Annotated in this window: 46 protein-coding genes, 1 tRNA gene and 2 pseudogenes (1 of these 49 running past the window's edge); 28 read left to right on the forward strand and 21 right to left on the reverse strand. The window is 62.7% G+C overall.

What is annotated here, in order from left to right:
* The 3 genes from NKI24_RS02165 to NKI24_RS02175 all read right to left on the reverse strand — a co-directional run.
* The coding region (locus NKI24_RS02165) for an NAD(P)-dependent oxidoreductase (RefSeq protein WP_352743095.1) at nt 1-321 on the reverse strand (321 nt) is incomplete at its 3' end.
* A 186-nt stretch (nt 322-507) separates the two neighbouring features.
* Nucleotides 508-1,098 (reverse strand): NADPH-dependent FMN reductase, encoded by a 591-nt coding sequence (locus NKI24_RS02170; protein WP_352449121.1) that lies wholly within the window; start codon nt 1,096-1,098, stop codon nt 508-510.
* A gap of 14 nt (nt 1,099-1,112) precedes the next feature.
* A complete protein-coding gene (locus NKI24_RS02175; protein ID WP_352743477.1) occupies nt 1,113-1,481 on the reverse strand; it encodes an aldo/keto reductase in 369 nt (122 codons plus the stop codon).
* Here NKI24_RS02175 and NKI24_RS02180 point away from each other — a divergent pair.
* Nucleotides 1,421-2,059 (forward strand): annotated as a pseudogene (locus tag NKI24_RS02180) (SDR family NAD(P)-dependent oxidoreductase); the annotation flags it as partial. The gene NKI24_RS02175 and the pseudogene NKI24_RS02180 overlap by 61 nt on opposite strands.
* A gap of 175 nt (nt 2,060-2,234) precedes the next feature.
* On the opposite strand, the gene NKI24_RS02185 reads toward NKI24_RS02180, so the two are convergent.
* Nucleotides 2,235-3,035 carry an IclR family transcriptional regulator gene (locus NKI24_RS02185; RefSeq protein WP_352449120.1) on the reverse strand — a complete coding sequence of 267 codons (801 nt, stop codon included), beginning with the start codon at nt 3,033-3,035 and terminating at the stop codon, nt 2,235-2,237.
* 239 nt (nt 3,036-3,274) lie between these two features.
* On the opposite strand from NKI24_RS02185, the gene NKI24_RS02190 reads away from it, so the two are divergent.
* From NKI24_RS02190 to NKI24_RS02205, 4 genes are read left to right on the forward strand one after another with little or no spacing between them, the layout of a single operon-like run.
* Nucleotides 3,275-4,327, forward strand: a complete 1,053-nt coding sequence (locus tag NKI24_RS02190; protein ID WP_352743098.1) for an ABC transporter substrate-binding protein — start codon at nt 3,275-3,277, stop codon at nt 4,325-4,327.
* Between the two features lie 18 nt (nt 4,328-4,345).
* Entirely contained in the window at nt 4,346-5,854 is a 1,509-nt protein-coding gene (locus tag NKI24_RS02195; RefSeq protein ID WP_352743100.1) for a sugar ABC transporter ATP-binding protein, read from the forward strand.
* The gene (locus tag NKI24_RS02200; RefSeq protein WP_352743102.1) at nt 5,851-6,816 is read left to right on the forward strand and encodes an ABC transporter permease; all 966 of its coding nucleotides are present in this window, start codon (nt 5,851-5,853) and stop codon (nt 6,814-6,816) included. Before NKI24_RS02195 ends, NKI24_RS02200 begins: the two co-directional genes overlap by 4 nt.
* Nucleotides 6,813-7,772 carry an ABC transporter permease gene (locus NKI24_RS02205; RefSeq protein WP_352743104.1) on the forward strand — a complete coding sequence of 320 codons (960 nt, stop codon included), beginning with the start codon at nt 6,813-6,815 and terminating at the stop codon, nt 7,770-7,772. Before NKI24_RS02200 ends, NKI24_RS02205 begins: the two co-directional genes overlap by 4 nt.
* Here NKI24_RS02205 and NKI24_RS02210 read toward each other — a convergent pair.
* Nucleotides 7,746-8,687, reverse strand: a complete 942-nt coding sequence (locus NKI24_RS02210) for an amidohydrolase family protein (RefSeq protein ID WP_352743106.1) — start codon at nt 8,685-8,687, stop codon at nt 7,746-7,748. The two genes, NKI24_RS02205 and NKI24_RS02210, sit on opposite strands and share 27 nt — an antisense overlap.
* A 77-nt stretch (nt 8,688-8,764) precedes the next feature.
* On the opposite strand from NKI24_RS02210, the gene NKI24_RS02215 reads away from it, so the two are divergent.
* From NKI24_RS02215 to NKI24_RS02230, 4 genes are read left to right on the forward strand one after another with little or no spacing between them, the layout of a single operon-like run.
* Nucleotides 8,765-10,084 (forward strand): alanine racemase, encoded by a 1,320-nt coding sequence (locus NKI24_RS02215; RefSeq protein ID WP_352743108.1) that lies wholly within the window; start codon nt 8,765-8,767, stop codon nt 10,082-10,084.
* Between the two features lie 49 nt (nt 10,085-10,133).
* A complete protein-coding gene (locus tag NKI24_RS02220) occupies nt 10,134-10,478 on the forward strand; it encodes a RidA family protein (RefSeq protein WP_352449113.1) in 345 nt (114 codons plus the stop codon).
* A gap of 9 nt (nt 10,479-10,487) precedes the next feature.
* Nucleotides 10,488-11,495, forward strand: coding sequence for a succinylglutamate desuccinylase/aspartoacylase family protein (locus tag NKI24_RS02225; RefSeq protein WP_352576835.1), 1,008 nt, complete (start codon nt 10,488-10,490; stop codon nt 11,493-11,495).
* Between the two features lie 55 nt (nt 11,496-11,550).
* Nucleotides 11,551-12,729: a hypothetical protein gene (locus NKI24_RS02230; protein WP_352743110.1), complete on the forward strand. Its 1,179-nt coding sequence runs from the start codon at nt 11,551-11,553 to the stop codon at nt 12,727-12,729.
* Nucleotides 12,730-13,164: 435 nt separating this feature from the next.
* On the opposite strand, the pseudogene NKI24_RS02235 reads toward NKI24_RS02230, so the two are convergent.
* Nucleotides 13,165-14,237: pseudogene (locus NKI24_RS02235) on the reverse strand (tartrate dehydrogenase).
* A gap of 79 nt (nt 14,238-14,316) precedes the next feature.
* On the reverse strand, nt 14,317-14,829 hold the full coding sequence (locus NKI24_RS02240; protein WP_352743479.1) for a phosphatidylglycerophosphatase A family protein: 513 nt from the start codon (nt 14,827-14,829) through the stop codon (nt 14,317-14,319).
* Between the two features lie 237 nt (nt 14,830-15,066).
* On the opposite strand from NKI24_RS02240, the gene NKI24_RS02245 reads away from it, so the two are divergent.
* From NKI24_RS02245 to NKI24_RS02255, 3 genes are all read left to right on the forward strand, one after another.
* Nucleotides 15,067-15,693 (forward strand): CDP-alcohol phosphatidyltransferase family protein, encoded by a 627-nt coding sequence (locus NKI24_RS02245; protein WP_352743112.1) that lies wholly within the window; start codon nt 15,067-15,069, stop codon nt 15,691-15,693.
* A 69-nt stretch (nt 15,694-15,762) separates the two neighbouring features.
* Nucleotides 15,763-16,197 (forward strand): antitoxin Xre-like helix-turn-helix domain-containing protein, encoded by a 435-nt coding sequence (locus NKI24_RS02250; protein ID WP_352449224.1) that lies wholly within the window; start codon nt 15,763-15,765, stop codon nt 16,195-16,197.
* Entirely contained in the window at nt 16,194-16,676 is a 483-nt protein-coding gene (locus tag NKI24_RS02255; protein WP_352449107.1) for an RES family NAD+ phosphorylase, read from the forward strand. The genes NKI24_RS02250 and NKI24_RS02255 overlap by 4 nt, the downstream gene beginning before the upstream one ends.
* Before the next feature lie 51 nt (nt 16,677-16,727).
* Here the strand turns inward: NKI24_RS02255 and NKI24_RS02260 are convergent, their stop codons facing one another.
* From NKI24_RS02260 to NKI24_RS02285, 6 genes are all read right to left on the reverse strand, one after another.
* Nucleotides 16,728-17,747, reverse strand: a complete 1,020-nt coding sequence (locus NKI24_RS02260; RefSeq protein WP_352743114.1) for an LLM class flavin-dependent oxidoreductase — start codon at nt 17,745-17,747, stop codon at nt 16,728-16,730.
* A 161-nt stretch (nt 17,748-17,908) separates the two neighbouring features.
* A complete protein-coding gene (locus tag NKI24_RS02265) occupies nt 17,909-18,115 on the reverse strand; it encodes a hypothetical protein (protein WP_352743116.1) in 207 nt (68 codons plus the stop codon).
* An 18-nt stretch (nt 18,116-18,133) separates the two neighbouring features.
* Complete coding sequence (locus NKI24_RS02270; protein WP_352743118.1) at nt 18,134-19,276, reverse strand: DegT/DnrJ/EryC1/StrS family aminotransferase; 1,143 nt, start codon at nt 19,274-19,276, stop codon at nt 18,134-18,136.
* Between the two features lie 254 nt (nt 19,277-19,530).
* Nucleotides 19,531-20,454, reverse strand: a complete 924-nt coding sequence (locus NKI24_RS02275; protein WP_352743120.1) for a carbohydrate kinase family protein — start codon at nt 20,452-20,454, stop codon at nt 19,531-19,533.
* Nucleotides 20,451-20,897 carry an RbsD/FucU family protein gene (locus tag NKI24_RS02280; protein ID WP_352743122.1) on the reverse strand — a complete coding sequence of 149 codons (447 nt, stop codon included), beginning with the start codon at nt 20,895-20,897 and terminating at the stop codon, nt 20,451-20,453. Before NKI24_RS02280 ends, NKI24_RS02275 begins: the two co-directional genes overlap by 4 nt.
* A gap of 2 nt (nt 20,898-20,899) precedes the next feature.
* On the reverse strand, nt 20,900-22,129 hold the full coding sequence (locus NKI24_RS02285) for an ROK family transcriptional regulator (RefSeq protein WP_352743124.1): 1,230 nt from the start codon (nt 22,127-22,129) through the stop codon (nt 20,900-20,902).
* Nucleotides 22,130-22,358: 229 nt separating this feature from the next.
* Here NKI24_RS02285 and NKI24_RS02290 point away from each other — a divergent pair, with 229 nt between their 5' ends.
* From NKI24_RS02290 to bglA, 10 genes are all read left to right on the forward strand, one after another.
* Nucleotides 22,359-23,375, forward strand: coding sequence for a sugar ABC transporter substrate-binding protein (locus NKI24_RS02290; RefSeq protein WP_352449223.1), 1,017 nt, complete (start codon nt 22,359-22,361; stop codon nt 23,373-23,375).
* An 88-nt stretch (nt 23,376-23,463) separates the two neighbouring features.
* Nucleotides 23,464-24,546 carry an ABC transporter permease gene (locus NKI24_RS02295; RefSeq protein WP_023679302.1) on the forward strand — a complete coding sequence of 361 codons (1,083 nt, stop codon included), beginning with the start codon at nt 23,464-23,466 and terminating at the stop codon, nt 24,544-24,546.
* Nucleotides 24,543-25,331 (forward strand): ATP-binding cassette domain-containing protein, encoded by a 789-nt coding sequence (locus NKI24_RS02300; RefSeq protein ID WP_023679303.1) that lies wholly within the window; start codon nt 24,543-24,545, stop codon nt 25,329-25,331. The genes NKI24_RS02295 and NKI24_RS02300 overlap by 4 nt, the downstream gene beginning before the upstream one ends.
* Nucleotides 25,332-25,504: 173 nt before the next feature.
* Nucleotides 25,505-27,973, forward strand: coding sequence for a glycogen/starch/alpha-glucan phosphorylase (locus NKI24_RS02305; protein WP_352743126.1), 2,469 nt, complete (start codon nt 25,505-25,507; stop codon nt 27,971-27,973).
* 146 nt (nt 27,974-28,119) lie between these two features.
* Entirely contained in the window at nt 28,120-30,333 is a 2,214-nt protein-coding gene (glgB, locus tag NKI24_RS02310) for a 1,4-alpha-glucan branching protein GlgB (RefSeq protein WP_352743128.1), read from the forward strand.
* Nucleotides 30,334-30,368: 35 nt separating this feature from the next.
* On the forward strand, nt 30,369-31,634 hold the full coding sequence (gene glgC / locus NKI24_RS02315) for a glucose-1-phosphate adenylyltransferase (RefSeq protein WP_352618603.1): 1,266 nt from the start codon (nt 30,369-30,371) through the stop codon (nt 31,632-31,634).
* Between the two features lie 3 nt (nt 31,635-31,637).
* On the forward strand, nt 31,638-33,083 hold the full coding sequence (glgA, locus tag NKI24_RS02320; protein WP_352743131.1) for a glycogen synthase GlgA: 1,446 nt from the start codon (nt 31,638-31,640) through the stop codon (nt 33,081-33,083).
* 3 nt (nt 33,084-33,086) lie between these two features.
* Nucleotides 33,087-34,715: an alpha-D-glucose phosphate-specific phosphoglucomutase gene (locus tag NKI24_RS02325; RefSeq protein WP_352743133.1), complete on the forward strand. Its 1,629-nt coding sequence runs from the start codon at nt 33,087-33,089 to the stop codon at nt 34,713-34,715.
* Nucleotides 34,715-36,748 carry a glycogen debranching protein GlgX gene (gene glgX / locus NKI24_RS02330; protein WP_352743135.1) on the forward strand — a complete coding sequence of 678 codons (2,034 nt, stop codon included), beginning with the start codon at nt 34,715-34,717 and terminating at the stop codon, nt 36,746-36,748. The genes NKI24_RS02325 and glgX overlap by 1 nt, the downstream gene beginning before the upstream one ends.
* Entirely contained in the window at nt 36,738-38,366 is a 1,629-nt protein-coding gene (bglA, locus tag NKI24_RS02335; RefSeq protein ID WP_352743137.1) for a beta-galactosidase BglA, read from the forward strand. Before glgX ends, bglA begins: the two co-directional genes overlap by 11 nt.
* A gap of 16 nt (nt 38,367-38,382) precedes the next feature.
* Here bglA and NKI24_RS02340 read toward each other — a convergent pair whose 3' ends face one another.
* Nucleotides 38,383-40,167 carry a pilus assembly protein TadG-related protein gene (locus NKI24_RS02340; protein WP_352743139.1) on the reverse strand — a complete coding sequence of 595 codons (1,785 nt, stop codon included), beginning with the start codon at nt 40,165-40,167 and terminating at the stop codon, nt 38,383-38,385.
* A 1-nt stretch (nt 40,168) separates the two neighbouring features.
* Nucleotides 40,169-40,648 (reverse strand): TadE family protein, encoded by a 480-nt coding sequence (locus NKI24_RS02345; protein WP_352743141.1) that lies wholly within the window; start codon nt 40,646-40,648, stop codon nt 40,169-40,171.
* A 381-nt stretch (nt 40,649-41,029) separates the two neighbouring features.
* Between NKI24_RS02345 and NKI24_RS02350 the strand changes: the two genes are divergently transcribed.
* From NKI24_RS02350 to NKI24_RS02365, 4 genes are all read left to right on the forward strand, one after another.
* Entirely contained in the window at nt 41,030-42,622 is a 1,593-nt protein-coding gene (locus NKI24_RS02350) for a peptide ABC transporter substrate-binding protein (protein WP_352679662.1), read from the forward strand.
* A gap of 166 nt (nt 42,623-42,788) precedes the next feature.
* Complete coding sequence (locus tag NKI24_RS02355) at nt 42,789-43,712, forward strand: ABC transporter permease subunit (RefSeq protein ID WP_352679665.1); 924 nt, start codon at nt 42,789-42,791, stop codon at nt 43,710-43,712.
* Entirely contained in the window at nt 43,705-44,823 is a 1,119-nt protein-coding gene (locus tag NKI24_RS02360) for an ABC transporter permease (RefSeq protein WP_352679668.1), read from the forward strand. The genes NKI24_RS02355 and NKI24_RS02360 overlap by 8 nt, the downstream gene beginning before the upstream one ends.
* Nucleotide 44,824: 1 nt before the next feature.
* Entirely contained in the window at nt 44,825-46,444 is a 1,620-nt protein-coding gene (locus tag NKI24_RS02365; protein WP_352679671.1) for an ABC transporter ATP-binding protein, read from the forward strand.
* Here NKI24_RS02365 and NKI24_RS02370 read toward each other — a convergent pair.
* Nucleotides 46,419-47,441, reverse strand: a complete 1,023-nt coding sequence (locus NKI24_RS02370; protein WP_352743143.1) for a site-specific integrase — start codon at nt 47,439-47,441, stop codon at nt 46,419-46,421. The two genes, NKI24_RS02365 and NKI24_RS02370, sit on opposite strands and share 26 nt — an antisense overlap.
* 499 nt (nt 47,442-47,940) lie before the next feature.
* Nucleotides 47,941-48,017, reverse strand: a tRNA-Pro gene (locus NKI24_RS02375).
* Nucleotides 48,018-48,222: 205 nt separating this feature from the next.
* On the opposite strand from NKI24_RS02375, the gene NKI24_RS02380 reads away from it, so the two are divergent.
* A complete protein-coding gene (locus tag NKI24_RS02380; RefSeq protein WP_502901423.1) occupies nt 48,223-49,737 on the forward strand; it encodes a phosphomannomutase/phosphoglucomutase in 1,515 nt (504 codons plus the stop codon).
* A gap of 17 nt (nt 49,738-49,754) precedes the next feature.
* Complete coding sequence (locus NKI24_RS02385; RefSeq protein WP_352743147.1) at nt 49,755-52,025, forward strand: AGE family epimerase/isomerase; 2,271 nt, start codon at nt 49,755-49,757, stop codon at nt 52,023-52,025.
* On the opposite strand, the gene betB is transcribed toward NKI24_RS02385, so the two are convergent.
* The 4 genes in view from betB to betC are tightly spaced (at most 59 nt apart) and all read right to left on the reverse strand, a layout consistent with a single transcriptional unit that may run on beyond the window.
* Nucleotides 51,989-53,452 (reverse strand): betaine-aldehyde dehydrogenase, encoded by a 1,464-nt coding sequence (betB, locus tag NKI24_RS02390; protein ID WP_352743149.1) that lies wholly within the window; start codon nt 53,450-53,452, stop codon nt 51,989-51,991. The two genes, NKI24_RS02385 and betB, sit on opposite strands and share 37 nt — an antisense overlap.
* Before the next feature lie 59 nt (nt 53,453-53,511).
* Nucleotides 53,512-55,164: a choline dehydrogenase gene (betA, locus tag NKI24_RS02395; protein ID WP_352743151.1), complete on the reverse strand. Its 1,653-nt coding sequence runs from the start codon at nt 55,162-55,164 to the stop codon at nt 53,512-53,514.
* A 3-nt stretch (nt 55,165-55,167) separates the two neighbouring features.
* Entirely contained in the window at nt 55,168-56,175 is a 1,008-nt protein-coding gene (locus NKI24_RS02400) for a threonine/serine dehydratase family protein (protein WP_502901426.1), read from the reverse strand.
* On the reverse strand, nt 56,175-57,671 hold the 3' portion of the coding sequence (gene betC, locus NKI24_RS02405) for a choline-sulfatase (RefSeq protein ID WP_352449082.1). 33 nt of this gene lie beyond the right edge of the window; only the last 1,497 of its 1,530 coding nucleotides appear in the window; the start codon falls outside the window, past its right edge; its stop codon occupies nt 56,175-56,177. The genes NKI24_RS02400 and betC overlap by 1 nt, the downstream gene beginning before the upstream one ends.

The raw sequence follows: 57,671 nt of genomic DNA on the forward strand, positions 1-57,671 counted from the left end.
ATGATCGGCCGCCATGCGCTCCGACAGAGCGACACTGATCGTGCTGAAGGAGATGTGTGTCGCTCCTGTGCGAAGGGTCGCGAGCAAGCCGCCATCGCCATAGACCACGCTTTCGACCGCGTGATCGTCTGCCAGCATAGTGACGACTGCCTCGCCGCGGCAGGCTTCTGAAAGTTTGGCCGCCGATCGCGCACCCTTGCGGACGAGGACATCCTCCTTGCCCGGCGTTCGGTTGTAGACGGTCATGGCATGTCCTGCCTCGAGAATGTTCGTGGCCATTCCGGCCCCCATGTGCCCCAGTCCGATGAAGCCGACATCCATGATGTTCTCCTTTCCATGCGGGTCGCGAAACGCGCGTTTCTCACTCGTGCCGATCCGCCCGATCCAGACGCTCGGGTTGGCTGGATCTTCTGGGCTTGAGGTCTTGCGGTATACGGTTCCCGTTGGAACGTGCTCCATCACCGTGCGGTTGCCAACATGCAGTGCACTTTCGGAAATTATCTCGACTCAGCTCAACGACGGTTGCGCATACTCGGCCTGATGACCAGCTGGGCAAAGGGCGATCAGGCGATCGATCGCCGATAAGGCGAAGCGCAGGCTGGGCTCGTCGGTCAATCGTCCATCCCTGATCTTGTCGGCAACGTTGCCGATGACGACCTGCGGACCGAGAACGGGACGTGACTGGATGGCGAGCAGCGTCTCGTTGGCCTGTGCCTGAGCACGACCGCCGCTGGTAAAGGCCGGCGACACGGAGATGACGAGCACCGCTTTGCCGGTCAACGCCGACCGACCGAGTGGCCTCGACGCCCAGTCAAGCGCGTTCTTGAGGACGCCTGGGATGCCGTGATTGTACTCCGGCGTCGCGATTACGATCCCGTCGCTTTCCGCAACGGCTTGCCTGAACGCCTGCACCGTCTGCGGTGTCGACGGTCCGTCTTCGTCCTGTTCGTAAAGAGGTAGCCGCAGATCGCCGATTTGGAGATCAACCGCCGAACTGAGCGCCGGCTGCAGGCCTCGCAGGACAGCAAGGGAGTAAGAGCCTCGGCGCAGGCTCCCCGGCAAGCCGAGGAGCCGCGCCTGACTACGTGCTGCTATCATCGTCACCGGTACAATTACTTTTCGGACTGCAACGGGCCCGAGCCGGCGCCGGTCGCTTCAATGGCGGCAGCGATCTCGGCCAAATCCCGCCCGGTCAATTCCAGGCTTGCCGCGTCGAGCCAGCCATCCACCTGAGCCGGGCTGCGCGCGCCGACGATCGCACCCGTCACCCCCGGCCAGGCCAGCGTCCAGGCGATCGCAACCGCGGCAACGCTCGTGCTGTGACGCTCGGCGATCGGTATTAAGGCACCGGCGAACGCCAGGTTGCGGGTAAGCTTTTCGCCGGAAAGGCGCTTGAAGGTGACGCTCGCTTTTCCCGTGCGATCTGTCGGAGGAACGTCAAGTAGAGGACCTGATCGGCCTAATCGGCCAATGGGGGCGATTGAGTGTCGTCGTCAACAATGCAGGCGCCGGTTCGCGCCGAAGCGGAATTGAACTAGGCGATCGTCCCGGCGCGAGATGGGACAAGGTGCGCGGCGCCAACCTGGACTCCACCTATTTTGTATCATCCTACGCCTTGCCGCTGCTGCGGGATTCAGGCGGAGGTGCGATTGTCAACATATCGTCCACGGCCACATTGCACGGCAATTGGGGCCTGTACTGCGTCGCCAAGGCGGCCGTCGAAGCGCTCACGCGATCGCTGGCCATCGAGGGTGCTCCGCACGGGATCAGAGCAAACTGCGTCAGCCCCGGTTGGATTGCCACCGAAACCGACCTAACGACGCCCGCGTCGGGCAGCGCCGGCGATTGGACGGTGGCGCCAAGCGTATTGGGCCGAATGGGAACGCCGGCCGAAATCGCTGCGGCGGTGGCGTTCCTGGCGAGTGATGAAGCTTCGTTCGTCACGGGCCAAACCCTGATCGCCGACGGAGGGCTCTCGATACTGGACTTCACTTCGCTTTCTCTTCTCGATCAGCGCGGTTCGGTGCTGTTCTCAGGCATGGTCGGCGACACTCCGTAGGCAGGTCTGAACCAGGCCGAAGCCGACTGCCGATCTTTCCGATCGAATATCCGATGATCTGATAGCAGGAGCGCGCTGCCGCCTTTGCCATACTCACCGGAGTACCAGTTTCGGGCTTCGCTGCTGCGGCTGAACGAACGGAACCTACCCCGGACCTTCGCGCGCCGATTTTTTACTAGCTTCCCGCGAGCGACAACCCACTGGCGCGCTCGCATAGCAGGGCGAGCAATTCGCTGCGCCGCGCTTCCGGCGTATCGACGGGCAACACGAAACAAAGCGTCTTGTTGATGGCCCCGTTGCCATCGCGGATGGGCGCGGCCATGCACCAGGTGAAACGGTCTGCCAGTGCAGCGGTCTCGCTGAAACCTTGCTGGCGCGCCAGAGCGACATCGCCGAAGAACTCGGCTGGCGCAATGACGCGGCCGTCGGGAAGCGTGTAGTCGCCAGGCGGAATGAAGTCCCGTATTTCGTGCTCGCTCATATGGCCGAGCAGCAGCCTTCCGGACGCCGTCCACGGTATCGGCACCTCGACTCCGACATCGCTTGAAATCCGGAACGGGCCAGGCGAGTCCCGGCAATCAAGGACGACATATTTGGTCCCGCGCAAGCCGCACAGTTGGACGGTCTCGCCCGTCTCCGCGCCTAGTCTGTCCAGGGTTTCGATGATGCGCCGGTAATGGGCATTATGATGTGAGTAGGCCCAGCCGAACAGATGCATCGCCTTTCCGAAATAGACATAGCCTTCCGTTCCGACATTTTCGAGCATTTCGGCTTCAAGCAGACTGTTGACGATTTCATAAGTGGTTGAACGCGGCGCGCCGATCATCTTGGCCATGTCGCCGACGCGCATCGGCGCGCGGTGCCGCAGAAGGGCCTCGAGTAGCATGATGACGCGGTCGATCCCGCGACGCCGTTCGCCATTGCGCGGCTCGGCGCCGGCTTCCGTTTCAATTAGACCAGTGACGCTATCGCTCATGTAGGCCGCACCCGCGCAAAAATCATTCGGCCCTCGTCTCAAGACGCTTGAAAGATGTCAAGGCTCAGTCTAGCATCCCATTTGTCCGATATACAGGCCTGTTGTCTGAAATATCGGACAATAACGAGCCAGGCGCAGTAAGTCCTGACGAGAAAAACGGGCGGTTTCCGATGCGGCAACCGGCGGGTTTTCTCGTCCCGATCCCGCACGTCCAGGCATAACTTCAGAAGGGAACAATCATGACGAAATCATCGTTTTTCGCATCCGCCAGTGCCCTTTGCCTCGGCCTTCTCCTCAGCCTCGGCGCCGGGTCGCAGGCCAACGCCGCCGCTAAATGCATCAAGGGCGATCGCAAAGCGCCATATACGATCGGCTGGGCCAATATCTATTCAGTGCCGACCTGGATGAAGCAGACACAGGGCACGATCGAAGCCGAAGTCGAGACTTTGAAGAAGCAAGGCTTGGTCGACAAACTCGTCGTGACCGATGCCCAGGGCGACGCCAACGTCCAGATTCAGCAGATCCAGTCGATGATCGATTCCGATGTCGATGCCATCATCTTGATCGCTGGTTCGTCGACCGCGCCGGCGCGCGTGCTGGCGGACGCCTGCGCCAAGGGCATCGCCATCATCAACTTCGACAGCCTCGTCGATACCGACCAGGTGACCGCCAAGGTCAACACCGATTCCTCACAGTGGGGCGATCAGGCGGCCAAGTTCCTGATCGACGCCATCGGCGGCAAGGGCAAGATCCTCATCCTCAATGGCCCAGCCGGCGTTTCGGTCAGCAACGACCGGCGCAAAGGCGCCGATGCCGAACTTAAGGCCCATCCCGATGTGAAGGTGCTTGCCGAGACGAACACGGCCTACAATGTCGCGCCCGCCCAGGAGGCCGTGACCAGCCTGCTTTTCGCCAACCCCGAAATCGACGGCATCCTGTCGCTGGGCGGCGCGTTGTCGGCGGGCGCCGTGCTCGCGCTCGACAAGCAGGGCCGCGACCAGGTGCCGATCACCGGCGAGAATGCGCGCCAGTTTCTCGAACTGTGGAAGGAAAAGGGCCTGAAGAGCTGGGCGACGATGCAGCCGAACTGGCTCGGCGCCTTCGCCACCTACACCGCCGTCCAGGCACTGGAGGGCGAGGAAGTGCCGGCTTTCGTCAAGATCCCGTTGCCGGTGATCGACAATTCCAACATCGACGAATACCTCGCCCGGGCGAAGGATTTCCCGGCTGACGGTTACATCTATTCGCCGTACGATGAGGATCTATTCAAGAAGCTGCTGGCCCAGAAATAAGCCTGAAGGGTTGTAGCATTGACAACCACGGCTCCGCTTCTCGCCGCGCTGGGGGTGTCGAAGTCCTTTTTCGGCAACCCCGTTCTGCGCAACGTTTCAATCGCTCTCCAGCCGGGCCGCGTGCATGCGCTGCTGGGCGAGAACGGCGCAGGTAAGTCGACACTGATCAACCTTTTGTCCGGCGCCTTGCGCCCGGACGGCGGGGCGATCGAGGTCGATGGGCGCCCGGTCTCGCGCATGACCCCCGCTCATGCGCGACAGGCCGGGATCGCCGTTGTCCAGCAGGAACTCAGCCTGACGGCCAGCTTGTCCATTGCCGAAAACATCGGGCTCGGTGCCTATCCCAAGCGGTTCGGCTTGATCGACTACAACGAGCTTGCCGTCCGGGCCAGGGCCGCATGCGATCTTGTCGGGCTTTACGAACCGCTGTCTACGCCGGTGGGGCACCTGTCCCTCGGCCGCCGGCAGATGGTGGAGATCGCCAAGGCGCTTTACCGCCGGCCGCGCGTGCTCATTCTCGACGAACCCACCTCATCGCTATCGGCAACTGAGACAAAAATCCTCACTGACCTGCTGGAGAGGCTTCGGGGCGAGGGCATCGCTATTCTCTACATCTCACACCGACTGAACGAGGTGATGACGCTGTGCGAGCATGTCACCGTGCTCAAGGATGGGACCTGCACGGCGGACTGCTCGCTGGAAGGAACCGATGCCGCCGGACTGGTACGGCTGATGGTCGGCCGCGACCCCGGCGATCTCTTTCCACGATGGCGGCCTTCGCCATCGCCGGCCGACGCCATCTCGGTTCGTAAATTTTCGGCCGGCCTGATGCGCGACGTCGATCTCGACATCAGGACGGGCGAGGTGCTTGGCATTGGCGGCCTGGTCGGGCAGGGGCAGGAAGATCTGCTGCTTGGCCTCTACGGCGCGATCCCCGCCAGGACGGTATCCGCGACGGTTAACGGTGTTTCGGGTTTGCCCCGTAGCGTGCCGAACGCCAATGCGCTCGGCCTCGCTTATGTCCCGGCTGACCGCAAGCGCGAAGGCCTGCACCTGATCCATCCCATCATCACCAATATGATGCTGCCCGCCTTCGCAAGGCTGCCGGCGCTGAAGCTGCGCAGCCGGCGTGCCGAGCGCGATATGGCAAGGGGTCTCGCCGCCCAGCTTGCCATCAAAGGCGACCTCGACCGCCCGGCGCAGGCACTCTCAGGTGGCAACCAGCAGAAGGTCGCGCTGGCGAAATGGATGCCACACGAGCCGCTTGTGCTTCTCCTTAATGACCCGACGCGCGGCGTCGATGTCGAGACCAAGCGTGAGATCTACATGATGCTTCGCAAACTCGCCGCCGCCGGCAAGGCGATCGTGCTGCTCAGTTCCGACACACCCGAACTGGTGCACCTTTGCGACCGCGTCGGCGTGGTCCGCGAAGGCCGCATCGTGGCCATGCTCAAGCGCGAGGCACTGAGCGAGGAAGCCATCGTTTCCGCCGCAATGGACGCCGAACAGCAGAAAGTTGCGGCATGAGCACGGTAGCATCCTCAAGCCAAGCCGGCGCGCTCTACTGGCCGGTTCAGCTGCGCCGCAATGTCGGCGTGCGCAGCCTGTTCGCTGTGGTCCTGGCGTTCGTCATTGCCTACGGTTCCCTGTTTCCCGGCCTCTTGACAGCGTCCGGTTTCGCCAAATTCACCCAGAGCTGGTTTCCGCTGGCGCTGGTCGCCATGGCCCAGGCGATCCTCATGCTCACCGGCGGCATAAGCCTGGCCATCGGCGCCATGGTCAGCCTGGGCGCGGTGATCGCTGCGACGACGATGACTGGGCCGCTGGGCGTAGCCGGCGGTGCCGCTGCGGTGGCGCTGACCGGTCTCGGCATCGGTGCCGCGATCGGGTTCATCGTCGTGAAACTTCGGTTGCCGGCGATCGTGGTGACGCTCGCTGGCTCCTTCATTATCGGCGGCGCTGCGCTGCTCATCCTGCCGAGGCCGGGCGGCGCCATACCCGAGTGGCTGTCGGACCTGCTTGCCGGCAACACGCCGGCGGCATTCGTGCTGCTGGTACTCATCGTGCTTTTGTGGAAACTCTATCTCGCCACGCCGCTTGGTTTGAGCATCTATGCTGCAGGCGAAAATCCCGTCGGCGCCTACCGCTCCAGCGTGCCGATCGACGGTGCCCGGATCGCCGCCTACGCGATTAGCGGCCTGCTTTGCACAGGCGCCGGCCTGTTCATCGCCGCGCAAACGGGTTCGGGCGATCCAGTCATCGGCACGGCGTTCACGCTGAATTCCATTGCCGCCGCAGTGCTCGGCGGCATCGGTTTCCTCGGCGGCCAGGGTACCATGCGCGGCGCTCTTGCGGGCAGCCTGCTGCTCAGCCTGATGATCAGTGTCATGTTCTTCCTCGGCTTCACGCCGGTCGCCCAATATGTCGCCCAGGGCCTCATCATCATCGGGGCGGTAGCCATCCCGCAATTCCGCAAGGTGCAGCAATGACAGCACGGAGCGGCAGGCGCGCCGTGACGATTCTGCGCAGCCGGCCCTTCCTTACGATCGCTATAGTTGCGGCGGTATGGATCGCGGCGAGCTTCGCTTCACCTGGCTTCGGCGCTTATGGGCATTTGCGCTATTTGGTTGAATTGGGCGCGGTGATCGGCCTGGTCGCGGCGGGCCAAACTTTCGTGGTGATTGCCGGCGGCATCGACCTTTCCGTCGCGGCGATCGTCACGGTTAGCGCTGTCAGCCTGCCGCTGCTTTCGTGGCAGGCGGATCCGACAGGGCTCACCGCCGTTCTTGCAGTTCTCACGTTGACGAGCGCAATCGGTCTGGTGAACGGGCTGGGCGTGGCGCTGTTGCGCGTTCATCCAATGATCATGACACTGGCGATGGCGACATTCCTGCAAGGTCTGCTGATCATCATCGCCGGCGGCAGTGCCGTGACCGCCGAGAACCCGCTGGTCCGCTGGCTCGGCAATGCGCGGCCGGTCGGTATTCCGGCAGGCGTGCTTTTGTGGGTGGTCATTTCAGTGATCGTTCTGACCACGATGCATGCGACATCCCTTGGCGCCCGGATATTCGCGATGGGCGCCAATCCGCTCGCCGCGGCGCTGTCCGGGGTTCCGGTCGCCTCGACCACGCTGGCGGTCTACGGCATCAGCGGCTTCTGTGCGGGACTTGCCGGTGTGTTGGTCCTCGGCATGAACGGACAAGGCTATGTCGGTATCGGCGATCCTTATCTGCTCGCCTCGATTGCCGCCGTGGTGCTTGGCGGCACCTCGATCCTCGGCGGGCTCGGCACCTATGCCGGCACCATCCCCGGCGCCATCCTGCTGGTTACGATCACGGCGCTGATCACCGTGGTCAACGCATCGCCCGGCTGGCGCAGTATCCTGTTCGGGTCGCTGATCCTGGGGCTGCTGCTTCTCTCAGGCAGAGAGCAGGCCCGCCGATGACATATCGTCCAGCCGACAAATGCGCCGTGCATTGCCATAGAATAGTGCCGTCTGCTCGTCCGCGGAAAGCTCTCCTGCAATGGCCTTGAAGCTGTCATACACCGCATTGAACGATGCATGCAGGCCGGCGACCGGAAAGTCGCTGCCGAACATCGCGCGCCGCGTACCGAAACAGTCGATGCAATGCATGACAACCGACCTTAGGCTGTCGAGCGTCCAATCATGATCGTAGGCGACCAGATCCGATATCTTGATGGCGACGTTCTCGCGCTCCGACAAAAGCCGCAGCCCTTCGCGCCACACCCGCATCCCGTCCGCATCGCGATCGATCGGGCTGCCGCAATGGTTGAGAACAAAGAGCTGGTCCGGAAAGGCCGCTGCAAGGCGCGCCGCGCCGGTGAGCTGGCGCGGAAATACCATCAGGTCGAAAACCAGCCGGCGACGCCCAAGCAGGGACAGGCCGGCACGCCAGGCCGGATCGTCCATGATGCCGTCACTGGCGGCAAAACGACGGGCGGGATCCGGATCCCAGCTCAGTATGTCGCGTACGCCGACGACACGGTCGAATGCCGCCTGCGCCTGGACCAGCGCCGGCGCTTGGCGGTTCGCCAGAGGTACGTGAACGACATAACGGGCGGCCACGCCGCGCGACTTGTCGAGGGTTTCAAGCCACCGCGTTTCACCGACGCAGTCATCCCCAGCCCAACCGGCTTCAACATGGACGGTGGCGACGACACTGTGCTGGCCGGCGTCGCGCAAATAATCTTCAGGAAGGTAGTTTCGCCGCAAGGGGCCAAGCTCGCCCAGACCGCCGCGTTCGCCAGCCGTGGGCGTGAGCCAGGGATGGCGGCCGAGGCCGAGATCCCAAAGGTGATGGTGGGCATCGATGATCGGTCCGCAGTAACGCTTTGGCACGCATCTCTCTCATGGTGTGGCCGGCATCGGAAATCGATCCGGACTTCATCCTGCGAAAGCGAAAGGACTAGCATCGGATGACCGAAAACTCACCCGTACTGTCGCTCGCGACCCGTGAAAATTTCCTGCTCGACGATCGTATCCGCGGCGTGCCGCCTGGCACCCTCGGGCTGGACAGCAGCTTTGTCGCATCTGAGCGCTGGCATCCAGCGCATGGACGTATGTCGTTGCCGGTGTTGACCCTCGACGAGGAGGCCTTCATCGCCAATCGTGACCTGTTCCTGGGGTATGCGCGAGAACAGGGCGCCGTGATCGCCCCGCATGCCAAGACCCCGATGGCGCCTGACCTTGCCCGGTCGCTGATCGAGGCCGGAGCATGGGGCACGACCGTCGCCGACATAAGGCAGGCCACAGTGATGCTCAGAGCCGGGCTCTCTCGGCTGATCATCGCCAATGAGGTCGGCGGACCAGGTGGTGCGAACCGACTTGCTGTCCTTGTCGGCGCCTGGCCAAGCGCCGAGTTCTACGTTTTTGCCGACTCTTTCGACGCCGTGAATGCGCTTGCTGAAGCTTGGCGCGCCAATGCGACGCTGCCGCCATTGCGCGTGCTCGTCGAACTTGGTGCGGGGAGGGCAGGCGCCCGGACCACCGGCGAAGCCGAGGCGATCGCCGACGCGGTTGTAGCAGCCGGAGGGCGGCTGCTGATCGCCGGGGTCGCAACCTACGAAGGTGCCGCGGCGCAAGCCGATCCTGGCCGCACCGATGAGGCGATATCCGCCCTGTTGGCAATGACAGCCGATATGTTCCTGCGGCTCCGCGCCCGCGTCGGCGGCGACACCCCGCTGATCGTCACCGCCGGCGGCTCGGTGTACTTCGACAAGGTGGTCGCAGCGCTTTCGCCCCTCGTCTCCAGGGACGGCAATGCCACGTTGGTGCTGCGCAGCGGCGCCATCTTCTTTCACGACCATGGCGTCTACGACAGGTCGCTTGGCGCACTCGATGCCCGCGACGGTTTTGCGATCGGCGGCGTCAGTGCTTCCGCACGAAATTCCTTCCATCCGGCCTTGCGCCTGTGGGCCGAGGTACTGTCGCGGCCGGAGCCCGGCCTTGCTATCTGCGGTATGGGCATGCGCGACGTGTCGTTCGACCAGGGCTTTCCGAAGGTCGTGACCATCTTTCGTGCCGGCAAGCAGCTGCCGAAAGCGCGTGCCGAGGTCTTCAAGCTCAACGACCAGCACGCCTTCCTGACAATTGCGTCGGGCGACGATATTGCCGTTGGTGACGTCGTTGAATTCGGCATCTCGCACCCCTGCACCTGCCTCGATCGCTATCGCGTGATCTTCGGCGCCGACGCGGCCGGGTATGTCCGCCACGCCTTTCCTACCTATTTCGGCTGAGCAGATATCGCGGCCACTTCCAAAAAAGAGAACCTCGAAAGGATCTGATATGATCAAGTACTTCCAGTCCGGCTCCCGCATGTCTCAGGCGGTCGTCTATGGCGGCCTTGTGCACATCGCAGGCCAGGTGGCAGACGACCGCAAGGCCGGCATCGAGGGTCAGACGAACGACGTGCTCTCCAAGGTCGAGGCGCTCCTTGTTGAGGCCGGCAGCAGCAAGTCGAGGCTAGTGGCGATCAATATCTTCCTGCCGCAGATCGCCGACTTCGATGCCATGAACAGCATCTACGATGCCTGGGTGGATCCTGCGCGCCTGCCGGCGCGCGCCTGTGTCGAGGCGCGTCTCGCCGATCCCGACCTCCGCATAGAGGTCACTGCGATCGCAGCTGTCTGAGCCGCCGCCATGCACACTGGCCTCAGCCATACGCTCGACTTCGACCGGGACGGCAAGACACTCGGCCATCTCAGCATTCCGTTTTCGATCGACCGTTCGCCCTATTTCCAGGTCAAGGTCCCGATCTGCCTTGTCCGCAACGGCGAAGGCCCGTCGGTCCTTCTGATGGCCGGCAATCACGGCGACGAATATGAAGGCGAGCTGTCGCTGGCAAAGCTGGTGCGCCGGCTCGATCCCAAGCGGATCAAGGGTCGCGTCACAATCCTGCCGATGGCGAACGTGCCGGCGGTGATCGCCGCAAAGCGCTGCTCGCCACTCGACGGCGGCAATCTCAACCGCGCCTTTCCGGGCGACCCGTCAGGCACGCCAACAAGCCGGCTTGCCAATTTCCTGGAGATGGAACTGTTTCCCCGCCACGACGTCATCTTCGACATTCATTCTGGCGGCACCTCGATGGAGCATCTGCCGACCGCGCTTGTCGAGCACAATACCGATCCCGACCGGCACCGGCGCGGTGTGGAGCTGATGCGGACGCTCAGCATGCCCTATGGGTTCGTGGCCGACAACGGCCAGGCCTCACCGACATCCATGGGTGCGGCGCGCCGGGCCGGCGCCATCGGCGTCAGCGGAGAGTTCGGCGGCGGTGGCACTGTCACGGTCGATACGATGGAGATTACCGCCCGCGCACTCGACGCCCTGATGGCCGCCTTGGGAGTGGTTGAGGCGCCGGTTCTTGCACCGGCAACCGGGCCTTCGGCGCCGACGCGGCTTCTTTCGTTGTCTCGGCACAGTCAGGGTCTTTATGCCACAAGCCGTGGTTGGTTCGAGCCGGCAGTCAGGCTGGGCGACAGCGTGACTTCAGGCCAACTGGCGGGCTGGTACCACGACCTCGAACGGCTCGACCTCGCCGAGCAAGCCCTGCACTTCGTCGAAAGCGGCATTGTGCTTTCGCGCCGGCTGCACACGATGTGCGAGGCGGGAGACTGCCTCATGCAGGTCGCCGAGCCGGTCGACTGATAAGAAGCCCTCCCGACCATACGCCCATGTCGGGATCAAGACTGAGGATAACGGGATGCAACTGTCCATGTGGACCTATCCTTGGGATGTCCAGGATCTGGGCTTGGAGACGGTCGAGCGCGATCTTGTCGAGCGTGCCGGGCTCAACATGATCAGTCTGGCGACTTCGTATCACGCTGGCCGGTTCCTGCAGCCGCGCAGCCCGCGCCGGAAAGCCTATTTTCCGGAAGACGGAACCATCTATTTCAAGCCAGATGCGGCACACTGGGCCGACCTTGCCATCCAGCCCAAGGTGGCGGACGTGATCATGGAAGGCGGCGATGTGCTTGGCGACCTTGTTCGCCGGCGCGAGGTGGGCGGGCTCGGCGTTTCGTGCTGGACGGTCTGCTTGCACAACACCCGGCTCGGCATGCTTCATCCGCAGGCCGTAACCCGCAACGCCTTCGGCGATGCCAACTACTACAATCTCTGCCCATCACATCCAGAAGCGCGCGCTTATGTCCGCGCGCTGATCGCCGATATCTCGCACAGCTACAGGCCGGACCGGATCGAGCTTGAAAGCCCGTCCTTCATGGGCTTCGCCCACGAATACCATCATGAGAAAGATGGTGTCGGGCTGACGCCGGAAGACGATTTTCTGTTGTCGATATGTTTCTGTCCGTCCTGCCTTGCGCGCGCGGCCGGGGCCGGCGTCGACGGCGAAGTAGCGCGCAAGCTCGTCGGGCAATGGATCGTCGAGACCTGCGAGCGCGCCGTGCCCGAACGGCGCTTTCCAGACTTTCCGGGGAGCGGCCTCGACACTTTTTTGCCATGGCCGGAACTCCATGGCTACCTGCTGTGGCGGTTCGAACCGGTGACCAGCCTGGTCGCCGAACTGCGCGAGGTGGCCAATCCGGCGACCCGCGTTGTCATCATCGATTTGAAAGACGGTTGGCTTGGCGGCTGCGATCTCGCGGCGCTCGGCAAGGTCTGTGACGGGGCAATCCTGTGTGCCTACGACATGCAGCCCGGCGATGTCGCCAGCCTGATGGCGGCCGGACGCGCAGCCCTTGGCATGGAAAAGTTCCTCGGCGCCGGCTACCGGCTATTCTATCCGGAAATGGCAGGCCCCGACATCCTCACCGCCAAGGTGAAACCTGCGATGGCGCCGGATGTCGACGGCATCAATTTTTACAATTACGGCCTTGTCCCTGCCGCACGACTCGATTGGCTGAGTGCCGCACGATCCGTTTGAAAAACCGATCCGTTGCCTCAGTCTGCTAGGACTGACCTCGCTTTGCCTTGGAGCTTTATGAGCGTGCCGACTATTCGCTTCGGTCACATTGGCCGGCGGCGGCCGGACAAGCTGAAAGCATGGCTGTGAAGGTCCATGGGGATCTAAGATTATACGCTCTAGCGTATTTTAGTCTTTATACGCTTCCGAGTATACGTAGCGGCGGTGCCGCCTTCGTCAGGCCGGACGGCTTTGTCGCGTGGCGGTCAACGCACGGTGTGCTTGATCCTGTACAGGTGCTGATCGAAACACTTGATGGGTTCGGTTTCCGCACGGAGGCGCACGAACACTATCGGTGAACGGCGGCGAGTGCGGATGCCTCCCGCCTTCGGGCATGACTTCCTTGCCGATGCCATCACTGGGAATGACAGCGATGCCAGGCGCTTGCTCCTTTTCCTACTCGTTGTCGCCGAGTAGGGCCGTGCAAACCGCTTCGGTGACCTTGTCGGTGGTGGCGGTTCCGCCGAGGTCGGGCGTGTGCAGTGAGGCGTCCGCCGTCACGCGCTCGATGGCGCGCATCAGGCGCGCCGCGGCAGCCGGCTCGCCGAGATGCTCCAGCATCATCACCGCCGACCAGAACGTGCCGACCGGATTGGCGATGCCCTTGCCGGTGATGTCGAAGGCCGAGCCGTGGATCGGCTCGAACATCGACGGAAACCGCCGCTCGGGGTTGAGGTTCGCAGTCGGCGCGATGCCGATCGATCCGGCAAGTGCGGCCGCAAGATCCGACAGGATGTCGGCGTGAAGGTTGGTCGCGACGATCGTGTCGAGCGACCGCGGATTGAGCGTCATGCGCACCGTCATCGCGTCGACCAGCATTTTGTCCCATGCGACATCCGGAAAATCAGCCGCGACCTCATGCGCGATGTCGTCCCAGAGCACCATGCCGTGACGCTGGGCGTTCGACTTGGTGACCACCGTCAACAGCTTTCGCGGCCGTGACCGCGCCATCTCGAATAGCGCATGATGCGCGTGACGCCGGCGCGGGTGAAGATCGAGACCTCGGTTGCAACTTCCTCAGGCAGGCCGAGATGCGAGCGCCCGCCCTGGCCGGCGTACTCGCCTTCCGAATTCTCCCGAACGATGACCCAGTCGAGATCCCCTGCCGTGACGCCGCGAAGCGGGCTCTCGATACCGGGCAGGATGCGGGTCGGGCGCACGTTGGGGTATTGGTCGAAGGGCTGGCAGATCGCGAGCCGCAACCCCCAAAGCGTCAGATGGTCGGGCACGTCTGGCGCGCCGACGGCGCCGAAATAGATCGCGTCGAAGGCCTTCAGCCGCTCGGCGCCGTCCTTGGGCATCATCACGCCGTTGAGCTTGTAGTAGTCCGAGCCCCAGTCGAAATGCTGCACCTCGAGACTGAAACCGCCGTCGCGCGTGGCGCAGGCGGCCAGCGCACGAAGGCCGGCCGCTACGACTTCCTTGCCGATCCCATCGCCTGGAATGGCCGCGATCCTATAGCTTCGCATTGGTCCAGTCCTCCTCTTGTGGCGCTAAACTCGCATGGACCATCGTGCTGGCCTTTGGCAGTGGGGCCGAATGCCCCCATTACCGCAAATGGTCAATCAAACCGTTCAGCAGGAGCAGCAACGCCCCAGCGACGACAGCCGCGGCCGCGTCGTCCAGCATAATGCCGACCCCACCCCTTACCTTGTCATGCATGATACGGATGGGCCAAGGCTTGACGACGTCGAAAAACCGGAAAGCAAGGAAGCCTGCTGCCCACCAGAGTGGGTCGATCGGAAGCATGGAAAGTGTCGCGGCGGCGCCGAAGGTCTCATCGATGACGACGATCTGCGGATCCTCCGTCCCGGTACCGGAGATAACATGCGATGACGCCCATACGCCAACGGCGAACAGGGCCGCATAGGCAAGCACCGTCAGCCAAGGCGATGCAGGTATCAGAGCCGCGGCAACAGCCACTCCAACCATTGCGCCGACCGTGCCCGGCCATATTGGAGATAATCCCGCGCCAAGAGAGGTCGCGAGCAGGTAGGCAAACCTGGGTGAAAATTTATGCATCGAGTTTCGGCCGGCTTCCGACGGATGGCAAGCAATCATAGTCACATCGTTCGGGTGCGGCCGCCAGACCGCCGGTCGATTTGCTCCGTCAGCTTTGGCGAGCGCCTTAATCCGCCGGCCGCATCCGCCAAAAAGAAATCGCTGTTTGCGGCGGGTTGAGAACGTTGCTGAGCCAGTTCTCCGTCTGCGTTGACCAAGTCGAACGGTGGCGACGGTGGAACAAACCCGCAAATTGCTGGTAAAGCTCGGTGAAACGACATCATCAGAGGAGCCGCCATGATCGCCGGTCTCATGAAAAGTCGCATCGACCCGCTATGGGAGCAGGCCGCCTCTCCGCTGATCGGGATCGGCATGACGCCGAACCAGGTTACGGCTAGCGGGCTCGTGCTCGTCGCCTTGTCGTCGGCCGCCTATGTCTATCACCATTCAAGTCTTGCCTTTGGCCTTTGCCTGGCGTTTGCCTTCACCTTCGACGCGCTGGACGGTGCGGTCGCCCGCCGGACAAATATGAGCACCAAGGCCGGTGGCTATTTCGACGCCGTCGTCGACCGTTATCACGAATTGGCCGTCTTTGCGGCTATCGGCTGGGTCGCCGATCTGTGGGCGATCGCAATGTTCGCATTTGCGGGCGGGATCCTCACCAGTTACGCCAAGGCGCGGACGGCGCTGGAAATCCCTGTGAAAAACGACGGTTGGCCGGATTTCTTCGAGCGGATGGAACGTCTGGTGTTCATTTGCGTGCTGCTCGCCGCCGACGGAGTTGCTACCGCCATGGGCGCGGCTTCGCCCTGGATTCTGGCGGGTGGGTTCGCGCTGTACGCAGTGCTGGCCAACGCCACAGCGCTACAACGGATCAGTCGTGCATTTGCGATGCTTAAACGAGCCGACGGCAAGCAGCCGTGAGACCGCAAGAACGCTTGAATTCAGCCTCATGTGAGGCTATATGCTGCTTCATATGAATGGGAAGCAGAGATGTTAGCATTTGGAAATATAGCCGACGTGCTGGGGCTGTCGCCCAAGGAAACGGCTGCACGGTCGCCATTCGGGCTGATGGCTCGAATTGAAGGCGGATTGCCAATCGGCGCGCTGGAACGCGTCTCACAATTGCTGGCACCGGCCGATGCCCAATTCAAATACCGCCTCGTTCCAAAGGCAACCTATGAACGTCGCAAGAGGGGCGCTCTTCGACTGTCTTCGGAGGAGGGCATGCGGGTAGCACGGGTGGCTCGTGCATGGGACTTGGCCCTCGACGTCTGGAAGATCGAAGATCAGGCTCGTGACTTTCTATTTCGACCTCATCCCATGCTGGAAGACCGACGCCCGATCGAAATGGTCATCCAAAACGAGATCGGCGCCGAGCTGGTGATCGATATCCTTGCAGGCCTGAAATACGGCACTGCCGCTTGACGGCGCAGATACTCGATCGGACGCTGCCGTGCTTCAGGATCGGCGATCCTGCCGGCATCTATCCGATCTTTGACGCGACGGGCTCGACGATCGCGCCCGGCCGCTGGAACACGCTTGGCAGCCCAGTGATTTACACCAGCGAGCACTATTCGACAGCGTTGCTGGAAAAGCTGGTGCACGGCAGCGGCAGACTGCCGCCCAACCAGCACTACGTCCAGATCATGGTTCCGCGCGGGCTAAGCTACGAGATATTTTCGCAGCCGTCGCTGCCGGGGTGGGATATGATGCCGGCAAAGGTGAGCAAGGAATTCGGCGAGACGTGGTATGTCGAGCGCCGCAGCGCGATCTTGATCGTGCCAAACGTCGTGGCTCGCCTCGACAACAACGTGTTGATCAATCCGACCCATCCGGAGTTTGCCTTGATCACAGCCAGCCTGCATCAACCCGTATATTGGGACAGTCGCCTGTTCGGCTCCTGAGCAGGTCAGGAGGGGCAGGTTCCTGCCTGCGGCGTCGATTGTTCAAACTCGTCAGCGCCAGGCCAAGCCTGGGGCGACATGGGTCAGAATCGCCTCGATGACATGGGCGTTGTAGTCGACCCCGAGCTGGTTGGGGACGGTAAGCAGCAGCGTATCGGCCTCGGCGATGGCTTCGTCGCCCTTTAGCTGCTCGATGAGGATGTCCGGCTCGGCGGCATAGGAGCGGCCGAAGACGGCGCGCCTGTCTGCCTCGATGTAACCGAACTGATCTCCGCTCTCATTGCCGCCGAAATAGGCGCGGTCGCGATCGTCGACCAAGGCAAAAATGCTCCGGCTGACCGACACCCGCGGCTCGCGCGTGTGTCCGGCCGTCTTCCAGGCCTCACGAAAAGCCCGGATCTGTTCGGCCTGCTGGATGTGAAACGGCTTTCCGCCTTCGTCGAATTTGAGCGTGGAACTCTGCAGGTTCATCCCCAGCTTCGCCGCCCATTCCGCCGTGGCGTTGGTGGCGGCGCCCCACCAGATGCGGTCGCGCAGGCCCTCCGAGTGTGGTTCAACGCGAAGCAGGCCGGGCGGGTTGGGAAACATCGGCCGCGGGTTGGGCTGCGCAAAGCCTTTGCCCAGCAACACTTCGAGCAGCACTCCGGTGTGTCTGCGGGCCATGTCGGCATCGCTCTCGCCCTCTTGCGGGGCGTAGCCGAAGTAGCGCCATCCCTCGATCACCTGCTCCGGCGAGCCGCGGCTGATGCCCAGCTGCAGACGCCCTCCGGCGATTAGGTCGGCGGCGCCGGCGTCCTCGGCCATGTAGAGCGGGTTCTCATAGCGCATGTCGATCACCGCCGTGCCGATCTCGATTCGGCTGGTCTTCGCCCCAACCGCTGCCAGCAGCGGGAAGGGCGAGGCGAGCTGGCGCGCGAAGTGATGCACGCGGAAATACGCGCCGTCCGCACTCAGCTCCTCGGCCGCGATGGCCAGCTCGACGGACTGCAAAAGCGCGTCGGATGCCGTCCGCGTCTGCGATTGCGGCGAGGGCGTCCAGTGCCCGAACGAGAGGAAACCAATCTTCTTCATGAGAACCAGCCTAAAGGGGAGCCAGGTGCAGACTATGCTGCGGCGCGCAGCAAAGCATCGCAAAATCGGTGCCAATGACCGCCTGCCTTGACGCGCAAAGCTTGAATCGGCGGTTGTTGATCAACGATGCCGACCGTGCCGAGCTGCCGTCGGACGCGAGCCTAGGAAGGTGCCGCGAACGCGAGCACTATCGCGATGAGGATCAACAGCGGTCCCATCCATTTGAAGCGAGTCCCAAAGTTGGTCCACCATGCTTGCTGCTGGCCGGGGCGAGCTTGGAACGGGTCCGCGAGAAATCCGAAGCCGACGCCAGCCATCCACAACCCGGCGCAGAACATGATGAACTCGTCGATATATTCCGCGACCATGCTTCGAAGCTTTCGAATTTATGCCGCCGCTACATGCGCCGAATTCGAGCCGATATAGTTACGGATCGTTTCGATGATCCGGTCCTGGTCAGCCTCGCTCAGATAGGGATGCATCGGCAGGCACAGGATGCGCTTCGGCAGCTCTTCCGAAACGGCAAGGCCGGTCGGCGTGCGCGGATAATCGCGATAGGCAATCTGGCTGTGCAACGGTTTCACATAGTAGATAACCGACGGAATGCCCTTTTCACCGAGATGTGCCTTGAGCCCGTCGCGTTTCGGCGTTTCGATGGCGTATTGCGCCCAGGCCGAGCGGCCGCCGCCCAGATTGCGCGCCGCCTTGACGATATCGCCGAGACCTTCGGCATAGCGATTGGCGACCGCTTGCCGCGCCACCATCTCGTCCTCGAGGATGGCCAGCTTCTCTATCAGGATCGCCGCCTGAAGCGTGTCGAGCCGTGAATTGATGCCAACGCGGACATTGTCGTATTGCGTTTCGCCCTTGCCGTGAAAGGCGAACGAGCGCAGCTGTTCGGCCAGCGCATCGTCATTGGTGAACATCGCACCGCCGTCGCCATAGCAGCCGAGCGGCTTTGCCGGATAGAAGCTGGTCGAGCCGACGGTGCCGAACGAGCCGCACATCTTGCCGTGAGCCGAGCCGCCGGTCGCCTGCGCCGCATCCTCGATGACCATCAGGCCTTCCCGATCGGCGATGGCCATGATCGCCTCGTAATCGGCGGCGAGGCCGAACAGGTCGACGGGAATGATTGCCTTCGGCTTCAGCCGGCCCTCCGCCTTGATCATGGCGATTGCCGCCTCGAGGCTGGCGATGTCGATATTGTAGCTGTCGGCATCGACATCGACGAACACCGGTTCGGCCTTGGTCAGCGCCACCACTTCGGCCGTGGCGGCGAAGGTGAAGCTCGGCACGAACACCGCGTCGCCCGGGCCGATGCCGGCGGCAAACAGCGGCAGCAGCAGCGCATCGGTGCCGTTAGCGCAAGCGACCACATGCTTGGTGCCGATATAGGCGGCGAGCTTGTTTTCGAATTCGGTGACCTGAGGTCCGAGAATATAGCGGCCTTCGTCGACGACGCGGTCGATTGCCGCCTTCAGCCTGTCGCGGATGCGTTCGCGCTGCGCGCCAAGATCGATGAACTGCATGTCGGCCTCAAACGGTTTTAGCCAGATAACCCGGCCGCTGGTAGCAGACTTGGCACGGCCGAGAAAGCCGCAGGGCAAAACCCTGAATTGCTCAAGTGTCGCAGCCTGTTACCTCTGGTTTCCGATCTGCCCTCTTAAACGCGAGGAAATCCGGGCTTCGGCATGCTTGATGTGGCCTTTGTATCCCGCCCCACTGGCTGGGCGAAACATAAAGTGATCGCCGGCAAGCGGTCCGCGAGGCTGTTGCCAGCCGGTCAGGCGATTTCATGCCGCCATGGCGGGTTGGCGCCGGCCCGCGATACCGTCACCGCCGCGGCTTTGGCGCCGAGCGTCAGCGCCTTGTGGATGGCGTCTTCCGGCAAGCTGGCGATTGCCGTCTTCGACAGCAGGCCCTGCTCGTGCAAGGAGGCGAGGATGCCGGCATTGAACGTGTCGCCGGCGCCGACCGTATCGACCACCTCGACCTTGTCCGGCACGACCGTGACGCGGTGCTGGCTGCTGTAACCGACCGCGCCCTCGCTGCCGTGGGTGACGACGATCAGCTTCGGGCCGCGATCCAGCCAGTTGCGGACGACGTCCTCATGCGAGCCGGCTTCGCCGAACCAGTTCAGATCCTCGTCCGACAATTTGACGATGTCGGCCATCGCCATCATGCCGCGGATGCGCCTGAGGTGCTTGGCTTTGTCGGGAATGAAGTTTGGCCGGATGTTGGGGTCGAGCATCATCACGCGGCGCTCATGCTCGCGCCGCATGAACTCCTCATAGGCCGATCCGGCCGGCTCCGTGATCAGGCTGATGGCGCCGAACAGCATGGCCTCGATCTCGCTGCCGAGTTCCGGCAGGTCCTCGATGGTCAGCATGCGTCCGGCGGTGTTCTCGTCATAGAATGTATAGGTCGCCTGGCCGTTGGTGAGCCGCACGAAGGCGAGCGTGGTCGGCCGCGGCGAGGTGTGCGCATAGGTGGAACTGACCTTGCTGGCCCCCAGCGCCTCCCTGAACTGCCCGCCGAACAGATCCGACGACAGGCCGGAGAAGAAGCCGGCCGGCGCTCCGAGCCGGCCGAGCGCAATGGCCGAGTTGAAGACGGCACCGCCGACATAGGGCGCAAAGGCCGGCTCGCCCTCCGTCGTGGTGCGCGGCAGCATGTCGATCAGGGCTTCGCCGCAGCAGAGAATCATGAAGTCTTGCTTTCCGGCGGATAGATCACGCCCTTGCGAATGATGATGTTGGCATAAAGGCGCGGCTCGCTTGTCGCGACGATCGCGTGCGCGGCCTTGACCCGTGCATAGAAGTCGGCGCCGGCAAGCGCAACCACCGTGCGGCCCGGCGCACGCCTGGCGCAGATCGCTTCCATCTCATGGTGAACCGGATCGGCGAGCAGGGGATCGCCTTTGGCCGAGGCGCGAAACAGCGCCTGCGGCACGGCATCGTCGACCGGCAATACGCTCAATACCGCATCGAGCACGGGGACGAGATGATGACCGTCGGCGCGGATCAGCCGCTGTGCCTGCTGCTCGGCCGGGTAGTTGCCGTCGACCAAGGCGATCTCGTCGCCATGGCCCATGGCGCGCAATATCGCCAGAAGCTCGGGGCCGAGCAGCGCCGGGATGCCGATCAGCATGCTCAGAAGCTCCGGGAAATCGTGGTCGAGCCGATGAGGAAGCGCTCCGATAGCGGCAGGCTGGCACCACCCAGCGCCCGCGCATGGATGCCGACTGTTCCCTCGCGAACGGCCGGCAGCCTCAGGCCTTCGCCGTCGATCCGGCCGATGGCTTGGATAACGGCATCGACAAGCCGCCTGCGCACGGCAAGCGGCATCCATCCGTCGATCACCGCGGCTTCGAAGTCAATGACGGAGGAGGCCGAAACGATGGCATAGGCAAGCGCCTGCGAGGCGCTGGCGATCCAGTCGTCAAGCTCGGCGCCGATCTCGCCCCAGTCCCCCGGTGATGTCCACAGATGCGAGGCCTCGATGCCGCGCGCGTTGAGCGCCTTTTCCAGCATGGCGATCGACGCCACGTCGATCAACTGCGTCGGCTTGCCGTCCGGCCCGGGCACTGGCATTGAGCCCAGCGCGCCGGCATTGCCGGTCGGGCCGCCAAACAGCCGGCCGTTCAGCACGATGCCGCCGCCGGCAAAGGCGCCGATATAGAAGTAGACGAAATCGCGTGCCGCACCCGCCGCGTGGCCGAACACGAGCTCGGCGCCGCAGGCCGAGGTTGCGTCGTTCTGCAGATAGACTGGAAATTCGCATTGCGCCTGGATGTCGGCGCGGATGTCGCGATGGCGCCATTCGTCCATGATTTCACGCGGCGCGCCGGCGGTATCGGCCCAGTTCCACAATTCGAACGGCATGGCGATGCCAAGCCCGGCGATGCGTTTGTCCTGCGCAGGGGTGAGTTCGCTGCGCATCTTCTTCATGCCGCTCGTGACGAATTCTACCGTCTCGCGCGGCGCCGGATAGCGGTATGAATGCTGCAGCATCGAGCGCACATTGCCGAGGAAATCGATCAGCACCAGCTCGGCGCTGCGGCGGCCGATCTTCAGGCCGATGAAATAGGCGCCGTCGGGATTGAGCGCCATGGGTATCGAGGGCTGGCCGATCTTGCCGCGCAACGGCGCCTGGCGAACGAGCAGGTCGTCCTCCTCCAGCTCGCGCATGATGACGGACACTGTCTGCGCCGAAAGGCCCGTCATGCGCGCAATATCGGATTTGGCCAGGCTGCCGTGCTGACGCACCAGCGACAGCACCAGCCGCTCATTGTGGTCCCGCATGCCGCTTTGATTGGTGCCGCGGTGCAGGCGGCTTTCGGCCGCATCGGGCGAACCGTGCCTCGTAACGCCGGTCTCCACCCCTGTTCCTCCCGTCGTTTCCCCTCAATGCTTTTGGTCTAGAGTGGGTGAACAATCCTGCGATGTCAATAATAAATAAGAGTGATTTAATTATTGACAGTGCTGGCGGACTGGTGTCTCTTGAGATCGGCGTCGACACTGGGAGATTTCGTCGGACGCGCTGCAGATGCCGGTTGGCCGGCATCCTAAATGGTTCCATGGGAGGAAAATCGTGACCACGTCAAAACTGTTGAAATCCACCGTGTTTGCCGCGGCCGGACTGAGCTTGATGGCGTTTGCATCGACGGCATCGGCCGCCGGGGTCGGCGCCTGCTTGATCACCAAGACTGACACCAATCCCTTCTTCGTCAAGATGAAGGAAGGTGCCGCCGCGAAAGCCAAGGAAATTGGTGTCGATCTGAAGGCCTACGCCGGCAAGGCGGAAGGTGACAATGAGGGCCAGGTTGCGGCGATCGAATCCTGCATCGCCGACGGCGCCAAGGGTATTTTGATCACCGCCACCGACACTGCGGCCATCGTGCCGGCGGTGAAGAAGGCGCGTGATGCAGGGGTGCTGGTGATCGCTCTGGACACCCAGCTCGAGCCTGCCGACGCCGCCGATGCGACGTTTGCGACCGACAATTTCAAGGCCGGCGAGCTTATCGGCTCCTGGGCAAAGGCCACCTTGGGCGACAAGGCCAAGGACGCGCACATCGCCTACATGGATCTTATCGCCAGCCAGCCCTCCGTCGACGTGCAGCGTGATCAAGGCTTCATGAAGGGCTTCGGCATCGACCTCGGCGACCCCAACAAGATCGGCGACGAAACCGACGCACGCAATGTCTGTCACGATCTGTCGAGCGGCAATGAGGATGGCGGGCACACTGCCATGGAGAATTGCCTGCAGAAGGATCCGGATATCAACGTCGTCTACACCATCAACGAACCTGCGGCCGCGGGCGCCTACCAGGCGCTGAAGGCCGTCGGCAAGGAGAAGGACGTCCTGATTGTCTCGGTCGATGGCGGCTGCCCGGGTGTCAAGAACGTTGCCGAGGGCGTGATCGGCGCCACTTCACAGCAATATCCACTGCTCATGGCCTCGCTCGGCATCGAGGCGATCAAGACCTTTGCCGACAGCGGCAAGAAGCCTGAGCCGTCGCCCGGTCTGAATTTCTACAACACCGGCGTGACGCTGATCACCGACAAGCCTGCCGCCGGCATCGAATCCATCGACACGAAGCAAGGCCTCAGCAAGTGCTGGGGTTGATTTGATCCCCTGATCGGCTCAACTTCAAAAGAACAATAGAGAATGTGGAGCGGTTTCGGCCGCTCCACATCACAGGCGGGAGGCCGACTTGAGCGTCGAAACAACCAGGAGCAAGGGACCGCAGGAATTCGAGACGGTCCTGGCCACTAGCGACACCAGCGTCGCTTCATTCGAGACGCATTCCCGCTCGACGCTGGAGAGCATCCAGCACCGCTTGCACAAAAGCCCTGCCATGGTGCCGCTGATCATCCTGATCATCTCGGTGGCTCTGTTCGCAGTCGTCGTCGGCGGACGCTTCTTTTCTCCTTTCACCCTCACCCTGATCCTCCAGCAGGTGGCGATAACCGGCATGGTCGGCATCGCGCAGACACTGGTGGTGCTCACCGCCGGCATCGACCTGTCCGTCGGCGCCATCATGGTGCTGAGCTCGGTCGTCATGGGCCAGTTTGCCATGCACTACGGTGTCCCAGCGCCGGTCGCCGTTGCCGTCGGGCTGCTTGTCGGCGCGATTTGCGGCTTGATCAACGGCATTCTCATCGCCTGGGTGAAACTGCCGCCCTTCATCGTGACGCTCGGCACCTGGTCGATCTACGCTGCCATCAACTTCATCTATTCCGGTAACGAGACCATCCGCAGCCAGGATCTCGAGACGACGGCGCCGCTGCTGCAGTTTTTCGGCGGATCGTTCAGGATCGGCGGCGCCGTCTTCACCTATGGCGTGCTGTTGGTGCTGATCATGGCGGCAATTGCCTGGTACGTGCTCAATCACACCGCGTGGGGCCGGCATGTCTATGCGGTCGGCGACGACCCGGAGGCCGCGGAGCTGTCGGGTGTGCGCGTCAGCCGGATGCTGGTCGCGGTCTACACGCTGACTGGTATCATTTGCGCCATCGCCGGCTGGGCCCTGATCGGTCGCATCGGATCGGTCTCGCCGCAGGCCGGGCAGTTCGAGAACATCAATTCGATTACCGCCGTGGTGATCGGCGGCACTTCGCTGTTCGGCGGCCGCGGCTCCATCCTCGGGACCATCTTCGGTGCGCTGATCGTCGGCGTGTTCGCGCTCGGCCTCAGGCTTTGGGGGACAGATCCGCAATGGACGCAATTGTCCGTCGGCGCTCTTATCATCATCGCTGTTGGTATCGACCAGTGGATCAGGAAGATCTCGGCATGAACCAGACTCACGAACCGATCCTTACCGCGCGCAGCCTGGTCAAGCGCTACGGCCGCGTCACCGCTCTCGACAGCGCAGACTTCGACCTCTATCCGGGCGAAATCCTTGCTGTCATTGGCGACAACGGCGCCGGCAAGTCGTCGCTTATCAAAGCCATTTCCGGAGCGGTCACCCCCGACGAAGGTGAGATACGGCTTGAAGGCAAGCCTATTGCCTTCAAATCGCCGATGGAGGCGCGCGAGGCCGGCATCGAGACGGTCTACCAGAACCTGGCGCTGTCGCCGGCGCTGTCGATCGCCGACAACATGTTCCTCGGCCGCGAGATCCGCAAGCCCGGGTTCCTCGGCGAATGGCTGCGAATGCTCGACCGTCCGGCGATGGAAAAGCGTGCCCGCGACAAGCTCACGGAGCTTGGCCTGATGACCATCCAGAACATCAGCCAGGCCGTGGAAACGCTTTCCGGCGGCCAGCGTCAGGGTGTGGCGGTGGCGCGCGCCGCCGCCTTCGGCTCGAAGATGGTCATCATGGATGAGCCGACGGCCGCGCTCGGCGTCAAGGAGAGCCGCCGCGTGCTCGAACTGATCCTCGACGTAAAACGCCGAGGCCTGCCTATCGTGTTGATTTCACACAATATGCCGCATGTCTTCGAGGTGGCCGACCGCATCCACATTCACCGGCTCGGCCGTCGCCTGTGTGTCATCGATCCGAAGCAGTATACGATGTCCGACGCCGTCGCCTTCATGACTGGCGCCAAGGTGCCGCCGGAAGCGGCGCTGGCGGCTTGAGCAAGAACTTGAGGCCCATCGCCGAGGGGCCCAAACGCGATGTTTCCAAATGCCAAATTGCCGCAGGGCAACCCGGCTTGCGATCACCCGAATCGATTGAACATCCGGTGGGATGCACTAGCATTGGCAGATGGTGAAAGCCGCATGATCCTGGCAACGTCACGAGAGGCAGCATGACGCGCGCGATGACAACCGAAGCTCCTCTGCCCACGCTCAAAAACCCGGATCCCAAGACGCTCGCCGAGGAAGTCTTGCAAGCCCTCAAATACAGGGTCGGCAAGGGCACCAACGTTGCAACCCAGTACGATTGGCTCACCGCCTCGATCAAGGTTGTACGCGACCGCATAGTCGATCACTGGATGCAGGCGACCCAAGAGGCCTACGCCCAGCAGGAAAAGCGCGTCTACTACCTGTCACTGGAATTCCTCATCGGCCGCCTGATGCGCGATGCCTTCTCCAATCTCGGCCTGATGGACAATATGCGCGAGGCGCTGTCGTCGCTTGGCGTGGACCTCGACATCATTGCTACGCTCGAACCGGACGCTGCCCTTGGCAATGGCGGTCTTGGCCGGCTCGCCGCCTGCTTCATGGAAAGCATGGCGACCGTCAATATCCCCGCGCATGGCTACGGCATCCGCTACGCCAACGGCATGTTTCGGCAGGAGATCCATGACGGCTGGCAGGTGGAGCTGCCCGAGACATGGCTCGATCACGGCAATCCCTGGGAGTTCGAGCGCCGCGAACGCTCCTTCGAGGTCGGCTTCGGCGGCTCGGTGGAATCGATTACCTCGAACGACGGCAGGCTCGAGCGCCATGTCTGGAAGCCGACCGAACATGTTCTGGCCGTTGCCTACGATACGCCGGTGGTTGGCTGGCGGGCCAACCGTGTCAACACGCTGCGGCTGTGGTCCGGCATGCCGATCGATCCGATCCTGCTCGACAAGTTCAACGCCGGCGATCACATCGGCGCGCTCGCCGAAAGCAACAAGGCCGATGCGTTGTCGCGCGTCCTTTACCCGGCCGATTCCCACAAGGCCGGCCAGGAGCTGCGGCTCAGGCAGGAGTATTTCTTCTCCACAGCCTCGCTGCAGGACATCGTCCAGCGCCATCTCAGCCAGTATGGCGACCTGCAGTCGCTGCCCGACAAGGCGGCGATCCATCTCAACGACACTCATCCGGCCATCGCCGTGGCCGAGCTGATGCGCCTGTTGATGGATGTCCACGGCATGGATTTCGACCAGGCCTGGAGCATCACCAAGCGCACCTTCGGCTACACCAACCACACGCTGCTTCCCGAAGCGCTGGAAAGCTGGCCCGTGCCGCTGTTCGAGCGGCTGTTGCCGCGCCACATGCAGATCGTCTACGCCATCAACGCCGAAGTGCTGCTCGAGGCGCGCGCCTCCGACCAGTTCTCGGACGAACAAATCAGCCGCATCTCGCTGATCCAGGAAAATGGCGATCGCCGCGTGCGCATGGGCAATCTGGCCTTTGTCGGCTCGCACTCGATCAACGGCGTCTCTGCCCTGCACACGGAATTGATGAAGGAGACGGTGTTTGCCGACCTCCACAGGCTCTACCCGGATCGCATCAACAACAAGACCAACGGGATCACACCGCGGCGCTGGCTGATACAGTGCAATCCCGGCCTCACTGCACTCACCCGAGAGGCGATTGGCGACCGCTTCCTCGACGACATCGACGAGATAAAGCGGCTTGATCCTTTCGCTGAGGACGCAGCCTTCCGCGACAAGTTCGCCGCTGTCAAACGGGCGAACAAGACGAGGCTTGCCAATCTCGTTGCCGACCGGCTCGGCATCAAGGTCGACCCATCGGCGCTGTTCGACATCCAGGTCAAGCGCATCCACGAATACAAGCGCCAGCTCTTGAACATTCTCGAAGCGGTCGCGCTTTACGACCAGATCCGCTCGCATCCGGAGCGCGACTGGATGCCTCGCGTCAAATTCTTCGGCGGCAAGGCGGCGCCCAGCTATCACAACGCCAAGCTGATCATAAAACTTGCCAACGACGTCGCCCGGGTCATCAACCGCGACCCGGCGGTGCGCGGTTTGCTGAAAGTGGTGTTCGTGCCGAACTACAATGTCAGCCTGGCCGAGATCATGATGCCGGCCGCCGATCTTTCGGAGCAGATATCGACCGCCGGCATGGAAGCGTCCGGCACCGGCAACATGAAGTTCGCGCTGAACGGCGCGCTGACCATCGGCACGCTCGACGGCGCCAATGTCGAGATCAAGGAATGCGTGGGCGACGACAATATCTTCATCTTCGGCCTGACCACCGATGAGGTCGCCGAGCGACGCAACAATGGTTACGATCCGCGCGCTGTGATCGAGGGATCGCCTGAATTGGCGCAGGCGCTGGCCGCAGTTTCATCCGGAGTCTTTTCACCTGACGATCCGGACCGTTATCGCGACCTGATCAACGGTCTTTACCAGAGCGACTGGTTCATGGTCGCCGCGGATTTCGATGCCTACGCCGCCACCCAGCGCGACGTCGATGCCGTCTGGCGCAACAGCCCGGACTGGTACGCCAGAGCCATCCGCAATGTCGCGCGCGTCGGCTGGTTCTCGTCCGATCGAACGATCCGCCAATATGCGAAAGACATATGGCACGTGCCCGCCTGATATGATTGCATGAGGCCACGAACAATGTGGTCCTAGTGGAGTAGATTTGACCCTCGCATCCCTTGGAGGGTAAGGCGGCATGCGAATGTCGAATTCAAGACTCCACTAGAAACATACACTTGGTGCCCGGGGAGGGTCACTGCCTGATGAGCAAGCCGCGCGCGACCGTTGCGACAAGCGGGCCGGACGGACTGGCGCCAGCCGGCGATGTCGCGGCGATTGTCGCCGGCACGCACGGCGATCCGTTTGCCGTGCTTGGCGTGCATGAGGCGGGAAAGGGCTTTGTCGCCCGCTGCTTCGTCCCTCATGCCGAGTTGGTCACCGCCTATACGCTGACCGGCAAGAAGGCCGGCGAGCTGTCGAGACGCGACGACCGCGGTTTCTTCGAAGGCAAACTGTCGCTGCGCAAACGCCAGCCGCTGCGCTATCACGCCAGGAATTCCGGCGGTGACTGGTGGCTGACCGATCCATATTCCTTCGGCCCCGTGCTCGGTCCGCTGGACGATTATTACATCGCCGAAGGATCGCATCTCAGGCTGTTCGACAAGCTCGGCGCCCATCTCATCGACCATGAAGGTGCATCGGGTGTGCATTTTGCGGTGTGGGCGCCCAATGCAAGGCGCGTCTCGGTGGTCGGCGACTTCAACGAGTGGGACGGCCGCAGGCATACCATGCGCGTCCGCCGCGACACCGGCATCTGGGAGCTGTTCATTCCCGACATCGGCGCTGGCCGCCCGTATAAGTATGAAATCATCGGGCCGGATGGCGTGAGATTGCCGCTCAAAGCCGATCCGTTCGCCTTCAAGTCCGAACTGCGCCCGGCCACCGCCTCGGTGACGGCATTGCCGCCGGCGCATGAATGGGGTGACGAGGCGCACCGGAACTACTGGCGCAATGCCGACCACAGGCGCGAAGCCGTATCGATCTACGAGGTCCATGCCGGGTCATGGCGGCTTCACGACGACGGCAGCTTCCTGTCGTGGGATGAGCTCGCCGACAGGCTGATCCCTTACGTGGTCGAGACCGGTTTTACCCACATCGAATTCATGCCGATCTCCGAACACCCTTATGACCCGTCCTGGGGCTACCAGACGACGGGTCTCTATGCGCCGACTGCCCGCTTTGGCGATCCAGACGGTTTTGCCCGCTTCGTCGACGGCGCCCACCGTGCAGGCATCGGCGTCATCCTCGACTGGGTGCCGGCGCATTTCCCGGTTGACGAACACGGTCTGGCAAAGTTCGACGGTACCGCGCTCTACGAACATGCCGATCCGCGCAAGGGCTTCCATCCCGACTGGAACACCGCGATCTATAATTTTGGGCGCCGCGAAGTGATTTCGTTCCTGGTCAACAATGCGCTGTTCTGGGCCGAGAAATATCACGTCGACGGACTGCGCGTCGATGCGGTAGCCTCGATGCTTTATCTCGATTATTCGCGCAAGGCCGGTGAATGGATTCCCAACGAGAAGGGCGGGCGGGAGAACCTCGAAGCGGTCAGCTTCCTGCAGCGTATGAACAAGGAGGTCTACGGCCACCATCCAGGTGTGATGACCATCGCCGAGGAATCGACCTCGTGGCCGAAAGTCTCGCAGCCGGTGCATGAAGGCGGACTGGGCTTCGGTTTTAAGTGGAACATGGGCTTCATGCATGACACTTTGGAGTATTTCTCCAAGGAGCCGATCTTCCGCAAGCATCACCACAACGACATCACCTTCGGTCTGGTCTACGCCTTCAGCGAGAATTTCGTGCTGCCGCTGTCCCATGACGAAGTGGTGCACGGCAAGGGCACGCTGCTCAATAAGATGGCCGGCGACGACTGGCAGAAATTCGCGACGCTGCGCGCCTATTACGCGTTCATGTGGGGTTATCCCGGCAAGAAGCTGTTGTTCATGGGCCAGGAGTTCGCACAGCGCCGCGAGTGGAGCGAGGGGCGCGCGCTCGACTGGAACCTGCTCGATTTCCGGCTCCACCGCGGCGTCTGGCAGACGGTGCGCGATCTCAACTATCTCTACCGCTCGCGCCCCGCGCTGCATGCCCGCGACTGCGAGCCGGAGGGCTTTTCCTGGCTGATCGTCGACGACAGCGCGAACTCAGTATTTGCCTGGCTGCGCAGCGCGCCGGGCGGCAACCCGGTCGCGGTCATTTCCAACTTCACGCCGGTGCCGCGCGACAATTACCGCGTGCCGTTGCCGCACGCCGGAAAATGGCGCGAGATCATCAACACCGATGCCACGGATTATGGCGGTTCCGGCAAGGGCAATAGCGGCGGCGTCGAGGCTCAGGCGGAAGGAGGAGGCATTTCGGCGACGATGCTTTTGCCGCCGCTGTCGACGATCATGCTCGAATTCGTCCCGGACTGAGCTATGTCTGGAGCATCTAACCTGGGAGGATAGGAATGGCTGAAATAAAACGAACACAGCCGCTGGCACGCGACGCCATGGCTTATGTGCTGGCCGGCGGCCGTGGCAGCCGGCTCAAGGAACTGACCGACCGCCGCGCCAAGCCGGCGGTCTATTTCGGCGGCAAGACCCGCATCATCGATTTCGCGCTCTCCAATGCGCTCAATTCCGGTATCCGCCGCCTCGGCGTCGCCACCCAGTACAAGGCGCATTCGCTGATCCGCCACCTGCAGCGCGGTTGGAACTTCCTGCGGCCCGAGCGCAATGAGAGTTTCGATATCCTGCCGGCCAGCCAGCGTGTGTCGGAAACGCAATGGTACGAGGGCACCGCCGACGCCGTGTACCAGAACATCGACATCATCGAGGCCTACGGGCCGGAATACATGGTCATCCTGGCCGGCGACCACATCTACAAGATGGACTACGAAATGATGCTGCGCCAGCATGTCGAGGCCGGCGCCGATGTCACCGTCGGCTGCCTCGAAGTGCCGCGCATGGAAGCCACCGGCTTCGGCGTCATGCATGTCGATCCCAAGGACACCATCATCTCCTTCATCGAAAAGCCCGCCGATCCGCCCGGCATTCCCGACAAACCGGATTACGCGCTGGCCTCGATGGGCATCTATGTGTTCAAGACCAAGTTCCTGATGGAGCAATTGCGTCGCGACGCGGCGGAGCCCGGCTCGAGCCGCGACTTCGGCAAGGACATCATCCCGTACATCGTCGAGCACGGAAAGGCGATCGCCCATCGTTTCGCCAAATCCTGCGTGCGCTCGACCGCCGAGAACGAGGCCTATTGGCGCGACGTCGGCACGGTCGACGCCTATTGGGAAGCCAATATCGACCTGACCGACATCACGCCGGAACTCGACCTCTACGATCGCGACTGGCCGATCTGGACCTATGCCGAATTGAAGCCGCCGGCAAAGTTCGTGCATGACGAGGACGGCCGCCGCGGGTCGGCCGTGTCGTCTCTCGTCTCGGGCGATTGCATCGTTTCGGGCGCTTCGCTGAAACGAAGCCTGATCTTTACCGGCGCGCGCATCAATTCCTATTCGACGCTGGAGGAAGTCGTCATGCTGCCCGACGTCCATGTCGGCCGCAACGCCAGGCTGAAGCGCGTGGTCATCGATCACGGCGTCAGGATCCCGGAGGGGCTGGTGGTCGGCGAGGATCCCGTCCTCGACGCCAAGCGTTTCCGCGTTTCGGAAAAAGGCATCTGCCTCGTCACGCAGGACATGATCAACAGGCTGGGATCGTAGTGCATGCAGGTTCTGTCGGTGGCGCCCGAGATCTTTCCGCTGGTCAAGACGGGCGGGCTCGCCGACGTGACCGGCGCCTTGCCCGTGGCATTGGCCGGCAAAGGCGTCACCATGCGCACGCTCGTCCCCGGCTATCCTCAGGTGATGGGCGCCTTCAGGAAAAAGAAGCCGGTTCAGCAATATCCATTGCTGCAGGGCGGCAAGGCCTCGGTGCATGCCGTCCAGATCGCCGGGCTCGACCTGTTCGTGCTTGACGCGCCGCATCTTTTCGACCGTCCCGGCGGCCCATACGGCAACGCGACAGGCGCCGACTGGCCGGACAATTGGCGGCGGTTCGCGGCCTTGAGCCAGGTAGGCGGTGATATTGCCGGCGGCGCGATATCGGGCTACCTGCCCGATATCGTCCATGCCCATGACTGGCAGTCGGCAATGACGCTTGCCTACATGCGCTACGGCAAGGCGGTCGGCACGCCGTCGATGATCACCGTGCACAACCTCGCCTTCCAGGGCCAGTTCGGCGCCGGCATCTTTGGCGACCTTGGCCTGCCGGCGGCGGCGATGGCGCTCGACGGCGTCGAATATTACGGCGGCGTCGGCTTCCTCAAGGCCGGCCTGCAGGCGGCGTGGGCGATCACCACGGTCAGCCCGACCTATGCGCAGGAAATCCGCTTGCCCGAATTCGGCATGGGCCTCGACGGCCTGATCAACATGCGCTCCGTCGATCTCCATGGCATCGTCAACGGCATCGATACTGAGATATGGAACCCGGAAACCGACAAGCATCTACCCTCCAACTACACCGCAAAGACGCTGAAGGCGCGAATGCCCAACAAGGCCGCGGTCGAGGACCGTTTCAGCCTCGATCGCGATGACAGCCCGATCGTCTGCGTCGTCAGCCGGCTGACCTGGCAAAAGGGCATGGACATACTGGCTGCGGCCGTCGACGGCATCGTCGCGGCAGGTGCACGGCTGGCAATCCTTGGGTCTGGCGACGCTGGGCTGGAAGGCGCGTTGCTTGCCGCCGCAGCCCGCCATCGCGGCCGCATCGGCGTCGTCGTCGGCTATGACGAGGGACTCTCCCACACCATGCAGGGCGGCAGCGACGCCATCATTATCCCATCGCGCTTCGAACCTTGCGGGCTGACACAGCTTTACGGCCTGCGCTATGGCTGCGTGCCGGTGGTCGCGCGCACCGGCGGCCTTGCCGACACGATCATCGATGCCAACGAAGCCGCCATCTCTGCCGGCGTGGCGACCGGTTTCCAGTTTGCGCCCGCCAATGCCGGCGCCTTGCTGCACGCCGTCCGCCGCCTTGTCGAGGCGCATGCCAATCCCGCAGTGTGGACGTCGATGCAGCGGCAAGGCATGAAGGCCGACGTTTCGTGGGACAAAAGCGCCGAAAAATATGTCCAACACTATCGCTTGCTGCTTTCGAAAAGGGCTGCCTGACTGATGATCCGCACCGTCGCCACCAAACCCTATCCCGACCAGAAGCCCGGCACCTCCGGGCTGCGTAAAAAGGTCCCGGTGTTCCAGCAGGAGCACTATGCCGAGAACTTCGTCCAGTCGATCTTCGATGCGCTGGACGGGTTCGAGGGCAAAACCCTGGTGATCGGCGGCGACGGCCGCTTCTATAACCGCGAGGTCATCCAGAAGGCCATCGCCATGGCCGCGGCAAACGGCTTCGGCAAGGTGATGGTCGGGCAGGGCGGCATCCTGTCCACGCCGGCCGCTTCGCATGTCATCCGCAAATACAAGACCTTTGGCGGCATCATCCTGTCGGCCAGCCACAATCCGGGTGGCCCGCATGAGGATTTCGGCATCAAGTACAATGCCGGCAATGGCGGCCCGGCGCCGGAAAAGCTGACCGACGCGATCTTCGAAAAAACCAAGGCGATTTCAAGCTTCAAGATCGCCGATATCGGGCAGGTTGACATCGACACGATCGGCACGGTCAAGACGGGGGACATGACCGTCGAAATCATCGATCCTGTCGCCGACTATGCCGAACTGATGGAAAGCCTGTTCGATTTCGACGCATTGCGGGCGCTGTTCAAGTCGGGCTTCCGCATGCGCTTCGACGCCATGCATGCGGTGACCGGCCCCTACGCCAAGGAGATCCTCGAAAACCGGCTCGGCGCGCCCAACGGCACCGCCCGCAATTTCATTCCGCTGCCGGATTTCGGCGGCCATCATCCCGATCCCAATCTGGTGCATGCAAAACACCTTTACGACGAGATGATGGGGCCGGATGCGCCAGACTTTGGCGCCGCCTCGGATGGCGACGGCGACCGCAACCTGATCATCGGCAAGGGAATTTTCATCACCCCGTCTGATTCTGTGGCGATGCTCGCCGCCAACGCCCATCTGGCGCCGGGCTACAAGGCCGGGCTGAAAGGCATCGCCCGCTCGATGCCGACCAGCGGTGCTGCCGACCGGGTCGCCGAAAAGCTCGGCATCGGCATCTACGAGACGCCGACCGGCTGGAAATTTTTCGGCAATCTGCTCGATGCCGGCATGGCAACGATCTGCGGCGAGGAGAGTGCGGGGACCGGCTCCAACCATGTCCGCGAAAAGGACGGCCTGTGGGCTGTGCTTTTATGGCTCAACATCCTTGCCGTGCGCGGCGAAAGCGCCAAGCAGATCGTCACCCAGCATTGGGCGGCCTATGGCCGTAACTATTATTCGCGCCATGACTACGAGGAGGTCGAGATCGATCGTGCCAACGCGCTTGTCGGCGAGCTGCGCGCCAAGCTCGGCTCGCTGCCTGGCACCAGCGTGCGCGGCATGACGATCGCCAGCGCCGATGATTTCGCCTATCACGATCCGGTCGACGGCTCGGTCAGCAAGAACCAGGGCATCAGGGTGCTGTTCGAAGGCGGCTCACGCGTCGTCTTCCGCCTGTCCGGCACCGGCACCTCGGGCGCGACGCTGCGGCTTTATGTCGAGCGCTACGAGCCGGACAAGAACCGCCACGATCTCGACACCCAGGAGGCGCTTGCCGATCTGATCGCGGCGGCCGACGACATTGCCGGGATTCGCAGCCATACCGGCCGCGTCAAGCCGAGCGTCATCACCTGATGTCGTTGGGACTATCCGCCGGCTATCGTCCGCGATTTGGCGGGCTTGCCGGGGAGGGCGGCATCCGCTTCGCCGCATGGTCCTCGTCGGCTCGGCGCATCTGGGTTTCGATTTTCGACGAACACGGCAACCGCGAAGTCGACCGGCTGGAACTCCAGTCGGAAGACGAGGGCGTCCACGCACTTTTTGTTGCCGGTCTCGCCGCCGGGACCCGATACGGGTTCCGCGCCGATGGCGACTACGCGCCGGAACACGGTCTCTGGTTCGATCCCGACAAGCTGCTGGCCGATCCCTATGCCGTCGAGATCGACAGGCCCTATGCCTATGACGGCCGGCTAGCCGCGCGTCGAGGCGAGGGGGCCGACACCGCGCCACTGATGCCGAAGGCCATTGCCGGCGCCTTGCCGGAACCCTTGCCCGCCTTGCCGCCTCTGTTTCGGCCCGGCCGGCTCATCTACGAGGTGCCGGTGCGCGCCTTCACAAAGCTGCATAAGGACATTCCCGAGAAGCAACGCGGCACCATTGCAGCTCTCGCTCATCCCCTTGTTATCGAGCATCTGCAAAAACTCGGTGTCGCAGCCATCGAGTTGATGCCGGTGACCGCATCGATCGACGAACGGCATTTGCCGCCGCTCAGGCTGCGCAACGCCTGGGGTTATAATCCCGTGACCTTCATGGCGCTTGATCCTCGACTGGCGCCCGGCGGTCTGGCCGAGTTGCGCGGAACGGTCGTCGCGCTGCGCGACGCCGGCATCGGCACCATTCTCGACCTTGTGTTCAACCACACCGGCGAAAGCGACCGGCTCGGCCCGACATTGTCGCTGCGCGGCCTCGACAGCCGCGCCTATTACCGGCACGAGCCGGACGGCGCTCTGGTCAATGACACCGGAACCGGCAATACGCTCGCCTGCGAGCATCCGGTCGTCCGGGAAATGGTCCTCGACACGCTTCGCCACTTTGTCCAGCACGCGGGTGTCGACGGATTCCGCTTCGACCTGGCGCCGATCCTCGGCCGCGTCGCCGGCGTTTTCGACACCGATGCGCCGCTGCTGAACGCCATTCGCAACGACCCTGTTCTTGGCGACCGGGTGCTGATCGCCGAGCCTTGGGACATCGGACCGGATGGCTATCAGCTCGGCAATTTTCCGCGGCCCTTCCTCGAGTGGAACGACAAATACCGTGACGATATCCGCCGCTTCTGGCGCGGCGACGGCGGCATGATCGGTGCGCTGGCGACCCGGCTTGCCGGTTCGTCCGACGTCTTTTCCAAAGCAGGCCAGACCACGAGCCGCAGCATCAACTTCATCGCCGCGCATGACGGCATGACGCTGGCCGATATCGCTGCCTATGAGCACAAGCACAATGAGGCCAATGGCGAACAGAACCGCGATGGTCACGACGACAACCTGTCCTGGAACAATGGCCTCGAGGGCGAGACCGGCGATCAGTCAATCGTTACGGCCCGTTTCGATGACCAGTGCGCGCTGCTGGCGACGCTCTTTGCCTCGCGCGGCACGATCATGCTGACGGCCGGCGACGAGTTCGGCCGCACGCAGCGCGGCAACAACAACGCCTACGCGCAGGACAATGACATCACCTGGCTCGACTGGGCCGGGCGCGACCGGGCGCTGGAGCTGTACACGGTTCTGCTCGCCAGGATGCGTCGTGTCGTGCCGGCGCTCTTGGACACAACGTTCCTGACCGGAGAACCGCCTGCGGGCTCCGAAATCCCAGACGTAGCCTGGCTGACGGAAACCGGCATGCCGCTCGACGAGGCCGCCTGGCACGATGCCAGGCGGCACCGGCTGGTCATGGTTCTCGGGAGCGGTGAGAACAGTCGCCTTGCGGTGATCATCAACGGCGACCGCCGGGCCTGCATGTTCACGCTGCCGGAACGGGCGGGTTTTCTTTGGCGCCCAGCTATCGAACCGGATAGTAGCGATATCTCGCGGCCGGTGCCTGGGCGAACGGTCCTGTTCATGATCGAAAGCAGGACAGCGCGGGCGGGCGCAGGGGAGAGCCATGATGGCTGACAATGCCGAATGGTGGCGCGGCTGGGTCATCTACCAGATCTACCCGCGCTCCTTCCAGGATACGACAGGCGACGGCAGCGGCGATCTCCGCGGCATCACCTCGAGGCTGGCCCATGTCGCATCGCTCGGTGTCGACGCGGTTTGGCTGTCGCCTTTCTTCAAGTCGCCAATGGCCGATATGGGTTACGACGTTTCGGATTACTGCGCCGTCGATCCGATGTTCGGCACATCAGAGGATTTCGACGCGCTGGTTGCCGAGGCACACCGGCTCGGCCTGAAGGTGATCATCGATCAGGTCTTGTCGCATTCGTCGGATCGGCACGAATGGTTCGTCGAAAGCCGCACGAGCCGCGACAACCCCAAGGCCGACTGGTACGTCTGGGCCGATGCGAAGCCCGACGGCACCGCCCCCAACAACTGGCTGTCGCTTTTCGGCGGCCCGGCCTGGGAATGGGACGCAACGCGCAGGCAATATTACCTGCACAATTTCCTCGCCTCGCAGCCGGACCTGAATTTCCACAACCCGCAGGTGCAGGACGCCTTGCTGGAAACGGTGCGGTTCTGGCTCGAGCGCGGCGTCGACGGTTTCCGGCTGGATACGGTCAACTATTACGTCCACGACCGCTGGCTGCGCAGCAACCCGCCTTTGGCGGAAAGCGTCGCCGGCACCAATACGGCAACCAGCCCCTATCTCTATCAGGAGCATCTGTTCGACAAGAGCCAGCCGGAAAACCTTGCTTTCCTCAGGCGCTTCCGGACCTTGCTTGACGAATATGAAGGCCGCGTCGCTGTCGGCGAGATTGGCGACGAAACTCGTTCCTTGCAGACGCTCGCCGCCTATACCGGCGGTGGCGACAAGCTCCAAATGTCCTACACGTTCGACCTGCTCGGCCCGCAATTCTCGGCGTCGCATGTGCGTGGCTGTGTCGAGGCCTTCGAGAGTACGGTGTTCGACGGCTGGGTTTGCTGGGCGTTCTCCAACCACGATGTCGTGCGCCATGTCAGTCGATGGACAAGGCCGGGCGGCGATCCGGACAGGGTGGCGAAATTCTCGATCGTGCTGCTTTCCTGCCTGCGCGGATCGATCTGCCTCTACCAGGGCGAAGAACTCGGGCTGGAGGAGGCTGAACTGGCGTTCAAGGATTTGCGCGATCCCTTCGGCATCCGGTTCTGGCCGGCAATCAAGGGACGGGATGGGTGCCGAACGCCGATGGTCTGGGAGGCTGGCGCCGACAATGCCGGCTTTTCGACCGGCAAGCCGTGGCTTCCGGTCCCGACAAGCCATCGCGCCCAGGCGGTCGACGTCCAGGACGGCGAGCAAACCTCCGTCCTGGCGAGCTACCGGGCGATGCTGGCCTTGCGCAAGCAGCATCCGGCGCTGGTTCGAGGCTCGATCCGGTTCCTCGATGCCGAAGGCGACGTCCTTGCTTTCATTCGCGAAGGCGGTGACGAAAAGCTGCTGTGTGTTTTCAATTTCGCCGACGAGCCGGCCGGCTGGCAATTGCCACCGGATCTGGAAGCGATAGAGCCGAGAGATCTTGGCGGTGCTGCCGGCGTCTTGCAGGAAAGAACTCTGTCGCTGCCGCCGCTGGGCTGCTTCCTCGGCCGGATCGGCTGAGCTCTATTTCATTATCTCATTGAACGAGCACGGAGCGCCCGCAAGTCGCGCCGACAACCCGCACATCGGCCTCGCCGACATGCACGCCGACAGCTGCAAGCACGTTATAGACCAGTTCGTCGACCGGCGCCGTCACGCCGTTCAGAACCGTTACCACCGCCGGCTTAACCGTTCCGAGCAGGGCCGTCACGTCCAGTCCGAGGCCCAGTGCATTGACCGAGAGCGAGAGGCCGCTGACCAGCGATGTCGTGAGTGATTGCGTCAGGTTTTTTGTGGCGACAGTTTTTATCGTCTTGTTGGCGATATCGGTGCTGTCGAACGTCAATGCGGTCGGATCGTTGTTGGTGATGGCAAGTGATGACGAACCCTTCACATCGAGCAGATTGAGGGTGAGCAGCAGAAGCTTTACGCTTACCTGTGCAATCGTGGCATCGGAGAACGATTGCGGATTGCTGAAATCGGCGAAGGCCGATGGGTTGTTGTCGGCGTCGCTGGTGGCAAGGTGCAGCGAGGCCACGCCAGGCTGCGCGGCGATCGAAACCTTGATGCTATCCGGCCGGCCCGTCGGGCAGCTGATGTCGGTTAGCTTGGCTTCCGCATAGGCGACTTCGACGTGCAGAGGCAGGTTGACGGACAGCAGGCTGATGCCGCCGCCGAGATTGGAATTGCCGATGCCCACTGTGGTGACCAGCTTGATGCGCGTCTGCGCGGTGCGCACCACGGTGCCTTTTTCCCCGACGGCCAGCCAGGGTGAGTATTGCATCGGTTCACCGATGGCGATGGCGAGCGTGGTGGAGGTAAGTCCCGGAATAGTGGCGCCGAGATCGACCTGGACCTGGTTTGAGCCATTGGCCAGCGAGGCGGCGGCACCCAGCATGCCCATCGCGCTTGCGTCGACGGAAAAGCCGGGAGACTTTTGTCCGAGGCCGAGCTTACCGATCGAGCCAAGATCGATAAGATGACTGAGGGGTATCTTGACCGTGTTGGTGGCCCTCGACGCGATCGTCTGCAGCACAAGTTTGCTGGCGCTGCCCGACCCGGACGCATTGGCCATGGCGGTCGCGATCTGGCCTACCGTCGCTTTTGACGCCAGCACGTCGGAATAGCTGACACCTGTCAGTTGCAACTGTACGGCAAGGGCATCGACGAACGAAAGCACGTTCACATCGGCCGAGATCAGCGCGTTGTAGTCCATGACGCTGAGCGAAATGTTGGCGCCCAGCAACTTGCTGAGAAGCGCGTTGAGGATGCCGCCATTGACGCTGAGGAGCCTGGACCCGACCGAGAACATCGCTTGCGGGGTCACGCTGGCAATGGCTTCGGTGCCGACAACCGGAGTAGGGATGAGCGAACTGGCGAAATACCGGGCGGGGATTTTTTGCAGAGTGACGCGAACGGCGTTGTAAGGCGTTTTACCGGCTTCGAAGCGCTTGTCGACGCCAACGGAGGACGCCGCTGAGTATCGGCCGCCGGTGACCGACACGACGGTTTTGCCAACCGTGGGAACCATTGTCTGACCTGCCTTTTGAACAATGATGCCGGGCATTCGGTTGTCACTGAGCGTGGTTACCGCCGCGGCTTCCATATTGTTGATGTTCGACGCCGCGGTGATCGCCGCCAGATCGGTCATCGCCTGGGCTTCCCTGCGCTCCGTGTAGATCGAACCTTCGTCGACAGCGAAGGCCGCCAGCCCCAGCGCGAATGGCGCTGTCAGCGCCGTCATGACGGCAAAGTTCGCCTTCTTGTCGCCAACCATCGAGCGAGCGATCCGCCCGATGCTCCTCAGCAAGAACTGCGACATTTCAAATGCCTCCAATCCTGATGGTAGATCTGCGCGACATCGTGGTTTGCGGCATCGCAAGGCTTGGCAACAGGTTCCAGATCGGCAGGTTGCTGGCATCGTACTGGATCGACACGACGAACTGATTTCCGTCGGCCGTGCTGTCCGTCGCCTGATAGGTCAGCTTGCCGGAATCGACGAACGGGTATCCACTGGCATTGTTTTTGACGAAACTCGCCACCAGCGCCTGGCGCTCGGTTTGATTCAATCCGGCAATTGCGGTGCGGGCGGCATCGGCGGCGATTTGCTGCAAGGAGTTGCTTGCACCAAAATAGATACCATATGCAACCATTCCGAGCAAAAGAAGGATAAAGATTGGGGAAAGCAGGGCGAACTCGACCGCGGAAGTTCCGGAGTCTTCTCCAATTTTGCGTAGATTCGTCCGTACGTGGCGCAATATTTTACGCTTCAATGCGACAGTATTACTGTCTATCTTGTTCATTGCCCTTGCCCGTTGGAACCCAAGGTCGATGTGCCGATTCCATCGAAATTTGTAACCCTTGGTTGCCTAAGAACCAATTAATACAATCCGGTAAACTGAAATGATCGGCCAGATTATTTCCCAGATCGGCGTTCTGGCCGGGAAACCCAGTCAAACTCATGGTTTCGACCATTGATTGGCCGCCCGCAAAACGACTGCCCCGGCCCCCTTACTTTGGGTGACCCCGAGAGTCTGTTGAAATAAAAAATCTCCACGTTACTGTTTGGCCACCAGCTGCCGGAGAGGGAACCGGCTGCGCGCTCGAAAGGAACCAACCAATCGGTTTCGGGGCGTCAACACTTAGAGACGTGGCTGAAGGGCGACGTCATTAGGGAGAACTCCATGCTGAAACATGTGCTGAAGGCGACGGTACTCGCCACGACCATGGTCTTGGCCGCCGGTACGTTCTACACGCCGGCTTTCGCCGAAACCGTCTACAACCGCGGAGCCGCCGCCGAAGCGGAGACGCTCGATCCGCACAAGACCTCGACGGTCTACGAAGCCGATATCATACGCGACCTGTTCCAGGGCCTCGTGATGCATGACCAGAAGACGAATCTCATTCCAGGCGCCGCCGAAAGCTGGACGGTGTCCGACGACGGCACCGTCTACACCTTCAAGCTGCGCAAGGACGGCCTCTGGTCGGATGGCAGCCCGGTGACGGCGGACGACTTCGTTTATTCGTTCCGTCGGCTTGAAGATCCGGCCACCGCAGCCGAATACGCTTCCATGCTCTATCCTGTGAAGGGTGCCGAGGAAGTCAACACCAAGAAGGGCAAGCCGGAGGATATGGGCGTCAAGGCGATTGATGCAACTACCCTCGAAGTCACGCTCAAGGCGCCAACGCCTTACTTTCTGGAGATGCTGACCCATCAGGCGACCTATCCAGTTAACAAGGCGTCTATCGAAAAGCTTGGCGCCGACTGGATCAAGGCAGGCAAGCTGGTCTCCAACGGGGCCTTTACAGCGGCGGAGTGGATTCCCAACGACCATCTGAAGCTGGTCAAGAATCCGAAATTCTGGGACGCCGCCAGCGTCAAGTTCGACGTGGTCAACTACATCCCGACCGAGGATCGCTCGTCCGCGATGAAGCGCTTCGAGGCCGGCGAATTCGACAGTTACGGTGACCTGCCGACCGAACAGCTCGCCGATCTCAAGACCAAATTCGGCGACCAGGTCCGTGTCGGGCCATATCTCGGCATCTACTATTACGCGATCAAGACCGACAAGGCGCCTTGGGACAACGTCGAACTGCGCAACGCTATCTCGATGGCGATCGATCGCGACTTCCTCGCTGAAAAAGTCTGGCAGAATTCGATGCTGCCCGGCTATTCGATGGTCCCTCCGGGTATCCAGGGCTACACGCCGGCACTGGCCAAATACGCCGACATGCCGCAGATCGACCGCGAGGACGCTGCCAAGAAGATCCTCGAGAAACTCGGCTATACACCCGAGCATCCGTTGAAGATGCAGATCCGCTACAACACCTCGGAAAACCACAAGAACACCGCTGTCGCCATCCAGGAACAGTTGAAGCCGCTTGGCGTCGAGGTCACGCTGCTCAACACCGACACCAAGACCCACTACTCCTTCCTCGAGCAGAAGGGCGACTACGATGTGGCGCGTGCCGCCTGGATCGCCGATTACAAGGACCCGGAAACCTTCCTCGGCATATCTCGCAAGGCCAGCGGCAACAATTATTCGAGCTATAACAGCCCGAAATTCGAGGCGGCCATGGACAAGGCCGCCGCCGCCGGCGGCAAGCCCGAACAGCGCATGAAGGAACTCGCCGAGGCCGAGCGCATCCTCGTCGACGACGTCGGCGAGATCCCGCTTCTCTACTACAGCTACCACGACATCGTTTCCTCGAAGCTGCACGGCTTCGACGACAATGTGATGGACATCCATCCGTCCCGCTTCATCAGCAAGGACTGATCCCTTAGCCAGGCCGCCGCGCGACTCAATGCGCGGCGGCGCCGGTTTGCCATCGCATCGGCCCGGGAACCGGATTCGATTTTCGACAATGTCGGTGCGAAGATTTGAAGGCTAGAGCGCAATCGTCCAGCCGGACGCGCGCTGCTCTGGATCAAGCGGGGCATCGATGCTGCGATTCGTTTTCCGGCGGCTCCTGACCGCCATCCCGACGCTGTTCGTCATCGTGACTATAGCGTTCTTTCTGATACGCGTCGCGCCGGGCGGCCCGTTCAACCAGGAGCGGGGCCTGAGCCCCGAGATCAGGGCCAATCTCGAAGCCCAGTTCGGGCTCAACGACCCGCTCTGGCTGCAGTACCTCCATTATTTGGGCAATCTTCTGCGCGGCAATTTCGGCCCCAGCTACAACATGCCGGATTTCACCGTCGGCGAGTTGTTCAGGGAAGGCCTGCCGATCTCGATCCAACTTGGCGCTTCGGCGCTCGTTCTGGCGCTGCTCCTCGGCAGCGTGCTCGGCACTGTTGCCGCGCTCAACCAGAACAAGCTTGCCGACTATTCTGTGATCGCGCTGGCGACCGCCGGCAGCACCATACCAACCTTCGTCATCGCCCCGATAATCCAGCTTGTATTCGGATTGACCTGGAAGCTGCTGCCGATCGGCGGCTGGGGCGATGGAGCCCTCATCAACAAGGTCGGCCCGGTACTGACGCTCGCTCTGCCGCAGATCGCCATCGTTGCCCGCCTGATGCGCGGCTCGATGATCGAATCGCTGCACTCGCATCACATCCGCACCGCGCGCGCTCTCGGCCTGTCCGACTGGTCAGTCGTCGTCAAGCATGCGCTGCGCGGCGCCATCCTGCCGATCGTCTCCTTCACCGGTCCGGCAGCCGCGGCCCTTCTCACTGGCTCGATTATTGTCGAGACCATCTTCTCTATCCCGGGCATCGGCCGCCATTTTGTCGTTGCTGCGCTCAACCGTGACTACACACTGGTGATGGGGACAGTGGTGGTGATCGCGCTCTTCACAATTGTCTTCAACCTGATCGTCGACGTCCTCTACGGGGTCGTCGATCCGAGGGTGCGCTATGACTGATATCGCAGTAGCCGCACCGGTCGTCGGCCGATCCCTGTGGGGTGACGCCTGGGCGCGCCTCAAGGCCAATCGCGCAGCCATGCTCAGCCTCTATTATCTTGCCTTCATCGCCGTCATCAGCGTGTTTGGGCCCTCTTTCGTGCCGCACCAATACACCACCATCTATGGCGATTACGTCCGTACGCCGCCGAGCTTCTCCGCCTATCCGAAGGCCGACATGATCGAAGGCGCTCTCGACGAGGCGATCAGGCGCATGCGCGCCGAAATCAAGGAGTGGCGGCAGGAGGGCAGCCGTGTGTTCGTTACCGTAAAATCGTCCAAGCCGATCGACGACCGCAACATTCGCTACCTTGATCGTTCCGATACCTTTGATGACACAAAGATCGAGAGCAAATCGCCGGACGGTCTCGAAATGGTGATGAGTGCCTCGATCAAGCAGCAATATTTCCTGTTCGGCACCGACAATACCGGCCGCGATCTCTTGTCCCGAACGCTGATGGCCGGGCGCATATCGCTGGCCATCGGCCTGCTTGCCGGCATCGTAGCCGTGGTCATCGGCGTGCTCTACGGCGCCACCGCCGGCCTTGCCGGCGGCAGGGTCGACGAGGTGATGATGCGTGTCGTCGACGTGCTCTATTCTTTGCCGTTCATCTTCTTCGTCATCATGCTGGTGGTGTTCTTCGGCAGGAACTTCGTGCTGATGTTCCTGGCCGTCGGCGCGGTGCTGTGGCTCGATATGGCGCGCATCGTGCGCGGACAGGCGCTGTCGATCCGCCGGCAGGAATATGTCCAGGCGGCGGAGGCGATGGGCGTCGGCCAGCGCGGCATTCTGCTGCGCCATGTGATCCCCAATTTGCTCGGGCCGGTGGTGATCTACATGACGCTGCTCGTGCCGCAGGTCATCATCCTGGAGAGTTTTTTGTCGTTCCTCGGGCTCGGCGTCCAGGAGCCGATGACCAGCTGGGGCGTGCTGATTTCGGTCGGCGCCCAGAACATCGGCTCGGCCAACTGGCTGCTTCTGTTCCCGGCCTTCTTTCTCGTCTCCACGCTGTTCGCGCTGAACTTCGTCGGCGATGGGCTGCGCGACGCGCTCGACCCGAAAGATCGTTGAGATGGCTGCTTCCGAAACCATCCTCAGCGTCAAGGACCTTTGCGTCCGCTTCCGCACCCTCGACGGTGTGGTGGAGGCGGTGAAGGGCATCAACATCCACGTCAAATCAGGCGAAACCGTCGCCGTCGTCGGCGAATCCGGTTCCGGCAAGAGCCAGACGATGATGGCGGCGATGAGCCTGCTCGCCTCGAACGGCGAAGCCACCGGCACCGTCGATTATCGCGGCCGCAATCTTTTGACGCTGGGCAAGCCAGAGCTCAACAAGATCCGCGGCCGCAAGATCAGCATGATCTTCCAGGAGCCGATGACTTCGCTCGACCCGCTCTATTCGATCGGCAACCAGCTGATCGAGCCGATCCGCAAGCATCGCGGACTTGGCGCCGCCGCGGCGCGCGAGGAGGCGCTCAAGCTGCTGCGGCTGGTCCATATTCCCGATCCGGAGCGGCGGATGAAATCCTATCCGCACGAGTTGTCGGGCGGCCAGCGCCAGCGCGTAATGATCGCCATGGCGCTGGCCAACGATCCCGACATACTGATCGCCGACGAGCCGACGACCGCGCTCGACGTCACCATCCAGGCGCAGATCCTCATGCTGCTCGCCGAACTGCAGCGCAAGCTCGGCATGGCGATCGTCTTCATCACCCACGATCTCGGCATCGTCAGGCGCTTTGCCGACCGGGTCTATGTGATGCGCTATGGCGAGGTGGTCGAGGAGGGCGAGGCGGAAGCAATCTTCGCCAACCCGCAGCACGGCTACACCAAGATGCTGCTTGCCGCCGAACCGACCGGCACCAAGGCGCCGCCGCCTCCGAATGCCCCTGTCCTGCTTGAAGGCAGGAACGTCGAGGTGACCTTCAAGATCGGCGGCGGATTTCTTGGCGGCGAGCCGCTGCTGCTGCGCGCCGTCGATCGCATTTCGATACGGCTGAAGCGCAACCAGACGATCGGCATCGTCGGCGAATCCGGATCGGGAAAATCGACGCTCGGCCGCGCCTTGCTGCGGCTCCTGCCCAGCGACGGCATCATCCGGCTTGGCGACCGCGACATTTCCCACGCTGACCGCCAGGCGATGCGGCCGCTGCGGCGCGAATTACAGCTGGTCTTCCAGGATCCATTCGGCTCGCTGTCGCCACGCATGACCGTCGGCCAGATAATCACCGAGGGTCTTCTGGTCCACGAGCCCAATCTGTCGGGCAGGCAGCGCGATCTCCGCGCGGTCGATGCCTTGCTCGAAGTCGGGCTCGATCCGAACACGCGCAACCGCTATCCGCACGAATTCTCCGGCGGCCAGCGGCAGCGCATCGCCATTGCGCGCGCCATGATCCTCAAGCCGAAAGTGGTGGTGCTGGACGAGCCGACCTCGGCGCTGGACCGCTCGGTGCAGAAGCAGATCGTCGAATTGCTGCGCAAGCTGCAGGCCGACCACGAACTGTCCTATCTGTTCATCAGCCACGATCTCGCCGTCGTGCGCGCCATGGCCGACTACATCATCGTTATGAAACAGGGCAAGATCGTCGAGGAGGGGCCGGCAGAGGCGATCTTCAGCAATCCGCAGGCAACCTACACACAGACACTGATGGCCGCGGCCATCGATGTCACGCGATTTCGCCTGAGCGCATAGCCTTGCTGGCGATCCGCCACATGTCGACGTCGCACAGCACAGGCCACATGGCGCGGGTATAGCGAAGCACATTCGGGGTGACATCGTGGCCGAGCCCGGCTTCCACGCGGCAGGTGCGGAACGCCTTCTCGATGCGCTTTGTCGGTTCGCCCAGGCTGTCATGGACGACCGGCCCGCAGTCGCAATCGATACGCTTCCAGCGGCGCATATGGGCGATCAGCCGTGACGGCAGTCGCGTCGGCGGACGCCATTTCTTGCTTTTTTTCGCGTGCTGATCTTTGCAATAGAGCACGCCGCGGCCTAGGTCCGGCCAAGCTTCTGCGGCCTCGCCATCCCAATTGAGTTGCAGGATTGAACGATGTCTGCAGCCAGTGTAGAGCCCCACAATGATAAAGCGGCAGAGATGAGCATACTGACCGTGCTTCCGGCGCAGCCGCAATGCCGCGCGCAGCAGTCCCGCTGCTTCCTCGCGCGTCAGCCAGCGCTCGCGCGCTGCTGGTTTGTCTGGCAAGGTGACGGACGGCTTCGGATCGAGACCGTATTCCTTGGCCCAAAAGTTGATCGCCGAGCGGAGGTCCTCAAGATCGCGACGCGGGCCTGATGTAAAGTCCTTGTCTCGCCACGCCGGGAGTAACGCACGGCGGGTCTCCATCGCCGCAGCTTTGAGCTTGGCGATTCGCTCACGCTCTACCCGATTGCGCTCGCGCGAACGGTGCTCGACATAGGCGCGGCAGCGATCTCCATTGATGCTGGCGACCGGCTCGGTGCCGAAGAATTCGTTCAGAAAACGCATCCTGGCGAGAAATTCCTTGCGACCGGCAATCTTGGCCTGGCGTGCTTCGGCATAGGCGGCGAGGATGTCACCGACAGTCAGGCGGCGGGCATCGGCCCTGGAGATCGGGGGCTGATATTTGCCGGCGGCGGCAGGCCCGAGTTGAGGGCGCAGCATACCTGAAGCGCTAGACGCCGCTGCCGTGCGTGCATGATGATGGGTCATCACGATGGTCCCCTTTTTTGCTCCGAAGTTGTTCGTCCTGCGGATGGGGATCGTTAGAAGAGGCAACAAGACCGGCTTTGCAACAAGCAAAATGGGCGATAGTGCTGTGAGATGCAAAGACTTGCGAAATGCGGCGGAGGAATCGCACCGGCTTGGCTTTCGCGCCGGACGATAGGTTTTGGTGAGTTCCCGGAGGGTAGCCGACAGCCGCGTCAAAATGGTGGCCCGGGCTACCCCATGTTGCGGTTATAACTGAGGTGTAAATCTCACGCCGGCCTTCACCGGACGACTTGGCATGCCGAAGCGGGGGAGGTTTCGGGTGCCATGGAAAGTCGCTTTTTGCCGATGACGAACATCCGCTCGCGTCGGCATTAGCCGCGATCCGATGCCCCTGCGGGCACCGCTTAGCCTCTCCCCGGCCAGACCTGCCTTCTTGTCCGAATGTATAGGGGCAATTTGGAAAGAGCGCCTGCGGGCCTTGAACCGGGGATGTTTTTTCTGGTCGGAGTGGCAGGATTTGAACCTGCGACCCCATCGTCCCGAACGATGTGCGCTACCAGGCTGCGCTACACTCCGTAACCAGACCGCGGGCTTATAGCCGCCGCGTTTGGTTACTGCAAGCGCCAATGGCAGCGCTTCTGTCGCATTTCTTTCGCTTTCGCCGCCACGTCATACAGGTTTCAGTTTCCTGTCGCACAAACACGGCTTAAAGGGCATCTGGGTAACCGTCCACTTGCCTCGAAGCACCTGATTCAGCCGCCTGGAGTTTGCAGCCTTGTCGATGAAGATCGTTAGCGATGTCAGACCAAACACTTTTGAGTTTGAAACCTCGGCGCTGATCAAACCCTCCGGGTTTCGCGAATATGATGCGCGCTGGTGGTTCGGCCATCCCGGCTCGAACGAAACGCCGGAACTCAATCTGATCGGCGTCCAGGCGCTCGGCATGGGGCTCGGCACGCTGATCCGTCGCCTGGGTGCCGGACCCGACATCGTCACCGGTCACGATTTCCGTTCCTATTCGCTTGCCATAAAGCTGGCGCTGGTTTCCGGGCTGATGGCAGCCGGCGCACGGGTCAAGGATATCGGGCTGGCCCTGTCGCCGATGGCTTATTTCGCCCAGTTCGCGCTCGACACGCCCTCCGTCGCCATGGTCACTGCCTCGCACAACGAGAATGGCTGGACCGGCGTCAAGATGGGCGCGGCGCGCCCGCTGACTTTTGGTCCGGAGGAGATGAGCGCGCTGAAGGCGATCGTGCTCTCAGGCGATTTCGACCTTGTCGGTGGTGGCTCCTATGACTTCGTTGCGGATTTCCGCAAAACCTACCTCGACGATCTGACAGCGGGAAAGCGTATCTCCAGGAAGCTCAAGGTGGTGGCCGCTTGCGGCAACGGCACCGCCGGGGCTTTCGCTCCCGAGGCACTGGAAAGGATCGGCTGCGAGGTGATCCCGCTCGACGTCGAGCTCGATCATACTTTTCCCAATTACAATCCCAACCCCGAAGACATGCAGATGCTGCACGCCATTCGCGACAAGGTGCTGGAAACGGGCGCCGATGTCGGGCTCGGTTTCGACGGCGACGGCGACCGCTGCGGCGTGGTCGACAATGAAGGCAACGAGATATTCGCCGACAAGGTCGGCGTCATGCTGGCGCGCGACATTTCGCACCTCTATCCCGGCTCGACTTTCGTCGTCGACGTCAAGTCGACCGGGTTGTTCATGACTGACAAGGTGTTGCGGGAAAATGGCGCGGTCACCGACTATTGGAAAACCGGTCACTCCTATATCAAGCGGCGCGTCGCCGAACTCGGCGCCGCCGCCGGTTTCGAGAAATCGGGCCATTTCTTCTTCAATCCGCCGATCGGCCGCGGCTATGACGATGGCCTGGTCACGGCCATCGCCATATGCCAGATGCTGGATCGCAGCCCGCAAAGCAGCATGGCGGATCTTTACCGCGATCTGCCGTTGACCTTCGGCACGCCGACCATGTCGCCACATTGCGCCGACGAACTCAAATACGGCGTGGTCGAGCGCGTCGTAGGCGACTTTCGCAAGATGAAGGACGAGGGCGCCGTCTTCGCCGGCCAGAAGATCGCCGAACTGATCACCGTCAACGGCGTCAGGGTCGTTGCGGAGGATGGTACCTGGGGGTTGGTGCGGGCATCATCGAACAAGCCTGAGCTTGTGGTGGTGGTGGAGAGTCCGGTATCGTCCGAGCGGCGGCGGCAGATGTTCGAAGGCGTCGATGCGGTGCTGCGCCGCAGCTCCGAAGTCGGCGCCTACAATCAGACCTTTTGAGCACGAGGCTTGTTTTCATGACCGAACGGATCGTCAGTTTTGTGATGAGCGGCGGCGTCGGCTCGCGGCTGTGGCCGCTGTCGCGCGAGGACAATCCCAAGCAGTTCCATGATTTCTCCGGCGACGGCTCGATGCTGGCCAAGACGCTGCGCCGGCTGACCGCGCGGCTGGAAGGCGAAACGCCGGTTTTCCTGATTGCCTCGGAAAGGCATGCCGACCGCGTTCATGCCGACATTGCCGGTCACGAGCTTTCCGGCGGCGGTCCGCTCTTCGAGCCGACCGGACGCAACACCGCGGCGGCCGTCGCTTTGGCAAGCCTGCGCACGCTGTCGGAATTCGGCGACAGCCTGGTACTGGTGGTGCCGTCCGACCATGAGATCGCGACCGCGCAGCAGTTCTGGCGGAGCATCGAGGCCGGCACTGCGGCCGCGCGCCAAGGCAGGTTGGTGGTGTTCGGCATCAAGCCCGCCCAACCCGAGACCGGTTACGGCTACATCGAGGTGGCCGGCGAGCGCGATGGCATCTGCGATGTCTCGCGTTTCGTCGAAAAACCCGATCTCGCCACGGCGCAGAGCTATCTCGAGGCCGGCAATTTCTACTGGAACACCGGCATCTTCCTGTTTCGCGCCAGTGCCATGCGCGACGCTTTCATGGCCTTCCAGCCCGACATCTGGAGCGCCACAGAGGCTGCCTACCAGGCTGCGACATCGGATCTTTCCGGCCTCTACATGCCTCTGGAGCTCTATGCCGCCATCCCATCGACATCGATCGACTATGCGATCATGGAGCGCGCCAGCGGCATCGCCATGGTGCCGGCCGGCTTTCGCTGGAATGATCTCGGCTCCTGGCAATCGCTGCTCGACGTCGGCCCCTCCGACACGCAGGGCAATGTCATTGTCGGCGATGTCGTTGCCATCGATTGCGAGAACTCCTATATCCGCAGCGACGGCCGCCTGCTGTCGGCCATAGGCCTGAAGGACGTCGCCATCGTGTCGACGGCCGACGCCACTTTCGTCGCGCCGGTCAGCCACAGCCAGAACGTCAAGAAGATCGTCGAGCAGCTCGAAAAAAGCGGCCGCCTCGAGACCAGGTTCACGCCCGCCGACGACCGCGTCATCGAAAGCGGCGCCTGGCAGCGCCGCGTGCACCATTGGCTGTTCGAGGAGACGGTGCCGTTGTGGTCGACGGTCGGCGTCGATGAGCGCCATGGCGGGTTCCACGAGGCGCTCGGCTTCGATGCCGCCCCGCTGATGAAACCCAAACGCATGCGCACGCAGGCCAGGCAGATCTACGCCTTCGCCGTCGCCAAGGCGCGCGGCTGGAACGGCCCGGCCGATCGGCTGATCAGCCACGGCCTCGAATTCATGGCCAGGCACGGACGTACCGACAATGGCGGCTGGGTACGCACGCTCAACGTCGACGGCACCGTCGCCGACGCCGCCGAGGATGCCTATGACCATTCCTGCGTGCTCCTGGCGCTTGCGCATGCCCATATGTGCGGTAATCCCGATGCGTTGCGGCTTGGCGAGGAGACCTTCGCGTTCATCGACGCGCATCTCGAGGACGAACGCCTGACCGGCTTCCGCGAGACCTCGAGCGGCGAGGGCGAGCGCCGCTCCAACCCGCACATGCATCTGCTCGAGGCATTCCTGGCCTGGCATCAGGCGACGGGCGAGCGCGCCTATCTTCGTCGCGCCGCGCGCATCGTCGATCTGTTCCGCAGCCATTTCTTCGACCCGGAAAGCTGGACGCTGGGTGAGTATTTCGACAATGAATGGCGGCCGGCCCCTGGCGAGAAGGGCACGTGGACCGAACCCGGCCATCATTTCGAATGGGCTTCGCTGCTGGTCGACTTCGCCGGGCGCAGCGGCCAGAGCGGCTTGACCGGCCTTGCCCGGAAGCTTTACGCGTCGGCAATTGCCAATGGCCTGAACCGCGCCACAGGCCTCGCCTACGGCGCGGTCTCGCGGCAAGGGCTGCCGCTCGACCGCGTCTCGCGCAGCTGGCCACAGGCCGAAGCGATCAAGGCGGCGATCGCGCTGGACGGTTCGGGCGGTCCCGACCTGAAGCCGGAAATCGAGGCGCGTGTCGGCCGGCTGTTCCGCTGGCACATCAATCCCGCCCCGCTCGGCCTGTGGATCGACCGCATCGACGAGCGCGGCCGTTCACTGGCAAGCGAGGTGCCGGCCAGCATCTTCTATCATCTGGTCTGCGCGCTGACCCAATATCTGGACGGCACAGCCTGCAAGGATCAGTACGGGCTGGCGACATCCCCGGTCTCGACATAGACCGACTTCAGTTGCGAATAGAGCGCCAGTGCCGCGAGCGAATTCTCGCGGCCGATGCCGGACTGCTTGAAGCCGCCGAAGGGGATTTCGACCGGCGTCAGATTGTAGGCGTTGATCCAGCAGGTGCCGGCCTGCAGTTCGGCGATGACACGATGGGCGCGCTGCAGATCGCGGGTGAACACGCCAGCGGCGAGGCCGAATTCGGTATCGTTGGCGCGCTCGATCACCTCGTCCTCGCTGTCGAATTTCAGCACACTCATCACCGGCCCGAAAATCTCCTCGCGCGCGATGCGCATCGTGTCGGTGACACCGGTGAACACCGTCGGCTCGACGAAGAAGCCACCCTGGAAACCCTGCAGCGAAGGCACGTTTCCGCCGCAGGCGAGCACCGCGCCATCCTGCTTGCCGGCCTCGATGTAAGAAACCACCTTGTCGTGCTGCGCCTTCGAGACCAGCGGCCCCATCTGCGTGTCCAGATCGAGCGGATCGCCGATGCGGATTTTCTTCGTCCGTTCGGTCAGCCTCTCGACGAAACGGTCATGGATGCTGCTCTGCACGAAGACCCGCGTGCCGTTGGAGCAGATCTGGCCGGTCGAATAGAAATTGCCGAGCATCGCGCCGCCGATGGCATTTTCGAGGTTGGCGTCTTCGAAGACGATCAGCGGCGACTTGCCGCCGAGCTCCATCGTCGCGTGCTTCATCTTCGAGCCGGCGAGCGACAGCACCTTGCGGCCGGTCGGCACCGAGCCGGTCACCGAGACCTTTGCGACGACATCATGTCCGACAAGACCGGCGCCGACATCGCCAAAACCCTGCACGACGTTGAACAGCCCGTCGGGCAGCCCGGCCTCGGTGTAGATCTCGGCGAGCGCCAGCGCTGAAAGCGGCGTGTTCTCCGAGGGCTTGAACACCATCGCATTGCCCATGGCGAGGGCCGGCGCCGACTTCCAGCCGGCGATCTGGATCGGATAGTTCCAGGCGCCGATGCCGACGCAAACGCCGAGCGCCTCGCGCCTGGTATAGGCAAAGGGTCCGCCGAGATCGACGGCTTCGCCATTAAAGGCGGCGACGGCGCCGCCGAAATATTCCAGGCAGTCGGCCGCCGACGGGGCGTCCGCAACCAGCGTCTCCTGGATCGGCTTACCGGTATCCAGCGTCTCGATGCGCGCCAGATCGGCATTGCGCGCGCGCAAGATGTCGGCGGCGCGGCGCAGGATGCGGCCGCGTTCGACCGGCTTCAGCCGCGCCCAGGCCGGTTGTGCTGCACGCGCCGCCTCGATCGCGAGCTCCAGCACGTTCGGCGTCGCCGAGCGCAGCATGGCGATGGTCTCGCCAGTTGCCGGATAGATAACCGGCAGCGCTGCGCCGCGCTCGTCGTCGATATAGCGGCCGTTGACATAATGCGATGCCGTTGGCTGGGCGCGCATGACTGTTCTCCAAATCGTCTTGTCGCGGCATGCGGAATATGCGTCCGCCGGATCATGGCCTATCTGTCCGACACCTGCCAGCGCGGATTGATCCATGGTTCCTGGTTGGACGGTGGCAGCGGCGTACGCCCGAGAATGTGGTCGGCGGCCTTCTCGCCGGTCATGATCGACGGCGCGTTGAGATTGCCGTTGGTGACGCGTGGAAAGATCGAGGAATCGGCGACCAGAAGCCCTTCGACGCCAATGACGCGGCATTCCGGATCGACGACGCTCATCGCATCATCGGCACGGCCCAACTTGCAGGTGCCGCAAGGGTGGTAGGCGCTTTCGGCGTGGTCGCGAATGAAGGCGTCGAGCTCTTCATCCGATTGTACATGCGAGCCCGGCGACAGTTCCTTCCCGCGGTACGGATCGAAGGCCGCTTGCCCGAAGATCTCGCGGGTCAGCCGGATGCAGTGGCGGAACTCCGTCCAGTCGTCCGGATGCGACATGTAGTTGAAGCGGATCACCGGCTTCGATTTGGGATCGGGCGAGCGCAGCGTGACCGAACCGCGCGACTTCGACCGCATCGGCCCGACATGCGCCTGGAAACCATGCGCCTTGGCCGCCGCCTTGCCGTCATAGCGGACCGCGGCCGGGATGAAGTGATACTGGATATCGGGATAGTCGACGCCGGCGCGCGAGCGCACGAAGGCGGCCGCCTCGAAATGATTGGTGGCACCGAGGCCGGATTTGAAGAACAGCCATTGTGCCCCGATCAGCGCCTTCGAGAACGGGTTCAAGACGGAGTTCAGCGTGATCGGCTTTGTCGATTCCTGCTGGATGTAAAGTTCCATATGGTCCTGCAGATTGCGGCCGACTCCGGGCCGGTCGGCGATCACCGGGATGCCGTTCTCCCTAAGGTGCTGGCCGGGGCCGATGCCGGACAGCATCAGGATCTTGGGCGAGTTGATCGAGGACGCGGCAACGATCACCTCGCGCCGCGCTCTGACCACCTGAATCCGTTTGCGCACTTCGATCTCGACGCCGGTGGCGCGTTGATTCTCGACGATTACCCGCCGGGCGAAACCTTTGACCAGGCTGACATTTTTCCGCCTCAGCGCCGGCCTCAGATAGGCGCTCGCCGCGGACCAGCGACGGCCGCCGCGAATGGTCTGCTCCATCGGCCCAAAGCCTTCCTGCTTCGCGCCATTATAGTCGTCGGTCAGCTCGAAACCGGCCTGACGGCCTGCCTCGACGAAGGCGCCGTAGAGTGGGTTCGTCCTCGAGCCGCGCTGCACAGTCAGCGGCCCGCCATGGCCGCGCCAGCCATTCTCGCCGCCATTGCTGTCCTCCATGCGCTTGAAGTACGGGAGCACATCGGCAAAGCCCCAGCCGGTCGCGCCCTGTTCGGCCCAATGGTCGAAGTCGCGGGCATGGCCGCGCACATAGACCATGCCGTTGATCGACGACGAGCCGCCGATGACCTTGCCGCGCGGCGTCGCCAGCACGCGGCCGCCGAGGTGCGGCTCCGGCTCGCTGGCAAAGCCCCAGTCGTAGAGGCTCATATTGAGCGGGATCGACAGTGCCGACGGCATCTGGATCAGCGGGCCGATATCGCTGCCGCCATATTCGATGACGATCACCGAATGCTTGCCGTCCTCCGAGAGCCGGTAGGCCATGGCCGAACCGGCCGAGCCGGAGCCGATGATGACGAAATCCGCTTCAAGCATGGTTCATGCGCGCCCGTGGTTCCTATGCGCAATGAAATCGGCCAGCGAGACGTTGCCGCCGGTTGCCATTACGAGAACGGTTTTGCCGGTGACGTCGACCTTGCCGCCGAGCAACGCCGCCAGCGAAGCAGCGCCGGATGGCTCGAGCACCAGCTTCAGCCGCTCGAAGGCGAGGCGCATAGCGCGCCGCACCGAAGCATCGTCGACGGTGACGCCGCGAACGCCGGCGGTCTTCACCGCTGCGAACGGCGCGTCGCCGGGCCGCCGCGACATCAGCCCGTCGCAGATCGATTTCGGCCCGATCGGCATGGTTTCGATGGCGCCATGCGCCAGCGACGAGCCCATGCCGTCAAAACCTTCCGGCTCGACGCCGATGATCTTCGTGGCTGGCGACAGGTAGTGAAAGGCCAGTGAAACACCGCCGATCAGGCCGCCGCCGCCGACCGAGCAGAACAAGAGATCGGCCTCCGCTTGCCTGGCGGCGATCTGGTCGAGTGCCTCCAGCCCGGCACCGGCCTGGCCGGCGACGATCTCCGGATCGTCGAACGGGTGCAGCAGCGCCAGGCCTTCGCTCGCAGCGATCTCGCGCGCCTTGGCGGCGGCGACTTCCTCACGCGCGCGCTCGCCATGGTCAGTCAGCACCACGCGCGCGCCGTAACCCAATGTGGCGTCGCGCTTGGCGGCCGGCGCGTCGATCGGCATGACGATGGTGACGGGAATGCCAAGCGCTTGGCCAGCCGCCGCTAGCCCCTGCGCAAAATTGCCGGAGGAGTAGGCGACGACGCCCTTTTTGGCTTCGTCAGGCGAGAGCTTCTTCAGCCGCCAGTAGGCGCCGCGCACCTTGAACGATCCTGCCCATTGCAGCGATTCGGCCTTGACGAAGACGCGGGCGGCGCCGGTCTCGCGCGCGAGTGCCGCCGATTCCAGCAGCGGCGTGACCTGCGTCGCCTTGGAGGTGACGGCATAGGCCTGCCTGAGATGGTCGAGCGAGGGGACGAGACTATCTGCCATCATTCGCCTCGCGGAAAGCGCTTCTGCTCTTCGAGCAGGTCGAGGTTCATGTGGTTGCGCATGTAGCGCTCCGATGCCTTCTGCAGCGGCTGGAATTCCCAGGGATAATGGGTGCCGTTGCGCAGCGCCGGGTAGACCATCCAGCGGCGTGCCTGGCTGGCACGCACCGCCGCGTCGAAGGCCGCCATGTCCCAGCGCGCCCGCACCTTGTCGGTGAAAGCGGCCACCAATGCCGCATTGGCCGGATCGGCGGCGAGATTGGTCAATTCCTGCGAATCCGATTCAAGATCAAACAGTTGCGGCGGATCGATCTCGCAATGGATGAATTTGTAGCGGCCCTCGCGCATCGCCACCATCGGCGCGTTGGAGCCTTCGGCGGCATATTCCATCAGCACCGGCGCGGAGCGTTTCTTTCCGTTCAGCAACAGCAGCAGCGACTGGCCGTCAGTCCACGGCGCAATCGCGCTGATGTCGATGCCGGCGAGGTCGCAAAGCGTCGGCGTCACGTCGAGATTGGAGACCGGCGTGTCGATCAGGCCGGCGGCGATGCCCTTGCCGGCGACCATCAGCGGCACCCGCGCCGAACCTTCGAAGAAGCACATCTTGAACCACAGGCCGCGCTCGCCGAGCATGTCGCCGTGATCCGAGCAGAACAGGATGACCGTGTCGTCGAGCATGTGTGTGTGCTCGAGCACCGACATCAATTCGCCGAGCTTGTCGTCGAGATAGGAGATGTTGGCGAAATAGCCGCGCCGTGCGCGGCGTATCTGCTCAGCGGTGATGTCGAACCTGTCATAGTCGCTGGCGCGGTAGAGCCGCTGCGAATGCGGGTCCTGCCTGTCGTAAGGAATGAAGCCGACCTCGGGCTCGAGCGCCGGGCAATCCTCGTAAAGGTCCCAGTATTGCCGCCGTGCGACGTAAGGATCGTGCGGATGGGTGAAGGAAACCGTCAAGCACCAGGGCCGATGTGCGGCATCGTCGGAGACGCGGGCAAAATCATAGAGCTTCTGCACCGCATGGAAGGCGACCTCGTCGTCATATTCCAGCTGGTTGGTGATCTCGGCAGTACCGGCGCCGCTGACGGAGCCGAGATTGTGATACCACCAGTCGATGCGCTCGCCGGGTTTGCGATAGTCGGGTGTCCAGCCGAAATCGGCCGGATAGATGTCGGTGGTCAGCCGCTCTTCGAAGCCGTGCAACTGGTCCGGACCGACGAAATGCATCTTGCCGGAAAGGCAGGTGTGATAGCCGGCGGCACGCAGATGATGAGCAAAGGTCGGGATCGACGAGGTGAATTCGGCGGCATTGTCATAGACCCCGGTGCGTGACGGCAATTGGCCGCTCATGAATGCGGCCCGGCCTGGCGCGCAGAGCGGTGACGCGGTGTAATTGTTGCAAAAACGCGCCGAACGCGCGGCGAGCGCCTTTAGATGCGGCGCGTGCAGGAAGTCTGCCGGCCCGTCTGGAAATAGCGTTCCGTTGAGCTGATCGACCAT

The sequence above is a fragment of the Mesorhizobium sp. M0701 genome (genome assembly GCF_040320365.1).
In the GTDB taxonomy this organism is placed as follows: domain Bacteria; phylum Pseudomonadota; class Alphaproteobacteria; order Rhizobiales; family Rhizobiaceae; genus Mesorhizobium.

Bases quoted from the DNA above. Each gene is read 5' to 3' on its own strand.
- NKI24_RS02225 (WP_352576835.1), top strand. From the start codon at position 10,488: ATGCACACTGGCCTCAGCCATACGCTCGACTTCGACCGGGACGGCAAG.
- NKI24_RS02250 (WP_352449224.1), top strand. From the start codon at position 15,763: ATGTTAGCATTTGGAAATATAGCCGACGTGCTGGGGCTGTCGCCCAAG.
- NKI24_RS02300 (WP_023679303.1), top strand. From the start codon at position 24,543: ATGAACCAGACTCACGAACCGATCCTTACCGCGCGCAGCCTGGTCAAG.
- NKI24_RS02360 (WP_352679668.1), top strand. From the start codon at position 43,705: ATGACTGATATCGCAGTAGCCGCACCGGTCGTCGGCCGATCCCTGTGG.
- NKI24_RS02280 (WP_352743122.1), bottom strand. From the start codon at position 20,897: ATGCTGATCGGCATCCCGGCGCTGCTCGGCCCCGAGCTTCTGGCGATA.
- NKI24_RS02185 (WP_352449120.1), bottom strand. From the start codon at position 3,035: ATGAGCGATAGCGTCACTGGTCTAATTGAAACGGAAGCCGGCGCCGAG.
- NKI24_RS02325 (WP_352743133.1), top strand. From the start codon at position 33,087: ATGATCCGCACCGTCGCCACCAAACCCTATCCCGACCAGAAGCCCGGC.
- glgX (WP_352743135.1), top strand. From the start codon at position 34,715: ATGTCGTTGGGACTATCCGCCGGCTATCGTCCGCGATTTGGCGGGCTT.
- NKI24_RS02245 (WP_352743112.1), top strand. From the start codon at position 15,067: ATGATCGCCGGTCTCATGAAAAGTCGCATCGACCCGCTATGGGAGCAG.
- NKI24_RS02190 (WP_352743098.1), top strand. From the start codon at position 3,275: ATGACGAAATCATCGTTTTTCGCATCCGCCAGTGCCCTTTGCCTCGGC.
- NKI24_RS02345 (WP_352743141.1), bottom strand. From the start codon at position 40,648: ATGAACAAGATAGACAGTAATACTGTCGCATTGAAGCGTAAAATATTG.
- NKI24_RS02355 (WP_352679665.1), top strand. From the start codon at position 42,789: ATGCTGCGATTCGTTTTCCGGCGGCTCCTGACCGCCATCCCGACGCTG.
- glgB (WP_352743128.1), top strand. From the start codon at position 28,120: ATGAGCAAGCCGCGCGCGACCGTTGCGACAAGCGGGCCGGACGGACTG.
- NKI24_RS02230 (WP_352743110.1), top strand. From the start codon at position 11,551: ATGCAACTGTCCATGTGGACCTATCCTTGGGATGTCCAGGATCTGGGC.
- NKI24_RS02385 (WP_352743147.1), top strand. From the start codon at position 49,755: ATGACCGAACGGATCGTCAGTTTTGTGATGAGCGGCGGCGTCGGCTCG.
- glgA (WP_352743131.1), top strand. From the start codon at position 31,638: ATGCAGGTTCTGTCGGTGGCGCCCGAGATCTTTCCGCTGGTCAAGACG.
- NKI24_RS02170 (WP_352449121.1), bottom strand. From the start codon at position 1,098: ATGATAGCAGCACGTAGTCAGGCGCGGCTCCTCGGCTTGCCGGGGAGC.
- NKI24_RS02220 (WP_352449113.1), top strand. From the start codon at position 10,134: ATGATCAAGTACTTCCAGTCCGGCTCCCGCATGTCTCAGGCGGTCGTC.
- NKI24_RS02370 (WP_352743143.1), bottom strand. From the start codon at position 47,441: ATGACCCATCATCATGCACGCACGGCAGCGGCGTCTAGCGCTTCAGGT.
- NKI24_RS02200 (WP_352743102.1), top strand. From the start codon at position 5,851: ATGAGCACGGTAGCATCCTCAAGCCAAGCCGGCGCGCTCTACTGGCCG.
- betA (WP_352743151.1), bottom strand. From the start codon at position 55,164: ATGCTTGAAGCGGATTTCGTCATCATCGGCTCCGGCTCGGCCGGTTCG.
- betB (WP_352743149.1), bottom strand. From the start codon at position 53,452: ATGCGCGCCCAGCCAACGGCATCGCATTATGTCAACGGCCGCTATATC.
- NKI24_RS02205 (WP_352743104.1), top strand. From the start codon at position 6,813: ATGACAGCACGGAGCGGCAGGCGCGCCGTGACGATTCTGCGCAGCCGG.
- NKI24_RS02380 (WP_502901423.1), top strand. From the start codon at position 48,223: ATGAAGATCGTTAGCGATGTCAGACCAAACACTTTTGAGTTTGAAACC.
- NKI24_RS02265 (WP_352743116.1), bottom strand. From the start codon at position 18,115: ATGGTCGCGGAATATATCGACGAGTTCATCATGTTCTGCGCCGGGTTG.
- NKI24_RS02305 (WP_352743126.1), top strand. From the start codon at position 25,505: ATGACGCGCGCGATGACAACCGAAGCTCCTCTGCCCACGCTCAAAAAC.
- NKI24_RS02400 (WP_502901426.1), bottom strand. From the start codon at position 56,175: ATGGCAGATAGTCTCGTCCCCTCGCTCGACCATCTCAGGCAGGCCTAT.
- NKI24_RS02240 (WP_352743479.1), bottom strand. From the start codon at position 14,829: ATGATTGCTTGCCATCCGTCGGAAGCCGGCCGAAACTCGATGCATAAA.
- NKI24_RS02275 (WP_352743120.1), bottom strand. From the start codon at position 20,454: ATGATTCTCTGCTGCGGCGAAGCCCTGATCGACATGCTGCCGCGCACC.
- glgC (WP_352618603.1), top strand. From the start codon at position 30,369: ATGGCTGAAATAAAACGAACACAGCCGCTGGCACGCGACGCCATGGCT.
- NKI24_RS02260 (WP_352743114.1), bottom strand. From the start codon at position 17,747: ATGAAGAAGATTGGTTTCCTCTCGTTCGGGCACTGGACGCCCTCGCCG.
- NKI24_RS02340 (WP_352743139.1), bottom strand. From the start codon at position 40,167: ATGTCGCAGTTCTTGCTGAGGAGCATCGGGCGGATCGCTCGCTCGATG.
- NKI24_RS02215 (WP_352743108.1), top strand. From the start codon at position 8,765: ATGACCGAAAACTCACCCGTACTGTCGCTCGCGACCCGTGAAAATTTC.
- NKI24_RS02270 (WP_352743118.1), bottom strand. From the start codon at position 19,276: ATGCAGTTCATCGATCTTGGCGCGCAGCGCGAACGCATCCGCGACAGG.
- NKI24_RS02365 (WP_352679671.1), top strand. From the start codon at position 44,825: ATGGCTGCTTCCGAAACCATCCTCAGCGTCAAGGACCTTTGCGTCCGC.
- bglA (WP_352743137.1), top strand. From the start codon at position 36,738: ATGATGGCTGACAATGCCGAATGGTGGCGCGGCTGGGTCATCTACCAG.
- NKI24_RS02350 (WP_352679662.1), top strand. From the start codon at position 41,030: ATGCTGAAACATGTGCTGAAGGCGACGGTACTCGCCACGACCATGGTC.